Here is a 57671-nt window from a genome sequence, read left to right on the forward strand (position 1 = left end):
TAATTATAATTTTGTATAAAAATTTACTTAGCTAGGAGCATTAAATGGCTGTAGGAATGCCGGAATTCGTTGAAAATCCAGAAAATCGTTGCCCTGTAATTCTGTATTGCCGCAATTCGCAAATCTTGTGTACCAATGCGGATTCTTTGACGAATCAAGTCTTCGTAACAATTAATAGCATACTCATCAAATCCTAGCGATCGCACATTTTTGAAAAACTCTAAAGTAGCCTCTAGCTTTGCGTAAGCTAATACCAATGCATCAGATAAGGAAGCCTTTCTGATTACATTAAACCTCCCACGCAGTTGTTCTTCAACTGTAATTATCGTTATGGCAATGTCTTCAGAATTGACTGCATTAATACGCCGTGTCACAACTGGATGCATCTGTTGAAAAAGTGAGACGGCAAGAAGATGGTAGCCTACGTCCTGCATTTGAAGATTTAATTGGTGCTGGGGCAATTCTCAGTTATTTAGATGGCAGTCTATCACCAGAAGCCGAAGTTGCTGTAACAACATTTCAGGCTTTCCAGCAGGATTTACTGGGATACTTGAAAAAATGCAGTTCGGGTAAAGAGTTGATTGAAAAAGGTTTTGAGTCAGATGTTGAACTGTCCGCCGCCTATAACGTAAGTGATTGCGTGCCTTTATTTACTAATAATGCTTATGTAGATTCCAGGCTACAGGCTTAAGAGACTTCCAAATAAAAAATATCCCAAAACTGACACAAAAATCCTCTCTCTGTGTTCTCTGCGTCTCTGTGGTTAGTTTATTTCTTAGAAATCCCTAATTAAAGGTCGCACTGATTGGTTTGGCAATATTTGGCATTATCTATAAACTCTTGCAACTTATTCAAGGGAATTATCTGCAATGATGACCCACCTTGCACCTCAGCAGTGATGTAAGCAAACTTTTGTCCGCGATAATACTGGTCACGTCCAACCTTGGTGACATACCGAGACTTCTGAAAGTCATTAGCAATATTAGAATTATAAATATTTTGTAACAGTTTCACCGCTTTGGCATTTTTTGTGGTGAATTTGATGCTTGAGTCACCACTAACGGTTATACCTTCTTTAGTCACTTTCCCATTTTGAGAAGTGACATCAGCATAAAAGTATAAATTTCCCTTTGTACCCTCGTAGCCGTGGGCTTCGCTGTTGTATCTCAAAGTTGGTAATTGCGATCGCGTTTTTGCCCACTTAACAACGGTGTTGATGTTTTGCTCTGGAAGCGCATTTGCAGGAGTGACGGCTAAAATAACTGCGATCGCAGACAGGGCAACATTGAATAAATAGTTAAATTTAGAACTTTTGTACATAGTATTTTCCCGTTAAAGAATACTGATAGCTAAAGCTAAAAAACACCGCAATTTGAGAATTATTTCCAGGGCGGCGTTATTTCGTAATATTCAGTCATCAGTAGCAAAAACAACTTAACATCGACTAATGACTACTGTCCACCGATCATTGCTGAAGGAAATTTAGTTTCAACTAAGATTTTGTAACATTTGCAATAATCGTAGAATGGATACTGCCACAAACATCAAAATAGAGGTTTTCAGCATCAGTAGACCATGCCTAGCCTATTTCTGAGTTACAAAACTTAGATTTGATCTCAGCAAAACAAGAGTATGTACTCTTGAGACCGGATGTATCTAAGCTACAGGTTCTACACACTTCTTAATAAACCAGCCTTGAGAACGCAAAACGTTCTAATCTAAAAGCTAACTGGGTTAATTTACTGGCAGTTTTGCAGGCAATACTCTCAAGTTCATAAAGCATAGAGACACCGATGTGTCAAGCCTCAAAGCGACCCAGATTTAACATATATAACGATTATGATGGGAGTTTTACAAAGCCGATGAGTGTTAAGGCGAGTGGTGGAAGCTCAGTTGCGCGTCCGCAACTATATCAAACCCTAGCTGTAGCGACAATTACCCAAGCCGAGCAGCAAGACCGCTTTTTGGGAAGTGGTGAACTCAATGAACTGGCAAGCTATTTTGCATCTGGTGCAAAGCGTTTAGAGATTTCCCAGACGCTTACAGATAATGCCGAGATTATTGTGTCTCGCGCTGCCAACCGGATTTTTGTTGGTGGTTCGCCAATGGCTTTTTTAGAAAAGCCCAGAGAAGCAGAACTAGTAACTGCTGGTGGTGGTGGTGCTAATGTTCAGCAAGGGATGCAACTAGGAACTGTAACCTATGTTGAAAGTCGTGGCGGGTTCCTAGAAAATTTACGATCAATCTTTAACTCATCCCCCAGCGGCCCAGTACCCGCAGGTTTCAGACCAATTAACATTGCTCGTTATGGCCCGAGCAACATGGCCAAGAGCTTAAGGGATTTATCCTGGTTCTTGCGCTACGCTACTTATGCGATCGTTGCTGGCGACCCCAACATCATAGCGGTGAACACACGGGGTTTGCGGGAAATAATTGAAAATGCCTGCTCTGGTGAAGCAACGCTGGTAGCTTTGCAAGAAATCAAAGCCGGATCGCTTTCCTTTTTCCGCAAAGATGCTGAGGCTACAGAAATTGTGTCTCAGTACATGGATGTTTTGTTAACAGAATTCAAAGCAGCCACACCTTCAAATAAAGTCCGTCAACGTCCCTCTAGCGACCAACAAGGGTTGCAACTGCCGCAAATTTACTTTAATGCAGCAGAACGCCGTCCCAAGTTTGTGATGAAAACTGGGTTGTCAGCTAGCGAAAAAAATGAGGTAATCAAAGCGGCATATCGGCAAATTTTCGAGCGCGACATTACCCGTGCTTATAGCTTGTCCATATCTGACTTAGAATCCAAGGTGAAAAATGGCGACATCTCCGTGAAGGAGTTTGTTCGTCGTCTAGCTAAATCTCCCCTTTACCAAAAACAGTTTTACCAGCCTTTTATTAACAGCCGAGTCGTCGAACTTGCTTTCCGCCACATTTTAGGACGGGGCCCAAGTAGCCGGGAAGAAGTACAAAAATACTTCTCGATTATTTCTAATGGTGGTCTACCAGCCTTGGTAGATGCCTTAGTAGATTCTGCTGAATACGGCGACTATTTTGGTGAAGAAACAGTACCATACCTCCGGGGTCTAGGGCAAGAAGCACAAGAATGTCGCAACTGGGGACCGCAGCAAGACCTGTTTAACTACAGTGCGCCTTTCCGCAAAATACCTCAGTTTATTACCACATTTGCGGCTTACGAACAGCCACTACCAGACCAACATCCTTACGGTTCTGGTAATGACCCCTTGGAAATTCAGTTTGGCGCGATTTTCCCGAAAGAAACTCGTAACCCCAGCACCCGTCCGGCTCCTTTTGGCAAAGATACCAAACGCATCCTGATTCACCAAGGGGCAGGGATTAATAACCAAAATAGTAATCCCAAAGCACGGGGTGAAGCTCCTGGTACTCTTGGACCCAAGGTGTTCAAATTAGACCAACTGCCTGGTACAAGAGGTAAAAAGGCTGCCAAAAATTCTAGCGTCAGATTCTCCGAAAGCTCAACACAAGCTGTGATTAGAGCTGCTTATCTGCAAGTTTTTGGTCGCGATCTTTACGAAGGTCAGCGCCCGAAGGTATTGGAAATCAAGCTGGAAAACGGCGACATCTCTGTACGGGAGTTTATCCGTGCTTTGGCTAAGTCTGATGTATTCCGCAATCTGTACTGGTCATCGCTCTATGTTTGTAAAGCGATCGAGTATATTCACCGCCGCTTGTTGGGTCGTCCGACTTATGGCCGTCAAGAAATCAACAAGTACTTTGATATTGCTTCCAAACAAGGCTTTTACGCCGTCGTTGATGCGATCATTAACAGCGTAGAATACAGCGAAGCATTTGGTGAAGATACAATTCCTTACGAACGGTATCTGACTCCCGGTGGTGTATCAGGGCGGCAATTGCGCGTTGGTAGCATTCGTGAAGATGTTGCAGCCAAAGTTCAGAAGGAAGTAACGCCAAGCTTTGTAACATTGGGTACAGTCACAGAAAAACGGTCAGAACCAGATATTCAGTTCCGTATTAACCAAGGTGTTAGCAAGCAACGCGAACAAACCAAAATCTTCAAACTGGTTTCCAATACCAGCGACAAAGTTGCAGTAAAAACCTTGATTAGCGCTGCCTATCGTCAGATTTTTGAGCGCGATATTGCACCCTACATCGCTAAAAATGAATTTACGGCGTGGGAAAGCAAGTTGGGGAACGGCGAAATCAGTGTGAAGGAATTTATTCAAGGTTTGGGTTACTCTAACCTCTACCTGAAAGAATTCTACACACCCTACCCCAACACCAAAGTGATTGAGTTGGGAACCAAACACTTCTTAGGACGTGCGCCATTAGACCAGGCAGAAATCCGCAAGTATAACCAAATTTTGGCTACTCAAGGGATTCGTGCCTTTATTGGTGCTTTGGTAGATAGTGTGGAATATAACCAAATATTTGGTGAAGATACGGTTCCTTACCGTCGCTTCCCAACCCTACCTGCGGCAAACTTCCCGAATACTGAGAAGCTGTACAACCAGTTGACCAAGCAAAATGATGACGTAGTTGTGCCTAGCTTTAAACCCGTGCAAGCACGTGTAGGAGTTAGTAACGATACACCACTTTTGACGCAGGCGATCGCAGATATAGCAACCCAAACAAACGGTATCAACAAAAGCAAGCCGGCTTTTGCTGAACTGGGTCGTTCCTACAACGATGGTAGCGGACAACCCGTAGAACTGGGTGTGCGTAAACATGCACGCATTTACCGTCTAACAGAAAGTGCAAACCAAGCCGAAACACAACAGGCAATCAACGCCATTTACTGTCAGGTATTGGATGTATTTAGTGGTGAAGTGCCTGATAGTTTCCGCCGTACTGACCTAGACAGCAAACTCCAGAATGGTGAAATTTCCGTGCGGGAGTTTGTGTGTGAACTAGCTAGTTCCGAAATCTATCGTCAGCGCTTCTTATCACCTTATCCTCATGCCAAGGTCACTGAGTTCCTCTTCCGTCACCTGTTGGGGCGTACACCCGCAGATCAGGAAGAAATTCGCCAGTGCAACCAGCTGCTAACTGATAGTGGTTTATCGGCTGCTGTAAAAGCAATAGTCGAAAGTCCAGAATATAGCCGCTACTTCGGTGAAGATGTTGTGCCTTACAACCGCTTCTCAATAGGGAATAGGGAATAGGGAATAGGTAATAGGGAATAGGGTACAGATTATTTCCTGTGCCCTGTACCCTGTGACCTTCCCCCTTCGTAACCTTTCGTAATATTGCTCTCAGATTACAGCTAAAACAGGGAATTCTGAAAGGTAATATTACAAAGTGTTAAGAGCAGTCATAAATGCTCAACAGAATGCCGGAAAATGTTTTGCGGAAGGTAACTGAGTTTAGAAGCTTGTGTACTTGTGTTGACTCAAGAAAACTCGTAATTAATTAGTCGTAGCAGTTATCAAACTGTTGTGTCTAAAAGAACGAGAGAACGAACTCAGTAAACCAAATTTAGAGTCTCACCAGTTTAATCAAATCCTGGTTTCATTTGTATTGGAGGAATCCATTAATGAGTATCGTCACGAAAGCTATCGTGAATGCTGATGCAGAAGCTCGCTACCTCAGCCCTGGTGAATTGGATCGGATCAAATCCTTTGTTGCCAGTGGTGAACGCCGCGTGCGGATTGCTCAAATTTTGACAGAAAATCGTGAGCGGCTGGTTAAGCAAGCTGGCGATCAATTGTTCCAAAAGCGTCCTGATGTTGTGTCTCCTGGTGGTAACGCTTACGGTCAAGAATTGACTGCTACTTGCCTGCGTGACCTAGATTACTACCTCCGCCTCGTTACCTACGGTATCGTTGCTGGTGATGTTACACCGATTGAAGAAATTGGTGTTATCGGTGCGCGTGAACTGTACAAGTCCTTGGGAACTCCTATTGATGGTGTTGCTGAAGGTATCCGTGGGCTGAAGAATGTAGCTACTACATTGCTGTCTGGTGATGATGCTTCTGAAGCTGGTACCTACTTCGACTACCTAGTTGGTGCCCTGCTATAGGGTGATGCTGTTTCCCTGCCGAAACAGAAGTATTGCAATACGGTTGGAAATAAGGAATTAACAACATGGCTCAAGACGCAATTACCGCTGTCATTAACTCCGCAGACGTTCAAGGTAAATACTTAGACAACTCTGCTTTAGAAAAACTAAAAGGCTATTTCGCTACTGGCGAACTGCGGGTACGTGCTGCTAGCACCATCAGCGCTAACGCTGCTGCGATCGTCAAAGAAGCTGTAGCAAAATCTTTGCTATACTCTGACATCACCCGTCCCGGCGGCAACATGTACACCACCCGCCGCTATGCTGCTTGTATCCGTGATTTGGACTACTACCTCCGCTATGCCACCTACGCTATGTTAGCTGGCGATCCTTCCATTTTGGATGAGCGTGTATTAAATGGCTTGAAAGAAACCTACAACTCTTTAGGAGTTCCCGTTGGCGCTACCGTGCAAGCTATCCAAGCAATCAAGGAAGTAACCGCTAGCTTGGTTGGTTCTGACGCTGGTAAGGAAATGGGCGTTTACTTAGACTATATCTCTTCTGGCTTAAGCTAAGAGCTAGTTTGCGCTTAAGAATTTAGGTGCGGCTTTATTAAGGTCTGGAAATCAACCGTGAGTGCTAGAACGTTATATTGCTTATCTTGGTAAATTATCAGTGATGAGTGTTGGTGGTCTAGTATTGATGTTTGATTTCCAGCCTTGGAATGATTAAAAGATTTGCACTCAAGATTTTGAGATAAAAAAAGTTTTCACAAAGTTTACAGGAGATTTTCAAAATATGTCCCGTTTGTTTAAAATTACTGCTCTAGTTCCCAGCCAAACCCGAATTCGTACCCAACGCGAACTGCAAAATACCTACTTCACTAAGCTAGTTCCCTATGAAAACTGGTTCCGTGAACAACAACGTATTCAAAAAGCAGGCGGCAAAATTATCAAAGTAGAACTGGCAACTGGTAAGCAAGGTGCTAATACTGGCTTGTCGTAATTTTGTAAATAGAATATTATTTTAGGGAATTGGTAAGAGGTTGAAAAAGACCTCTTTTTTGTTGAGAATTAATATTACAAAAAATCTGTTTTCTATTTCGGAAAATTTATGAATCTAGGTATATGGGTTGATAAAAATTGATAAAGAGGTCTAATACCAGACCTCTTTTTTTGTTACTTATATTTCTGAAAGTTAAGAGTTGAACATTTCTACAAGGCGATAACCACGAGTATATAGCGGAACTGGAGCGCCAGAATTCTCTTTTTTCCTGGCTTGTTCACAACTTTCATCAAACACAATTAGCGTTTCCTTACCAACTTTCAGCCAGTCTTCATAAGGCACGCTCATATCTTCTTCAACACCACCAATACTAGGTACTACCATTGCCCGATAAGCTTCATTGAATTTTCTGCGGAACCGGAAATCTACAGAAATTCTTAGACCTTCAGTTTTCCTTCTTACCGTTTGGTGCAATCCACGGGCATCATTAAAGTACATTGTGCCGTGTTGTAGTTGTGCTTCTGTATAGGAGACAACCATTGGAACATCCTGGCCTTCAGCAAAGTCTGACATTACCCGCATCGCCTGTAGTTCCATTTCGCGGGGCATCTCACCTGCTTCAATGGTTATATTATCGATATCGCCAAATAGTGGCAGAACCACTACAGTCGCATCAGCAGCAACACCTGCCCAGACATCGCTATGGCATTTTGAGCTAGCGAAGGGCAAACTCAATTTTTTTGCATCAGTCTTACCATAAACTATGCGGAGATTGACTGGTAAATCTACTGCATCAATCAGTTCATTTGCTCCTAATTGGTAGAAAGCCTCAGCTACGCTTGTTTGAAAGAGGTTAAATGCTAGAGTATGTTCTCGCTTGGGCATCAAAAGACCAGTACCAGTGTAGTTCGGTAATGTATTTCTTGCTTCCAATAGTCGTTCAAGCATTTCAGCTTCTGAAAGAATTATGTGACTATTCAGACACGCTGAAATATAACCCGCAGCAGCAATGCGGATCTGCTGGAACAACTCAGGCTTTAATGTGTGTTCAAACAGTAATCGATACTGTCGCCTTGTAGCAATTTTATCAGCAAGCTCATCAAAGAGTCGATCGCCAAGTTGAGAGAATGTGATCGCATGGTCATATTCTACGCGATCGCCCACTACTGACTTGGCTAACAGTTCTTCTAACATGATCTCTTCCAACGTTATTCTAAATTATTTAAATCACTCATACATCCCAAGCCATTTCATTTTAAAAACGATCTGACTATTACAACTTAACAAAATTATTCTCCTTATACTTCGTAAAATATACTGTTTACTTTCTATTATTTATCTTGATTTAAAGAGTTAAGTTTAACCAGATTAGTAAAGTATATGTAAAGTTAAAGTTTAAGCCTCAACATATTTATATGTAAAGTAGCCATTAACTAAGTATTTTGAAAACTTTATGAAGTCTGATTATATTAATATTTTTATATTTAAAGAAATTAAGAAGTTAAGAATATTTCAGTTAGGCTTTATCTTGAAACCTATCATTTTTTTACGCAAAATTAACCATAAAGCAAAAATCAGTAAAATCAACATTAGCATTAAATTAGGTAAATGTTACAACATATATAGTATTAAATTCTTATAAACCCCGATTGATTAAAACCAACATAACTCTAATATAAATAGATAGTTAAAAATGTCAAATAATCACAAAGACTCAACTATAAACTTATACAATCGCACAGCATCAGACTGGATTAGAGGAGAACCTAGTTCGCTCTCAGACTTTACAGCACGTCCTTTTGTACTAGAGCTTTGTGAGCCTGTTAGTGGACTGCGAGTAGTTGATATAGGTTGTGGAGAAGGTTATTGCAGTCGAGAATTACATAGGCGTGGTGCTGCACAAGTATATGGAATAGACCTTTCCCAAGGCATGATTGAAGCTGCAAGGTTGCAAGAAGTCGAAGATGGTTTAGGTATTAGCTATGAAGTAGGATGTGCTACCAATCTCAAGCAGTTTGATGATGGCAAAATTGACTTAGTTGTTGCAGTATTTTTATTTAACTATTTGACAATCTCTCAAACCCAAGAATGTATGGCAGAAGTTGCACGCATTCTTCGTCCCGGCGGTCAATTTGTATTTAGCGTTCCCCATCCATCTTTTCCATATATGCGGGAGGCAGCATATCCGTTTTATTTTCAAGTTGAGGGTGCAGGCTACTTCAGTAAGCGAGATCAGCAGTTTCCTGGTCGTATTTGGAAACGAGATGGCTCCTGGTTAAATGTCCAATTGATTCACAAAACTCTTGAAGATTACTTTAATGCCCTTAGAATTGCTGGCTTTAATACTATGCCAATTTTACAGGAATTGCGTGTAACTCCAGAACATATTGTAGTAGACCAATCATTTTTTAGTCCCTTACTTGACCAACCACTCCATCTAGCCCTACAAATATCACGATGACACAGATATCTTCTTTAGCGAGAAATTCTTTCCGTGAAATAACAGTTAATCATCCTTTATGGAACAATGAGTTCCTAATCCGTTGTCGGGCTGGAAATTTATTTTTACCAGACGTACAGATACTAGCTGTTCAGATGTACAAATTCTCCAAACAATTTAATCGGATCTTGGCCAGTATCTTATCTTGTTGCGAAGATGAAAGTAGTCAGTTAGTCATCTTAGAAAACCTATTTGACGAAATGGGACAGGGAGATATAACTCAGTCCCACCCAGAGTTGTTTCGTCAATTTACCCGCGCCCTTGGTATCGACGACGAAACTTTGGCAGCACTACCCACTGTACCTGAAACTCGTGCCCTGATTGAAACTTACTTGCAGATGCCACATAAATATGGCTACTTAGCTGCACTAGGTGCTGTCTGTTATGCTTCCGAAGGGATTGTTAGCTCACTCTACACGCAACTATATAAAGGAATTATTGGTGCTGCTCCCTTACCCAAAGAAGCTCTGATCTTTTTTGAAGTCCATATTGATGTAGATGATAGTCATGCAGCAAAGCTAGCAGCAGTGATTGAACCTCAAATTACCATGAATGAAGAGGATATCAAGGTAAAACTGGCTATTGTTGAAGCTATGGATGCGCGTGTCCAATTTTTTAATGGAATTCAGCGTCAAATCTCTAAATACAGCTTGTATCCTGATTCATGGGTGCATTTTGATGCATTGCTGTAGTATTGTGTCAAGTTTAAATTGATGGGTAAATAAGTTTGTAGTAAGGACTTTAGTGCTTACTACAAATCCTCAAAACTAGCTGGGCAAAGCAATAAGTAAAAATACGGTTGTAACAATGAGGATTTGTAGCATTAGAATACAAACAGTTTTACTTGTTTTTTTGGGATTTTAAATCTGTAATAAAACATTTTCAAAGTATAACTACAGAAAATTTTGTCATTTAAATAACCTTTTTAAGAAATTAGTTGTCGAGTCTTGGGTAAATTCACAAAGCAAAATTAGGTGCAGTCATCAGGAGGCTTCCATGTACGGTTTAGTGAACAAGGCGATTCAAGACATGGTATGCAGTCGTTTTGGCGAAGAGACTTGGAAACAAATTAAGCACAAAGCAGAGGTGGACGTAGATGTTTTCCTCAGTATGGAAGGCTATCCCGATGACATCACCCACAAGTTGGTAAAAGCTGCTAGTGTCATTCTAAGTTTATCTCCCAAACAGATTATGCAAGCCTTTGGGGAATTTTGGGTTCAGTACACAGCCCAAGAAGGCTATGGTGAAATGCTGGACATGAGTGGAGATACACTGCCTGAGTTTTTAGAAAACCTCGACAATCTTCATGCTCGTGTAGGAGTTAGCTTTCCTAAACTCCAGCCCCCATCATTTGAGTGTACTGATATGGAGGAAAATTCTCTAAGTTTACACTATCGTTCTGATCGAGAAGGGCTAACTCCAATGGTTATTGGTCTAATCCAAGGATTGGGAACAAGGTTTGATACAGAAGTTCATATTACCCAAACCCAGAATCGGGATGAAGGTGCTGAACATGATGAATTTTTAGTGATTTATAAACCAAATTGAGTGTAGCAGCATGGCTCCTCCTCACCTTACGCTTTCACCAGAGTTACTGGCGAAAGCTTTTCCCTTCCACTTTGCATTTAGCCGTAATCGTGAAATTGTACAAACTGGTGAGGTCTTGGGGCGTATTAGTCCTGAGCCATTAGTTGGTAAATTGATTGAGCAGCATTTCCAGATTAATCGTCCAAAGATTCTGATTGATTTTGATGCTATTAGTAAACAGCCTCGTGCCCTATTTATTTTAGAGTTTCTCCACAATGGAATGCAGCTCAAGGGTCAGATGATGTATCAACCAGAGGAGGAGGTAATATTTTTTTTAGGTTCTCCCTGGATTACAGATACAACTAGCTTGGCTCCTTTGGGTATCAAACTCAAAGACTTTGCGATTCACGACCCAATTGTTGATTTTCTGTTTCTACTACAATCTCAAAACACCGCTTTGGGTGATGCCAAAAAGTTAACAAGCGAACTGAAACAACAAAGGGCACAACTGCGAAGTGCGCTGCAAATTAAGGAGAACCTAGCGGAAATTGCTGAGGCTCAGGCTAAAAGATTGGAAAAATCCCTCCGGGAGCTACAGCAAACTCAAGCCCAATTGGTTCAGGCTGAGAAAATGTCCAGCCTGGGGCAGTTAGTTGCAGGAGTTGCTCACGAAATTAACAACCCCGTTAACTTTATTTACGGAAATTTAAAATATACAAAAGATTATACACAGTGTTTGCTAAAGCTTGTGCTTCTTTACCAGCAATTTTATGCCAATCCTGTGCCAGAAATTAAAGAATGCATTAATGAAATCGAATTAGATTTTTTACTAGATGATTTGCCCAAAATTCTAGATTCGATGCAAGTAGGAGCCGAAAGGATCTCTGAAATTGTCTTGTCTCTGCGGAACTTCTCTCGTCTTGATGAAGCAGGAATGAAAAAGGTTGATATTCACCACGGACTAGATAGTACCTTGCTGATTTTACAGAATCGGTTTAAGAATAGCGTAGATCATCCTGGGATCAAAGTAGTTAAAAACTATGGAAACTTGCCTCTGGTAGATTGCTACGCCGGCCAACTCAATCAAGTGTTCATGAATATTATCAGTAATGCCATCGATGCACTCGAAAGCCATAATGATAAACGCGCGATCGCAGAAATTCATGCTAGTCCGAATAAAATTACAATTACTACAGAAATTATTGAAACAAACTGTGTTATTCGAATTGCTGATAATGGTTCAGGAATGACAGAAGCAGTTAAGGAACGACTGTTTGATCCATTTTTCACAACTAAGCCTGTGGGTAAGGGTACAGGATTAGGTTTGTCAATTAGCTATCAAATTGTAGTTGAAAAACATAGGGGAACACTGAAATGTTTATCAGAACCCGGACAGGGTACTGAGTTCTGGATTGAAATTCCCCTCTCTATGGACACACAAGCAGTTGATTGCGTCAAATCGTTGAGTTATGTTTTATGAATTATGAGAATTAAGAAATGCTTGTAGTGGGAGAGAAGCACTAAGCATTTATTTTTTAACTCTCTGAATTCTCAATTATTTTTAAAACTGCTGTATTTAATGTATAAAATAATTTCTCAGTTTACGTGTAGTGATGCCATCTCTAGGGGATGGTAATCATAGCTTGTTTCGTCTAAGGGTATGGCATTCCTAGCCAATCAAATTTGTCAAAAATATTTAACTAAGGGTGTATTGAAGTTAACAACTCTAAGATTTATGGTTGCAAAGCTTACTTATGAGTTATAAGTTATGATTTATGAGTTTTATTTCTAACTCCTAATTCCTAACTTTTTACCTGTACTGCTCGTGAATCTACGCCGCCTGATTCCAATTTTTGATAGTTCAGTCTCCAACTGGGCACTAGAAGCGCGTTTGTTGCGCTGGTTAACTTTGATTTGGCTGTTTGTCGGCTTGATAATGCTATTTTCAGCATCCTATCCCGTCGCTGACGCACGTCAGAGTGATGGACTGTACTACTTTAAGCGTCAACTACTTTGGGTCTTAGTTTCTTTAATCGGGTTTAATATTATTGTTAATTTGCCGTTACAGAAAATTTTGAGAGTATCCCATTGGTTTTTGTTGCTGTTTTTGGCATTAATTTTCGTCACACTAATCCCAGGATTGGGAAAAAAGGCTTTTGACGCAGCCCGTTGGATTGCGATCGGACCAATTCCTATTCAACCTTCAGAATTAATTAAACCCTTTTTGGTGCTGCAAAGTGCGCGGCTTTTTGGTCAGTGGGAACGTATTAGTTGGCGGGTTCGCTTTGCTTGGTTGGGTATTTTCGGTTTGGTACTTTTAGGAATTCTTGCCCAGCCCAACTTAAGTACAACAGCACTTTGCGGTATGACTATTTGGCTAATTGCTCTCGCGGCTGGCCTACCTTACAAGTACCTGGGAGGAACAGCAATTGGCGGAGTAATGTTGGCGATACTCAGTATTAGCATAAAAGAGTATCAGCGTAAGCGGGTGATGTCATTCCTCAATCCTTGGGCGGATGCTACAGGAGATGGCTACCAGTTGGTGCAAAGTCTACTAGCTGTGGGTTCTGGTAGGACTTGGGGAGCCGGGTTTGGGCTTTCTCAACAAAAACTGTTTTATTTACCGATTCAGGATACCGATTTTATTTTTGCCGTGTTCGCTGAGGAGTTTGGCTTTGTTGGCAGTATGGTGTTGTTGGCACTTTTAGCTACATTCGCCACCCTCGGATTAATTGTGGCACTGAAGGCTAAAAATATAGTGCATCGATTGGTAGCGATCGGTGTGATGATTTTGATGATAGGACAATCACTGCTCCATATTGGTGTAGCTACAGGTTCTCTACCAACTACAGGCTTACCTTTACCCATGTTTAGTTATGGTGGTAATTCTATGATTGCTAGCTTAATAGCTGCTGGGTTGCTGATTCGGGTAGCACGCGAGAGTAATGAAGCTGAGGTAGTACCGTTACGAAAACCCCTGTTTCAAAATGGGCGAAGACATCGAGGTTTCCAAAAAAATAAGAATTGAGTTAGTTGGAAATAGGGCAAGCAACCTTTCACAGCCTATTGAGAATGTGCCTAAGAGCCTGATAAAACTTACCTCTGAGGTAAGGGGCTTTGAAATGGGTTCGGTGGAATTGGGTTAATGCTAGGTATAGGAGTAGGTACTACTTTTTTGAGGACTGTGATTACAAATCCTTTTTGCTGGGGTGGTTGCTTATTAGATATATCATTAACTTGCAGCGTGATTTGAGGTGGGAAGGCTAGATTAACTGGAAACTGCTTTGAGTCACTTAATGCAACTTCATCGCCGTATGGCAAAAGTTTAACTTGAATATTTTCTTTTTCCCCTTCTACTCTCCAACTCAGGGTAGCAGTTGTTCCTTCGTTGAGAACCAGATTTGGTTGATCGCTACCGTTGATTGTGAAAGAAACAATCCTAAATGGTTTTGGTAAAATTTCTATTTTAGATTCAGTCTTTTTAAAACTATTTTTTTGACTTCCATTAGAAAAAGCTTTGATTTGAAAGGCAAATTTTCCTGCTTTATATGCAGGTATAGGGATATTTGTACATCGTAGCTCTTGATTTTGTTGTGTACATAGCTTTTTGAGCTTAGGGTCTGCAAGATTACCTTGGTTAATTTTATAAACAATTGGTTCGCCGTAGGATGTCTCATCATCTGCACTCCCACCAATTTGAATTTGTTGCAGCAGTAATGGACGCGCAATAGTCCAACTTAAAAGAATATTTTGACCTTTTATATACTGTGGTTTATCGGCTTGAAAATTAACAACTTCAGCAATTGGTTTCTCAGCTATTTCTACTTGGGTTGTTTGGGTTGCTATTTGATTAGTTCGAGAAAATAACTGTATACCATTTTGATAAGAAGCTTGTAGCTGAAAAGTGTAATTTCCTTTTGTTTTCACTCCAGTTTTCACGTTACTACAAATAAGGTCTTGTTTTTCTTGTATCTGACAAAGAGGTGTACTTCCTTTACCCAATGCTTCAGGAATGCCATTGCTAAAGTCATAAATAATAGGCTCAATAGGTTGGGAACCTTTAGCGGTCAGAACCAATTTTTGCAACTGTTTATAGTGGTGAATTTCCCAGTTCAAAGCAACCTCATCACCTTCAGTAATTTGAGAGTCTTTTGCACTAAAATTTTCTAATTTCAAAGGATCGGGATTTAAAATTCGCCAAATGATAAATCCTATCCCTCCCAATAATCCCAAAATTGCCAAAATTAACAGAATAAATTGCCACAAAGGACGGGGTTTCCATACCAAGCTCCCTTGAGGCAATGTGTTAGGTAGGGGTAAATTTTTTTGGTCTTTGATGTCGAGTTGAAAGTTAACCACTAACCCTGCGCCAAACCACGGTTTTCGCCACCAAGGTCTGGGTTTGACTGTCAAGTTGGCCACAGCACTTCTATTTGGTAGTAATCTTATTTCAGTCGGATCAAATTTGTAAGTATATAGTTCTTCTTCGTCTCGACTTTTTAAGCTTAATATCAGTTCACGGACAATATTACCCTGGTTCGCTAGTGCTAATTCATACTTTCCCAGACTACGGCTAACTTGTCCCAAAATCGTATGAAGTTCTATATCTAAGCGATAATTTGTCGGAATTTGAATGTACACCAAGTCTAGCAGTACTAAGTCGGGAGAGTTCTCCGAATACAAGCGGATTGTAGGAGAATAGCTTCCTGCGAGTGTATCTCCAGGTGGGTGAAATTTCAACAATATTTGACCTTTAGTACCAGGGTTCAGTTCTAGTGCAGTAGCTTCCGATACTAATCCAGAACTCTCATATCCGCTTGCAGGGTAATTAATTGTAAACCAGTCTTCGTCTAAATCTGGACAACTCAAGCGGAACCTATCGACGAGATAAGAGCGATTATCAACTATAACCTCTACTTGCAGAGGCTCACTAGGATTGAAAATTAGTGGCTTGTTGGGGTTGGTGTTAGGTCTAATGGAAAATGTCGGGTCATTCACCCGAATTGCAGTCTGTTCTTGTAGCAGAACCTTAATTTGGTTTGGGAAGGTTATAGGTGTATCTTGAGGATAATGTAGAGGTGAATCTACGACTAATGTATAGTCATAGGTTCCAGGAAGAGTATTTGCGGCAATTTGAAACTCAAATCTTACTTCATCGCTATTCTGTTGGGAAGCTAATGCTAAACTTTCTCTAGGAGAACTAGACCAACCGGTTAAATTTTGAAATACTTCGTCAAAAACAAAATGTAAGTCAATAACCGCATCTTGACCTCCTTGATTGATCACAACAACATAGAGTTCAATAGTATCTCCTGGCATTCCAAATTGAATTCCAGGTGGGTTGATAATAACTTGCAGTGGATTGAATTTAGCTTGCATATCATTGACTCTCTTATTTGATGCGGTGTAGTTTGACTTGAAAATCTTCACCACCACTAACAATCATGGTTCCTTGATTAGTTTTCAAGTCGATACTATTGATTTTTTTAGAGCTTTGGTAAATTGTTTTACCTTCTGCTGCCTTTATTTTGTCAAGCTTATGTTCGGGAGTTAAGTACCAAAGCACCACTCGTCCATCATCGCCACCACTTACTAGCAAACTACCATCATCACTAAATGCCAGACTACGCACAGATGTTTTTGATGCTGGCCAGCGATCTATTGGCGAACAATTGAGTTCATTAACTTTTTCCTGCGGATTGGGATTTTTGAGAGTTTGGCACTGATTCAAATTCCAAATCGTAATGAATCCCGCTGAATCGGAGGTTGCTAGGATTTTTTCTGTCGAGTTAGGAACAAAAGCCAATCCCCAGATATAGTCTTCACGCCCAACTAATGGGTCTAGTTTTTCTAGATTTTGCACTGATAAACCTGGGAATTTTTTATCAGATTGAGTTGGGTTCCACTGCCACAAGATAAAACGCTTAAAGTTTCCCGCAATTACTACAGTTTTGGCATCTGGGCTGAGATTTAATGCCCGGACTTGGAAACCTGATAGTTTCAATGTACTTTGTACGTCGATAACTTGCGGTTCTGGCAGAAAATCGCTGTTAGGCGCTGATCTTGACCATACTCTAACTTTACCACTGCCATAGCCACTGAATAAGTTAAGTGAGTTTGAAGTGAAAGCTAAATCAAAGACGCGATCGCCTTTTGCTTTAGGATCTTTAAGGTCTTGAAGTTCGCTAATCTTTAGACCTGATGGTACATCTCTAAGTTCAATTACACCATTATCGAGACCAACGGCAACACGATCATTTTGTAATGGCATGAAGCGTAAGACTTCTACAGCATCATCGGTAATCGCCATTAAACCTTTGGGCTGTTGCCGTTGGTCGCAAGCTACGGGTTGCCCAGCGTATGTTACTGTGTCATCGGGGCCTAAGCTATCAGCAGCAATTCTCCAAAGTCTTAATGTGCAATCATCTGAGCCACTGACCACAGATAAACCAATACCACTAAAGCGTATTGAGTTTACAGAACGTGTATGCATTATATCTCTTGGTTGCAGTATTAATGCTAGGAGTGCAGCTAAGAGTGCGATCGCAGCTAGCTGTAGCCATAGAGGTATAATTGGCAAAGCCTCCACTTCTAATGTCTGCGTGGCGGGGTCTGTACTGCCTAAACGTTGGTCGGATAATTCAGATTTAGCCTCTAATAAAAGAGTTTTACCGATTCCTACCCAAGGGCGTTTTGTTTTAACATCAAGAATGACCTTACTTGTTTCTCCTAAATGGAGATTGGCATTTTCAGGAAGCTTTTTGAAAGTACATTTTCGCCAGTCTCTACCCTGTACCTGGACATTAATTTGCTGGTTGAGGTTGCTAGCGTTTTTAAATAGTAATTCAAAGGAAGCTGTATCAGATTTCCAGTCAGGTAACCATGCCGATTTACTAGGAATTTTGAGGTGTTTTTGAGTGGTGGTAAAGTCTATAAAACCCACTGGTAAGACTTCAATGTTGCCTTCAGCATTGGTTGGATAACCATTATTGCTAACAGCTTCAATAGTAAAAGGATAATTTTGGCTGGGTGCTTGCACTACAGAAGGAGGTTGACATTGAAATGTGGCTTCTGCTAATCCCCCTGGATCTAAAGATAATCGGCGTTCTGCACTACCTGCTAGCCAAGATGGATCAACGCCTGTAAAACGTAGCCCCACATCAGTTGGTTGTTGCCCCAAGTTCCGCACCCGCACTGGTATATCTACTGAATTGCGGGGATAAACTTGAAACTCGCGTACAGGCAATTCGACACTTAAGTGTGTTGGTCTGTTATCTCGTTCGATTTTCAGACGCAGCACAAGTCTGCACTGTTGTGCTAATTGCGGCGAAAAAATATTAACCATCAGGTTGACAGTACCGACAAATCCTGGAATGGGTGTATTGAATATGAAGACTTGAAATATAGTACTGCTTCCTGGTGGTTTAGCTGCTGCCACCTCTGGTTCGAGTCGATACCATCGGTATCCAGTGTTTCGGGTTTCTCCGGCGGCGGTAATTTCTACCTGAAAATTGGCAAAGCGATCGCTGTCATTATTGACAGTTACCTCAAATGATACAGGAGTATCACCTGGACGAAAAGTTAGGTTCTGAGTAGAAAGGCTGGCATTAATAACACTTTTTTCCATGCTATTATTTATACTATTTTATTATTTTCCATGACTAATACTATTAAAAAATTAATATCTGCGAAAAAGTGACAATCGTTTTTTGGGTTTGATTATTCAAATGTATATATTCAAATTGTGTAATAAATTTCTCAATTGATAAAAGTCATTTTCATGAAATCTATATATTATATTCACATAGAAATTCATCAATGGGATATCTGTCACAATTCCCAACAAAGCTTGATAACCCAAGTTTATGGACGAAAAATTGAGTTTTTCTGATAAAACCACCACAAAACCTAATTTTTAGTACACGTACCAGAGTTCTTTGTTCACCAACCGTTGGCTTGACAAGTATACATAAAAAGTAAGCCAGTAATTATATTTATCAATAAGGGACACTTTACTCTATCTTTCCCTGTACCCAAGCACTGAAGGATTGCACCAGATCAATTTCATCCATAGTTTTACTTTGCTGGATAAATTTATTCATATCACTAACAGAAATTAAAGGAAAAGCTATGCTAAACTTAATCTCAATATATTCACTTTCTATTAGTTGATAAAATTTTAAAACTTCACCATCATATCTCCATAATTCTGCTACACCTAAAGCCGCATAAATATTAAGCTTATTAACAGAGCTGCTAGTAATATCAATTTCAACTGCTAAATCCGGTGCTGGGTCTGTTTTTAAATCTAATTCTTGCTTACCTCTAATTGCTGGCTCATTTTGAATATAATAGCAAGTATCGGGTTCTATTCCCTTTGTTATTGTTTTACGTTTTAATGTTGTAGAACCAGCACTTCTAATTTTAGTTTTTAATTCCACTGCTAAAGCGAATATCAATCGGTCAAACTGAATTTTAGGATTTTCGTGTTCAAAAAGTGGAGTCATGATTTCTAAAACACCACAGTCATAAGCAAATCTTGAGCCTCTGTCCTCACCTGTATCTCTCAGCAAGGCTTCAAAGGTTTCCCAGCTAATGTTCTGTAGCACTGTTCTTTGTTCAGCAGGTGTTGACTTGACAAGCATATTAGAATACTTTTTCTGTCAGGATGTTAGATAAAATCCCGATAATTTTACCTGTGTCATTAATATAATATTCGCTCAAGTCAATTTCAACCATTTGACCAAGAAAATAAGTTTCAAAAACTTTTGTTTATCCTATAAATAATCCAGATAATTAAATTGTGCCAACTATTAGCAAGATATGTTGCTGATATTTGGCACAATTAGTATCTGAAGATTTTGTAACTTTAAGCAAGGAAACCTGCAAAAAAGTCGAGAGTTTCTTTCAGTGCTTTGATGAAAATATCAATTTCCTCGCGGGTGTTGTAGAAAGATAGACTTGCTCGTGCGGTTGCAGCAAGACCTAAGTAACGATGTAATGGTTGTGTGCAGTGGTGTCCAGAACGGATAGCAATGCCTTCTTGATCTAATAATGTAGATAAGTCGTTAGCGTGGACTTCTCCGGCTGTGAACGACGCAAGAGCGGCTCTACCCTCACCTTTTGCATTTGGTTTGGGGCCGTAAATTCTAATTTGGGGAATTTGCTCTAATTGTTGGAACAAATAAGCTGTTAATTCTGCTTCGTAGGCGTGGATTTTATCCATGCCGATACTGCTAAGATAATCGATCGCAGCACCAAGTGCGATCGCTTCTCCAATTGCAGGAGTACCAGCTTCAAATTTATGCGGTAATTCTGCATAAGTAGAATGGTCTAAATACACCTCTGCAATCATCTCACCACCACCAAAAAATGGTGGCATTGATTCTAACAATTCTAACTTGCCATATAGAAATCCTATCCCAGTTGGAGCGCACATTTTATGACCAGATGCTACCAACCAGTCACAATCTATCTGCTGCACATCGACAGGGTAGTGGGGAACACTTTGGCAAGCATCAACTAAAAATTTAGCACCGTAACTGTGAGCGATCGCACCAATTTCTTCCACTGGGTTAATGCAACCCAAAGTATTAGATATATGCACCACCGACACCAACTTGGTTTTGTCGGAAATCAGCTTTTTATACTGTGACAAATCAAAAGTCTCTTCAGGTGTCAGTTCCACGAATTTCAGTACTGCACCCGTTTTTTGTGCTACTAATTGCCAAGGCACAATATTACTGTGGTGTTCCATCACCGACAGAATAATTTCATCCCCAGGCTGCAAATTATTCATTCCCCAACTGTAAGCTACTAGGTTAATCGCCTCACTTGCGTTGCGGGTGTAGACGATTTCCTGACGCGATGCGGCATTGATGAATTTGGCAATTTTATCTCTAGCACCTTCATAAGCATCAGTAGCTTTAGCACTCAGGGAATGGGCACCTCGATGCACGTTAGCATTATAGTGTTCGTAATAATCCCGCAGCGTATTTAATACGAATAAAGGCTTTTGCGATGTTGCCGCATTATCGAGATAAACCAAAGGTTTCCCGTTGACTTCCTGATGCAATATCGGGAAGTCAGCGCGAACTTTATCAGCAAGGGTTTTGGTAGAGGTGAAAGTCATTGGTAGATTAGTTATTACTCATTAGTCAGGGACTTGAGATTATTCACTGTGTTTAAAAGGATTTCTCGCAGAGAAGGAACTGATATTTTGTTGATAACTTCAGCAGCGAAGGCGTTAATTAACAACTTCCGAGCATCGTTTTCATCAATTCCCCGACTTTGCAGATAGAATATTTCGTCATCTTCTAATTGGCTAACAGTAGCACCATGAGCGCATTTGACATTATCCGCCGTAATTTCCAATTGGGGTTTGGTATCAACTCTGGCTTTAGACGATAGCAGCAAATTGCGATTCAACTGGGATGCATTTGTTAACTGCGCTAGTTTGGGTACAAAAACTTTACCATTGAACACCGCATGAGCGCGATCGCCTACAATACATTTATGCAATTGGTCACTTGTACCGTGGGGATAGTTGAGTGCGATCGCACTGTGAGTATCAGACAATTGCTTACCAGAGATTATCGTCAAACCATTGAGAGTAGTTTGTGTTTGCTCACCAGTTTGCAAAATCTCCAAATTGTGCCGTGACAACTTCGCGCCTAAAGTTATGGCATGACAAGTATATCGACTATCACGAGCCTGTGCGATCGCAGTTTTCCCAATATGAAAAGCCTCTGCACCTTCCCACTCAACCCTAGTGTGACTCACCTCAGCATTGTCACCCACCCAAATTTCCGTAACCGCATTAGTTAAATAAACTCCGTTCTCCGCGCTCTCTGCGCCTCTGCGGTTCGTATACTCCTCAACCAACGTCACCTGCGAACCACTTTCCGCCACCACCAAACAACGCGGCTGCGAAATCATCGCCGTCTCACCCACAACCGAAATAAACACAAGATGAATTGGCGTTTCAACTACCACATTCTTCTTCACCCACACCACAGCTGCATCAGTTATCCCAGCCGTATTGAGAGCGGTAAAAACCTCTTGCGCTCCCTCAGCTTGAGCCAAATACTGCTGTACATCCTCCTGCTCAACCGCAGACAAACCAGCCAAATTACTCACTACAATTCCAGATGGTAAATCTGAAACTGCGGATAACTCCGGCGCATAAACGCCATTAACAAATACCAAACGACTATTAGCCGCCTCTGGCAAAATATCAAATTCTAGAGACGCATAATTTACCGTCTCTATATTAAATTGCACCTTTCGTAGAGACGACAAATCAGTAAATCGCCATTCTTCCTCGCGGGTGGTGGGAATAGTCGAGTGACGTACCCAATTAGCAGCGCTTTGGCGTAATTCCTGTAACCACCCCTCTGTTTTAGTTGCCGTTAATTGATTTAACAACCCAGTTAGATAATCATCTCTATCTAACAAAGTCGATGTCAAACTAACTGCATTTGAATTAGGTATTGGACTAGGAGATATTTGAATACTCATTACACACCCACCTCAGCAGCTGCAAATTCTTCTAGCACCCAGTCATAACCGCGAGACTCTAATTCTAGTGCCAGTTCCTTACCGCCACTAGTAATAATTCGCCCCTGTGCCATCACATGCACAAAATCAGGCACAATATAATCGAGTAACCGTTGGTAGTGGGTAATCAAAATTGTAGAATTTTCTGGACTTGCCAGTTGATTTACCCCATTCGCCACAATTCTCAGCGCGTCAATATCCAAACCCGAATCAGTTTCATCCAAAATTCCTAACTTTGGTTCTAGCAGAGCCATTTGCAGAATTTCATTCCGCTTCTTCTCGCCACCAGAAAACCCTTCATTCAAACTCCGACTGAGAAAACTGGGATTCATCTTCACCACATCCAGCTTTTCCTCAATCAAATCGTCAAAATCAAAAGCGTCTATTTCTTCTAAACCTTGCGCCTTACGGCGAGAATTATACGCCACCCGCAAGAAATCCAAATTGCTCACACCCGGAATTTCTAACGGATACTGAAACGCCAAAAATACACCACTTCTGGCTCGTTCCTCCGGTTCCAATTCCAGCAGATTTTGCCCCTGAAAAATCACCTCACCACCAGTCACCTCATACGCCGGATGTCCAGCCAACACCTTAGAAAAAGTACTCTTACCAGAACCATTCGGCCCCATGATCGCATGAATTTCACCCGATCGCACCTCCAGATTCACACCTTTCAAAATCGGTGTCCCATCAACATTAGCCGTCAGATTCCGTACCGACAGCACAACTTCACTATTTTCAATAATCATCTTCTCTCCCTTCTCTGCGCTCTCTGCGCCTCTGCGGTTCGTTACTCTTCCAAAAGATAAACACAGAACACCGATGTCCCTGTGTTTATCCTTGTTTCCATTTATCCAACACTGCCTTCCAACTTCAAACTCAACAACTTATCAGCTTCCACAGCAAACTCCATCGGTAGCTGATTGAAAACATCCTTACAGAAGCCGCTAATCATCATCGAAATAGCATCTTCTGAAGAAATACCCCGTTGAGCAAAGTAAAATAACTGATCTTCCCCAATCTTAGAAGTAGAAGCTTCATGCTCCACCTTCGCACCGTTATTTTGCACCTGAATATAAGGGAAAGTGTTGGCATGGGCATTATCCCCAATCAGCATTGAGTCACACTGAGAATAATTTCTCGCCCCTTTAGCCGTCGGGTTAACTTTCACCAAACCCCGATAGCTATTACTAGAATTACCTGCGGAGATTCCTTTAGAAATAATTGTACTGCGGGTGTTCTTCCCAACGTGAATCATCTTACTACCCGTATCAGCTTGCTGCTGATGATTTGTCAGCGCCACCGAGTAAAACTCACCCACAGAGTTATCACCCACCAACACACAGCTAGGATATTTCCAAGTAATTGCCGAACCTGTTTCTACTTGAGTCCAGGAAATCTTAGAATTTACGCCCTGACACAAACCGCGCTTGGTGACAAAGTTGTAAATACCGCCCTTACCATTAGCATCGCCAGCGTACCAATTTTGCACAGTGGAGTATTTGATTTCGGCGTTGTCGAGGGCAACGAGTTCCACAACTGCGGCGTGCAATTGGTTGCTGTCATACATCGGTGCGGTGCAACCTTCGAGGTAAGAAACATAACTACCTTCTTCGGCGACAATCAAAGTCCGCTCAAATTGTCCCGTATCACCAGAGTTGATGCGGAAGTAGGTAGACAGTTCCATTGGGCATTTCACGCCTTTAGGAATGTATACAAAAGAACCATCGCTAAATACGGCGGCGTTCAAGGCGGCAAAATAATTGTCAGCTATAGGAACAACACTACCCAGATATTTTTTTATCAGTTCTGGGTGTTCTTGCAACGCTTCCGAAAACGAGCAGAAAATAACACCATCTTCCGCTAGCTTTTCTTTAAATGTAGTAGCGACAGAGACGCTATCGAAAATCGCATCGACAGCAACGTTTGCCAGTCGCTTCTGTTCAGATAGGGAAATGCCTAATTTCTCAAAGGTTTCTAAAAGGGTTGGATCAACTTCGTCCAAGCTGTTCAGCTTTTTTTTCTTCTGTTTTGGCGCTGAATAGTAAATGATATCCTGATAATTTATTGGCGGATACTTGACATTGGGCCAAGTTGGTTCCGTCATTTTTTGCCACTGGCGATAAGCTCTGAGGCGAAAGTCCAGCATGAACTGTGGCTCGTTCTTCTTAGAAGATATCAAGCGGATAACGTCCTCGTCTAGTCCACGCTCAATTGTGTCGGCTTCAATATCTGTAATAAAGCCGTACTTGTAGGGTTGGTTGACTAAGGTTTTGACAGTGGCACTCATCAGTAATAATCTCTCGTGTTCGGAACTCTTTTAGGATGGGAGGCGGATTGCGGCTAACCGATTCCCATCTCCCGTTACGGAATGGTTACACGGCTGCTAGAATATGGGTGGAGACTAAAACAACAGCTTTGTTGTTTAACGTATCTTCATTTTACGCTAAATTAACAACAACAATGTTGTCAAAGTCAAATTTTCCAAAAAATTTTTGTGATGTTCGCTGAACGTCTCGCACCACATGAAGATGGCGACTACCCACCAGTCCTCAACCAAGCAAGATATCCTTGAGTATCTGCACAAACACGAAAAAGCAACGGCTTTGGAGCTAGCTGAAGTTTTAGACGTTACCCCTCAAGCGATTCGTCGCCATCTCAAAGATTTGGAGACGGAGGAGCTAGTTTTGTATTCAACATCAGTGCAGGCGGCGGGGATGGGGCGACCGCAGCATCTTTATGAATTGAGTCGTCAAGGACGCGATCGCTTGCATCGAACAATGAGCGATCGCTTTGGTGATGCAAGCGGAAATTTTGCGGTTTCGTTGCTAGACACCTTAGCCGAAACGGTAGGACACGACCAATTTAAATCGATTTTAGAGAAACAGTGGCAGCGTAAAGCTAAAGAATACCGCGATCGCGTCGGTAGCGGTTCACTGCGAGAACGTGTAGCCAACTTAGTAGAGTTGAGAAAAGCGGAAGGCTTCATGGCTGAGTATCACGCTGTTGATGTAAATGACTCCTTTGAGTGCGATCGCTTCATCTTAATGGAGCATAACTGCGCCATTTCTAACGTTGCCGAGTCTTTTCCTAGTATCTGTGGTCACGAACTAGAAATGTTTGCAGCCGTATTGCCAGATTGTACCGTAGAGCGCACCCACTGGATTATTGATGGCGAACATCGTTGTGGCTATTTAGTACAAGTTCGTCATTAATCATTAGTTATTTGTCATTTGTCCTTTTTTAATAACTAATGCCCTATGCCCAATACCTAACTAACTTTGAGATAGCATTTCATTTATGGATGTACCACCACAGCAACCATCAGCACAATTTTTAACTCTGGAAGAGTCAGCCAAAGTAGACGCAGCGTTGTTATCTTCTCCAGAAAAGTTTTTAACAAGATTGACAATTTCATCACTTAAGCTGTTGAAACATATCGCCCAAGAATATGGTGTTGTTATTGAAGATTTGACAGCACAGCAAATAATAGCCTGGTTTGAAAAAGATGGTAAAATCCGCCGTGAAGAGGGCATTGAAAGTTCATATCTTAAATGGTGATCTGTAGTCGTATTTGCATTTCATTGGCTTTGAAAAAAATATCCCGCTTCTAAAAAACATTATTGTTGCTTAGAAGCGGGATATTAACAGATAGGATATGTTGGAAATTGTCCTAAACCCCAATACTAAAGTGAGAATCTTTTAAATGCTAGGCGATGAGTCTATTTATTTTTGTGACTTTGCCGCCCAGCCTCAGCATGTTGTTCTGGTGTGCCTCCTTGAGTACCTTTTTCTTCACTATCAGCATCATCACTATCTTGATTACGACTGCCACTGTGAGATTTCTTGCCACCCTCACGGCCAATTTCAGCCATGTGTTCTCTATCCTGACTCACAGCTTCACCACCTTTGTGCCCAGCCTCACGAGCTTCTTCAGATGTAAACTCATGGGCAGTACCCTTCTCATGGGCAGCTTGTCCGCCCTTACTTGCTATTTCCCGTTGCTTGTCATCATCCATTGAAGCAAAACCACGTTTGCTTGTGTCTGCCATGATATTACTCCTTGTAATTAACTAAAACTCTTGCTTTTTTAGCAATACAAAACCCTATATAGGTTTTGTATTAATACATTGACTTTTTTAATTTAGCTACTCAAATATTATAGATTCATGCTCCTTTAGTAAGAAACATCCTATACTGGTATTCAACTTCGGATATACAACTAAAGTTGCTATTTACTTATAAAGTTAGTATGTAAAAAATAGTGAAATAATGAATTCCTTTTTGAGAAAAAACATCTGGTTAAAACAGAATCAATTGAATGCTACAAATGGCAGTCTTAAATAATAAACAAAAAGCACCTTAAAAAAGTGCTTTTAAAGTTGATAACATTTTGTTTATCGAACAACTATTTAAGGATTGTAACTGTTAGCCCTAGGACTACGAGCTCCAGTTACGGCTCCAATCATTGAGGCTATTAAACCCAACAAAGAACCAAACACAAACCACCATAGTCCCGAACGCAAATTAGCAGCCGCATCACGAGCTTGTTGGGCACTTATATTTGCTCGTGGTACATTAACACCACCTTGCTGTTGTACCTGGTTTATAACTTCCCCAGCGTTAGAAGCAGCAACACCAAAAGCCCCAGATACTCCACTTGCTAGCAACCATGAGCTAACTGCCAAAGTCGTTGCCCAAAGAATTGCACCATTAAGAAGAGCGGTATTACGGTTCATTGGTCCACAAGCACGGGCTGTAACCCAACCACCAGTAAATAAGGATATTAGCAAAGCGATAGTTGACCAAAGTCCCGCATTACCCGCAGCGTTAGGAGCAATCGATCTGGGCGCACCTGAACCTTCAACTGTGCCTGCTGCAACCGCACCAATTATAGCGCTTAAAATTAGTTGAGTAGCTAAAGATACAAGTAAACCCGAAATAATCGGTCCCCAGCGAACAAGGTCATGATACTCGGCTACTCGCCCTGCTACCACAGGGTCAGTAGAAATAACTTCATTACCTGTCCGATTTACGTATGACATAGCTTCTGTTCTCCAGTACTGTTTCCGCAAACTTTATCTGAGGTATATTCATCTTTATGCTTAAAATTAAATAGCTAAATCATATAATTTTATATCTATCAATAGAAATAGTTATTTAATCTATCTTTAGTAATAAAATTCCAATTTATTTAACAATATTTAATCCAATAATTAAGTGTTTATTTTTTAATAGTTTTCTAAATATGTTTCAGGAAAATACTTAAATTAAAATACACTTATCTCCTGACATAATAAAATAATCTATCTGACTGGACTTTAACTTAGTAAAAAAGCTTGTAATACTTGTTAAAATTCTAACAAAATAATTTAGATAGCCAATAAAAACTAACGCATTTTTACAGCAGTGCCTGTGGCAGTAATCAGCAAAAGAACTCCTGATTGGTCAAGATTAATTGTGCCAGTATCAATTTCAATCCCGATTACAGCATTTGCTCCTAAACGTTGTGCCCGTTGTTCTAATTCTTCTAATGCCTTGCGTTGACCCTGCTCAAATAGACGCTCATAGCTAGCAGTGCGTCCACCGATAATATCGCGAATACCAGCCAAAAAATCCCGTAAGAAATTACTGCCGTAGACTACTTCGGCTGTCACAATACCTAAATATGACTCAATCACGGCTCCTTGAATTACATCAGTAGTAGTTATAATCACAAATTAACCTCCTAAATAATATACATATTGATTATTCAAATGTTTATCCAAATGCGTGAAAGTTGTAACTTTGATTACAAAATATAGATTGAATAAACATCCTTTCGCACAACTTGAGATTGCGCTTTCAGCTTTAGTATTGTCCTCACCAAAAACTAGGACTTAAAGGAACATTTGACTGATTAAATTTATCTTACCGTGTAATGACCATAAAAAGATGTTAATGCCGGGATGATGACTTCTAAAAAGGTAGTATAAAAGACTAAAAATTATATATAGTCAGCAAATTATTAAATTAAATAATAAACATCAATGAATACCAAACCCTGTAAGCTTGACCTATCAAGATATAGGATTAAGTTAAGTGCCTATTAATATTTTTCGATAAATGCGTATAAATACCGAATAAAAAAGGTGTCGTTTTGCTGTTCTACTGTTTTATATAGAATAACTTTATTTGATCCTTGATAGCTTATACTCATCCTTCAGTCAAAACTCTCTTATGGAGTGCTGAATGTAAAGGAACAGTGAATGAACTATTAACATCTAAATTCATACGAATAAATACAGTTTTCAAAAATCCATATTTTTGTTTTAATGTACAAGAAAAAAGTCCTCTAAAATTTCAGGAAATTTACTGTGTACAAGCCAACATCATTCGTGTTTAGTGTGGTGTTACTAGGATGTTTTGCCTTCACCATACCTTCAGTAGCTCAAGCTCAGGTATTAGTGGCGCAAGCCAAAAACCCACAATTAAAGCAACTACTAGAAGAAGGACGGAGGTTAGTAGATAGTGGCGATTATGGTGGTGCGATCGCAGTTTATCAGCAAGCAGCTAGTCTAGATCCCAAAAATGCTAAAATCCATTCAGGTATTGGCTACCTATACGCTCAACAAGGAAATTACCAGGCAGCACTAACTTCTTATCGTCGTGCGATCGCCATCAACCCTAACAACAGTGATTTTTATTACGCTGTGGGTTACATCAAAGCCAATTTGGGAGACACCGCTGGGGCAAAAGAAGGCTACCGTCGGGCCATACAGCTAAACCGTAATAACGTTAACGCCTATTTAGGATTAGCTGTGACCCAATCTCGTATGGGAGACTATAATGCTGCTACTTGGGCATACCAACAAGCAATAGATTTGGATAAAAACAACGCCCAGACCTATGAGTTGATGGGTTCGATGTATAAACAGCGACGACAAACCAAACAAGCCAACAGCTTGCTTCAAAAAGCCCGTGACTTGTACAAGCGGCGCAATGACTTACAAGGAGTGGACAGAGTAGAAGCTATGCTGCGGCAGTTAGGAGGATGAGGTTAATCTAACTAGCGTCCCGTTAATTCCACAAAAATATCTTCCAGATTATAGGGACGCACCACCATTCCGATTTTATCGGGCTATTCGTTTAAGTAGACATTTACTGCTTCCAAAAATGGGAAAAACAAATATTCTCAACTACGGACGCTATCATTTTCCACTTCAGACACACCCAATTGCTTCATCACAAACCTTTTCCGTTAACAGAACGGAGCTGTTGTAAAGTTCCCAAAGAAATCAGCCTATCGCCATCCATAATACCGATGCGTCCTGGCTTGGTAAAGCAAAAAGCATCGCACAAAAATTCAACCTCATCAATATAACGGGTCGTCAGTAGCATCGTCTCCTTGTTTATTTAAATACTGAATAATTTCCTAGAGACTTCGCCTGGTTTGGGGGTCTAGTTCTATCGTTGGTTCATCCAAAAACAGAATTTGCGGTTGATGCAATAAGGCTCTCGCAATCTGCAACTGTCGTTTCATACCCCCAAACAGGATTTTTACATTTTTCTGCTAGCTCAACATCCTTCAGCCATTACCTCAGTACTAATACAGATTTTCTCTGAGGTTGTTCCCAAACAAGGGGCAAAATTCCCAAGTTTCACCAAGCTTGGTTTTGTGCAGTTTAATAAATAATTGGTATTCAGTCGTCATACACCATAGTCCTACTCGGTCATTTATGAACTAATACAGTTCAGATAAGACCAAAACACTTGTAGAGACGGCTATTTATCGCGTCTCAAAAACCCACGATTTTATACAAGTAGCGCTTTGAACCGTATTGATTTATGAACAACAAAATTCCCGACTTCTTAAAGAAATCGGGAATCTGAGGCTTGAATTTTCACAAATCAAATAGGATTTTTATAGCGATTTTGATAGTAAGCCAAAATTTGCTTAACTTGTTGCCGATTTTGTGAACCAGAATTCGCTGTCCAAGAAATGGACAAACCACCAATTTGACTTTGATTGTAATCAAACTGTTGGGATGATTGGGGAATTAAATCCACTTCTACCCCTTCAACTTGACGTAAATGAGCAGCTATCTCTCTATAGACAGCTAAAGGACAACCAGCGAATTCAATTTTTTCCTTAGTCTCCATCTCTATGAAGCTCCAACATTAAGAGGATTTGAGGAGGGCGTTGCCACTGAAATAGGATTGCCATTAGCAGATGTAGCTGATGGTGTTGAGTTGACAGGCCCTTCCCCTACCATTTTGGCAACTTCGATACCAAATTGTTCGAGAATTACAATCGGGTTAGAGCCTCCATTCATTTCAATCCGTTTAATCAGTACGCCATTTGCTAATCGCTGTCCCGCTTGCACATAGCGACTCGTCGGCTCATCTGGTACTTTGATAATTGCCTGCGGTTCCTTACTAATTAGAACTACACCAGTCACAATAACTGCCCTTGCTAACTCAGGTTGTGCTGCTGGTGGCAATACAGATACTAAAGTCGGGTTGGGGACAACTTGAGGCAAAACCTTAGGTAAGACTGAAGTCAAAGTAGAATTAACTTTTTTTGGTACAGAAGCAATATTTTTCTTCTGATTTAAAGCTATGCGAGGTGTTGAAAGTTTTCGTCCTGCTAGCGATGCAGTCGGTAGCTTAGGCAAGATAGGAACAGGTTTTCCAGTCCCGGATGTTTTAGGCATTCCCGAAACCGTCTGTCCAAAAATTTGGGCAAACGGGTCAGTCCGCTCTTTTGATACTAGAATTAACGGTGCCCGCTCTGTAGGATTAGTGGATTGAATCAAGTTAACAGATGCAGGAGTAACTTGTGAAACCTGTTTGGCAGGTATCACTGGATTCTTAAAGGATTGAGCCGTTAGTGGGGACTTTGCTACTATTTTAGGAATCGGCGCAGGATTGACGGCTTGTTGTGTATCTTCAGAAGCACATCCAGCGATCGCTAAGGTTAAAATAGCTGCAATTGTAATTTTTGAATTTCTGCCCATGAGCTGTTCTCAAAAGCCATTGGAAAATTGAAAAATGGAAATATACATGCCTAAAATTTGTATCAAAGGCAAAGTATGTTACCTTTATAACCTAATTTTTTACATTTCAAGGGTTATTTTTAACACTAACAGCCCAGCATAACTGCGGATTTAGTTTATTTGCAGTTAATCGTCTGCTACACCCATAAGCTGTTTCATCAAATCCAGACCTTTCTTGACTCTACGGGAAACAGTCACGACACTTATCCCGAGATGTTCTGCAACTTGTTTTTGTGTCAAATCTTGTAAAAATACGCATTCCAACACATCACGGGTGCGTTGTTCAAGTTGAACCAATGCTTGTTGCAAGCGAAGTTGGTCTTCTTGTGCCAATTGAAAGCTGCGATAGTGAGGATCGGGAACCAATTCTCCCAAACAAGTAGAACCTTCTTCTCCATCTTGGATTGGCACATCAAGACTCAAGGGAGCGCGATTTATCCACGCTAACTTAATTTCTTGCCATTCGTTTGGAGAAATTTCTAGCGCTGTTGCTAATTCCGTATCTGTGGGTTGGCGATTATGCTTTTCACGCCAAGAACGTGACACTCCTATTGCTTGCTGTTGGAGTGCTAACCACTTCCGAGGAATTCGCACGGTGACACCTTTATCTCGGAGATAGTGTTGAATTTCACCCCGAATATAAGGAAGAGCATAGGAGCTAAAGGCATGTCCCTTGGAAAGCTCAAATTTTTCAATCGCTCTGATTAAACCCAAACATCCAACCTGGAGCAAATCATCGTAGGTTTCATGACATTGATTCGTCCAGTAGTGAGCTTCTTTTCTCACAAGTCCAAAATTGAGTTTTACCAGTTGATTGCGAACATTTTCTGACCGAGATTGCTGATATTCTCGCAACAACTGCCAAATTTCATGTTTTAGTTCATTGGTGACTGTGGTAGGCATAGCACCGTGCTTATTGAGTAAATTAACAATCAATTACTCACTTTTAAATTAAGTTGCGATTGTGCGATATTAAACAGAATATCGCGCTATATGTAATAGCAATTACTATGGGATTAACAACTTTTGTTTTAGGCAAAATCCCAATAGAATTGCTTGACAACCGCGTAAAATTTAAATGGGTGAAGTTGGTATTTAATTTGTTATTTATCTTTGGGATAATCTGTAGCTAATTTTTAGAACTACATAGAAATAAAATATAAAATTAATCACTAAATATCAAACCGAGATTTTACTTAACTTTAATTAATTAATGATGAAGCTAATTTCCAAAAACAAAACAACAATATTCAGAATTTTGTTAGATAGTAAAAGTTTGATTTACAGTAAAATTACGTGTCCATTCAACCTAAATTCAGCTAACAATTAAAAATAACTAATAATATTTGAAAAATAGTATGTATATTTACGCAAGCAAACACAACAAAGTGCGAGATTGATCTTTGTTGTACTGGGGAGATATTGCAGGGCAAAATATCACTAACCCAAGCATATTAGGCTTTAGACTTTCCCTCTTTATCAGAAACCTATGTACTACCCTGAAAAAAGGCAGGGCTGTTTCATTCTTTCAAAGCCTCTTGAAAAGTTGTGGACAAGGGAAGGAATAATTCTTCTCTTGTCTCTTTTCATCTCTGTAAGGCTTTTATAGGAATGAAACAGCCCTGAAAATGTGGGCAAAGAAGTTAACTTTTGCGATCAAACCTGATGTTTTCAGAATTGTAGTTCTGAATGCCAGGTCAGTTATCTAAGCTCTAGAGAATTTAGCTACGAGTCGATTCAACCCGTGCAAAAAATAGACCGCGAATCTTGACTTCTTTTGGTTCGCCAGCACCTAAGTCTGTATCAGATGGCTGTTCGCTCTCGAAAGTACCAGCAATTTCACCACTAGAACTATCTACTTTAGCGATTTGCAGAGAAATCTTACCGTTAAGATTTTCAGCACGCTTGACGTTAGTGCGGGTAAGTTCTTCATCATCCGCTTGGGCAGGGAGAGCCACGGCATTATCGTAGCCACTGACGACACCACGACCTTTGGGATCTAGGAAGGCAGCACCACGGTAGGAAGGAACTTTGAAAGTGCCTTCAAAGTCCGTAGAGGTGTTAATACTGCTCAAACTGGGTTGGGTTTGAGCAACCAAGTTTTTGATGGTGAAGAGGAAAGGTACTCGCTCACCGCCAGGAAGTTGTACGGTGATGGCTTGGAAGTCAAGACCATCAGTTTCCTCAAAGGTCAAGCTATTATCTGAGTTGATTTTTAGGTTGCCTTGCACCTGGTCAATAGTGGAAGTGTATCTAGTCAACAATTTGCCAGCAACAAATTCTGCTTCTTGGCGTTTATTAGCAGGTTCTTCTTTGATGAAAAAGCTAGTTGGTTCTAAGCAAAGTTCTTTGATGGCATAAGACTGGCTAGAATCAATGGGAATGGAGCCACGGCTTGTTTCTGCTAGTTGGGGGCATTTGTTCGCCAAGCCAGTGCCACGAATTTGGTCGTAAGTAAGTACATCTCTACTACTAGTAGCAGGAGCATCACTACAAGCAGTTATTAGTCCCAGGCACAAAGCCAAGAATGCAACAATTAAAGCGCGATACCTCATGGTCAACCTCAATCTCAAAAATTAATATCTAAGTTGTAAAACTGCATCGAAGCTTTGATTTCTGACGAAAAGCCATCTTCGAACTGACACTGCGTTGCTCTGATTACCAGAATTGAAACAAATGTCAGGGCGTATAGGCTGGAAGTCGCCAGTCAAACTTTTCTCTGCTAAACGTAGTTAAACGTGTCGTTCTCTTGAGCTTGGGGAGTAAACCCCAGAATAAGTAGCACACTGTATCCTTATTTGGATGTGTGTAACTAGGGGGCAAAAAACCAGCAGTTTTACTGTTGGTGGCATTTGTTAGAGTTGGGCGGGGGGATGAGTAAGCGCTACACAGAGCAGCATAAGTGCTTGCCTCAAAGAGTGCGAAGAGAGTTGTCTGCTTTGCACTTTGCTTTTGCCAATTGCAAAAGCAGCGTCGCCCAAGTCTTTTTGTATCATGTATGTGACGCTACTACATACAGCCCATTGTTTGATGGGTAAATTAGCCAGATCATACGATTTTTTTTAACTCAAAATCAAAGTACTCTTAATTAACAAAGTCTCGTCCCGATCGCATCTAGCTGATGTGGAGGCTATGCTAAAGGTTACTACGCTCTTTTAGGAGCGATCGCAATTGCTTTTAATAAAGATACAAATCTAGTTATATTCAACCCTTACTTAGGTAAGTGCAGGGAAGAGCAAAGGCGGTGAGTCTAGCAAAAAACCATCTAAAAGCCTACAGTAGCTTTATTTTCTGGGCTCAATCTCTAGAGTAACTACTGGCAAACTAGGGAAAATTAAAAATCTCCGGTAAATTTGAGTTGGCCTCATTTATACGGAAAAGTTGGCATGAACCATAACAAAAATCTGGAATCAGGGGAGTTGTCCTGTAAACTGCAAGCGATCACAACTGTGGTGTATGATGCCGTGCAGGGTTGTGAAGGTGAGACTGTAGCTCTTTTGGCAATGCTTAGGCAATTGGAACAGTTACACAGAGAGATCCGAGATGGGGTTTTTCAAGAGAGTTTGCCTGTTAACCGTCGGCAACTTTACTCACTCCTAAAAGATATTGAGTCTGAGGGAGGCTGGCCTTATATCGAGCGTATGAGACTACAAGCTTTTCTAGCGAATTTGCCACAAGAGGCTACCCCAGAAAATAGCCGTGAAGTTTTAGAGAGCGATCGCTCCTTTGCTGATTAGCTCGAAAATTATTTTCTAGCTCTGAATTAACAACCCTGATCGCCTCATCAACCGCTAAACCAAGAGCGGTTGCTCATTGAGGCTTCAACTTAATTCATAATTAAAAAGAGTTTTTAGTGGGTATGCCATTACAAAGAAAGCGATCGCGCTCCTCAAGATTACGGTTGTGCTTGAGGTAATCACCCACCCAGTCGCAACCACGAACAAGCAGATCGTCAAGGTTTAAATTCCACAGAATTATCGTGTTGTCATCACTAGCTGATGCTAGTGTTTGACCATCTGGGCTAAAACTGACACTTAACACTGGGGCACGATGCCCATTCAAACTTTTAATTAATTTGCCTTCATGACTCCAAAGTTTTACTGTACTATCCCAACTGGCGGCGGCAAGCAATTCACCATTGGGACTGAAAGTTACAGCGTTGACGCTATCGCTATACCCCTTTAATAAGGTTTTTAACAACGTACCATCCCGTCGCCAAAGTTTTACTGTGTTATCCCAACTGGCAGAAGCCAGCAACTCATCAGTGGGACTAAAGCTGACACCTAACACCCAACTGTCATGGGGCGAAAAAGTTTTGAGCAATTTGCCTTCACGGTTCCACAGTTTTACAGTTTGGTCATCACTGGCAGAGGCTAAAATCTGACTATCAGGGCTGAAATTTACGCTATTTACCCAACCCTGATGCCCCATTAAGGTTTTGAGTAACTTACCTTGACGGTTCCAAAGCTTCACGGTTTTATCTTTGCTAGCTGATGCCAAAAACTGACCATCGGGGCTGAAATTCACGCTCATCACACTATCGCTATGTCCGTGAAGAGTCATGATTAAAGTACCGTCAAGCCGCCAAAGTTTCACGGTTTTGTCATAACTTCCTGAAGCCAGCATTTTACCCTTGGGGTCAAAACTGACACTAGGAACTTTACTTGTGTGCCCCATTAAAGTTTTGTAAAGTCGAGTTTTGAACTCGCCATTACTAGTGTATTTCTTCCAGAGTTTTACAGTGCGATCGCTGCTACCAGAAGCCAGCATCTGACCGTTGGGACTCCAAGTAACGCTCAAAACTCGATCTTGATGCCCTTGAAGAGTAGACGGTGTTGGGGCATTTAAACTCCATAGTTTCACGCTTTTGTCGAAACTTCCTGAAGCCAGCAATTTGTTATTCGGACTGAAAGCGATAGTAACAACAGCATCACTGTGTCCTTTGAAGGTTTTGAGTAAAGTACCAGTTATACTCCAGAGGTTTACGGTATTGTCTTCACCTGCGGAAGCTAACTTTTTACTATCGGAACTAAAGCTCAAACTCCATACTGTACTGCTATGCTGCCGTAAATTTTTGTAAAGACGAAAGTCAAAACTGTTTTTAGTGTCGTTATTTTCGCGCCGCCAAAGTTTCACTGTCTTGTCTCGACCTGCTGAAGCTAAAAATTTACCGTCGGGGCTGAAAACAGCTACAGTCACACCCTGCTGATGTCCCTGCAAAGTTGTAACCAGGCTACCATCCCGTCGCCAGATTTTCACTGTCTTGTCATCGCTGGACGAAGCGATTAATTGACCATCGGGACTAAAGTTTACCCAGTTAACCCACCCTCGATGTCCTCTCAGGGTTTTTACTAATGTACCGTCTTTGCGCCAGAGTTTTATGGTTGTATCCTTACTGGCAGTAGCTAACAACTCGCCATCAGGACTGAAATTAACGCTATAAACCCAATCTTTATGTCCTTTCAGGGTTTTATATGGCTTGGGATCAAATTCACCTGTAACCGGGTTTTTACTCCAGATTTGTACTGTTTTGTCGAGGCTGGCGGACGCTAGAGTTTGACCATCTGGGCTGAAGCTTACACAGGTAACAGCATCAGTGTGACCTTTGAGGGTTTGGAGTAAACTACCATCAGGATGCCAAATTTTCACAGTCTGATCTCGGCTACCTGATGCTAAAGTTTGACCATCTGGGCTGAAAGTTACTCCCCAGACAATATCAGTGTGCCCTTCTAAGCGGTTGACTTCTGTCACCCCATAAACCGCCTGTTGCAGGGCTGTTACCACCCGCATTCGGGTATCTGGTTGCACTCCATCTGCCTGTTTCAGTTCTCTCCAAGCCCGCAAACTTTCTAATAAAGCATCAAACTCTTTATTAGACGCAAATAGAGCTTCGCTAGCAGCTGTGATTCCACTAATCCTCAAGTTGGTTTCACTGCGTTCAGCTCGTAGAGTCTGGTGAATTGCTGCTGTTTTTTGCAAGTTGGCTTGCCACCATAATGTTGCTATTGTTCCACCCATGATTGCCAGCACTACACCTACAAACCGTGCTTCTCGCAGTCGCCGTTGCAACACCAAATTGAGTTGCTTTTGACTCAGTTGTTGGGCTACTTCTGCTCTAATTTTTTCGAGTTTGATTTTTTCAAACTCGGCGAGCATACCATAGTTGTTTTTTTGGCGAATTGGTTCAACTAAATAATCATGAACTAGCTGGTAGCGATCGCCTAATTCTTCTCTGACTCGCAACACCAAACCTGAACCCACCAATATTTCTAAAATCAGTTCCCCAATTGTGTTAAAGCTTGATATTGTTTCTATATCATGGTTATTAATTAATGCAGCCGCTAAATCAGCTTTAGTTTTTAAAGGTCGCGTCCCTTTTTCATCAGTAAACTCAAATAATAATTTCCAACTTAACTCTTCATTCTCTGGGCCGCAGTCTTTGATCACTTCCCCTAGCCAGCGTTCAACCAATTTTGCCGAGCCGCCGCAAAGCTTGTATTGTCCAAGGGTAGTAATATTTTCTATTTGTAGTTGAGCGCCAACTATTTGTAATTCAATTGGATGTACTTCATCTAGTTCTCCTGTCAAATCCTGAACTAATCGGTTAATTAATTCATCACTCAGTTCATAATGAGAACGTTGAGTAAGACTGTGAATTATAGCGTTAGCATCCTGACTAGAGAATTTTCCTAGATAGTAGCGAATGTCCTTATCGAGAATATTTTTATTAATTACACCTAAATCATATAGTCCAATACTATTTTTTTGGCTCAATCGTTCAAATTCTAATAAATGATGCAAGTAATCTTCTCTTAACGAAAGAATGATTTTTACAAATGAAATATTTAAACATTCACTAAAGAATTGATAAAATTCAATTCTTTGTGTAGAAGGATTACTAATAAAAAACAATTCTTCAAACTGGTCTAATATGATAATTATTGTATAGTTGCGCTCGGTTGCTAAACGAATTTTTTCTAACAGTATATTGAATGTAGAGTCAGGATTAACTGATATTCCTGTGTATGCCAGTGCTTGGTTGAGACTGCTTATTAAGACTGTGAGCCAATCAGTATAAACAGACAAAACAATAGGTATAGGAATGCGCTCTCCGATAACTTTTCCTGTCAGAGCTGGGACTAAACCAGCTTTGAGAATTGAACTTTTACCTACGCCTGATGGCCCATAAATTACTGTAAGTTTATAGTCAGCACGACTAATTCTTTCAATCAAACGATTGACATCTTGCTGTCGTCCTGAAGCTGATATTTCTTGGGCAACTCCTTCAGGAATAAACGGTATTTTTTGAGGTTCCAATGCTGGGTTAATTCTAGATCGTTGCGGCTGTAACTGACTTGCGCCAATGAAGGCGCGAAACCCATACTGATGTTCTATCTGAATTTTTTCTTGCTTGAGTTTAAAGGCTTCTGTATAGTTATGACGCTCAAAAAAGTAAAGCGATCGCAGTTCCTCTAAAATCTCTAAATATAGTGATGGCTGATGTTGTAGCTCACAAACTACCCTCGCCCATTCTAGGTTATTTATCGCTTCTTCTGATTCACCTAGATGTCGCTGTGTACGTGCAAGCAACAGAAGATACCAACTTTCTTGTCGTCGTGTTCGCAAAGCATCTCGCAGAGAAACTTCTGTTGCTTCTTCGGAAATAGAAAGTGCTGCATTCGCAAATTCATGAGCTAGTACCCAATTCGACTCTGAAATTGCTACATTTGCCAAAAAACCATAATTTTGAGCAATTTGTGCAGGAGTTCCATAGGTTTTATTTAGAAGTAATGACTTTTGAGCTAATTTTTTTAAGTCGTCCCAAGCTTGTAAACGTTGCAGCATTTCACAAGCAGGCAAAATAAATTTAGCAACTAAGTCTTCTCTTTGTACCTCCTCCAATACGTCCAGGCATTGTTTAAACCACAAGAGAGCATGTTCACAATACCTACTATTACTATTATTGTGTAGGTCTGCCATGCGGTGATAACACAGCCCTAAGTGGAATAGTACTATTGCTTGCTTGAGTAAAGACGAAGGAGTAGGGTGAGGACATGAGAGAGGTAAAGAAGAATTACTCTCCAACTCAGCGACTCTCTTCGTTTCCTGCTGCCATAATGCTAGACTTCTTTGATAATTGCCTAAAGCACCATTAATTTGATCGTTGGCATATTTATCTCGTCCTAACACAAATTCTAAACTAGCTTCTAATCCTGGTGTTAATTGAACACCATATAGACGCAGCAAATCATTACGGGCTGATTCTATTTCGTGGCGGTGTTGAGACTTAGGATCTAAATCTAGGGAGGCATTAGATAAAAATGTTTCAGCACCTGCTTCTAAAACTTTGGCAAATAGAGATTCTGCTTCTTGATGAATCAAAGCAATTAAATCTGCTTTTGCCATTTCAAATTTAATCGTAGTTGCAGCCCAACTTTTAAAATCAGGTGCTAATCTGGACAACAATGATGCAACTTCATCTTGTAGCCACAACACTACTGGAAATGGAAAAGTTGCGGCATATATATCTCGCGCTTGGTTAATGCCTGTAAGTAAGTTTTCTAGGTCGATTGCTGACTCAATACCAAAAACCATAACAGCAGCTGGCAAAGAGTCTGTGAGGACAGCAGGATTATCTAAGGATAGCTCTGTGACTATTGTGTTGTGTAAGGAAGTTGTTGACAAATTGAGGACGATTTCTCTGATATAAGTATCTTTGGTGATGGAGCGAATATTTTCTAACATTTGCTCACGTAATTGCCCATAGTTACACCGAACTAAAATTAGGGCAAATTGACCTTCAGAAAGTGCGATTGCTCTAATCAGTCTTTGCAATGTATGCTGATTTTCTTTTGTGGAGACGTGTAGCTGCTTGTCAGTAGTCATTTGTTATTGGGCATTGGGCATGGGGCATGGGGCATTGGGCATTAGGCATTAGGCATTGGGCATTAGTTATTAGTCCAATGGCCAAGGACAAAGGACTAATGACTATTAACTTACCCAGCACTATTACTTGTTTTGTTGCCAAGCTAAAACTTTTTCTGTTTCTGCTAGGGCTGGACTGATGCCAAACCAGCGCCCCAGAGGGTCACGATATTCGAACAAATACATACTTCGTAATAAGCTTTGATAGTCAGACTCACCTTTAACTCTCTGTTGTTGCACTACTTCAAACAATAATTCCCACTGGGATTCATCAATAGCTAATAGCAGATCGTCTCGGTAGTCTTTAATCACAGCTTCTAAGCATTCTCTAGAAAAAGGTGGATCTTGTCGTTGCAGGCAGCTATAAAGTAAACCCAATAAGTTACGAATGTGGCCACCGCTAACGCGACATATCCGATCCAAGGTTTGGGAATGATCGAATAATTCTGTAATTAATAAAAGCCTTTCATTCAAAGAAACTTCTGGAAAAGCTCTTGCTAAGACTAACTGGCGTACTAGTGACATCCCTGGTTCGTAATCACTGCCATCTCTTTGCCGCACTAATACCATCGGCAGTACTTTTGGTGCAATACCTCCCCCCAGGCGATTTTTTAGTGTTTCATACTCATTGGAGAAAATTAGTGTTAGGGGAATTGTGTAAACTAGATGGCATTTGAGTCGGCGTAGCTGTTCGCCTCGGTCGATAAAGAGATATTCTGGTTGCGATCGCCCCGATGCTAAGGGACGCATATCGACTCGATCCAAATTATCTACGATCACTACCAGTCCTTTTTGACCCCGCAGCTTTAACTGTTCAATAGCCCTTTCTAAAATTTCTTCGTTAATCGCTTGCAAAATACTATTGGTACGTGGTTCCAAATATTGCCTCAGTTGATTCCGCATCTGAGTGCTATCTTTGGTTTTGGCGGTAATTTTGGCAATACCCAAGGATAATTCTGCTTGTCCAGAAAGCTCTATGGGGCTTTGTAGAAAATCGCCTACTTCTTTAAACAAATTGGTAAAGTAACCACCTTTGAGTTTGATGTTAATGCCTTCTAAACTGGCACTGACTTGACGGGCTACACTCAGCAAAATATCGCTGATATCAATATCCGCCATGTCTAAGTCTTGACTGGACTCAAAATAAACCACATGAAATCCTGCCAGTTCTAGTTCTGTTTTGAGGCGCTGCAATTCCGTTGATTTACCGCAGCCAATGTGACCCGTAAATAACTGACAGGTTGGCTCATCAGGAGAAATCCGAACTATAGTCCGTTGCAATTCTTCGACAATCTTACAACCACGGACATCAGCAAAATCTATGTAATACTGGCGATCTAACACGTTGCTTATATTAAGCGTGTAGCTTGGGTTACATGCTTTATAAAAACGTGACAAATTGAATGTCGTTTTCATGTATGTATAGGTGTATGTAGACGCGTGTGTAGATGCAGTTAACTCGTATTTTTTATACAAACAATCTCTAACTTTGATGTAGGCACACACTTAATTTGCAAGTTGGTAGTGTCTTGCAAAAGACAGCACTTATTACAGGATCACTGTCAGTATCTGTCAGTAGTATGATAGAGATTTAATTGACCCTAATAACCTTAAACATATCTGTCCTTTTTACACCTACTATTGAGGTTTTGACAATCTCATAGCTTTTCTTTGACCTGACACAAACCTTGATGACGGAGTTAATCAGTAAAAAAAGCTACTCGATTATATTATTCCCTGTTTGTATAGTTGATGAGACATGACTAGTATGAATTATAGCAATCTATACAGAGATAAAGGAAGACTTATTTATCACTTCACATTCTATTTGTCAATAAAACAAAATCAGAAATATTTAAATTAAGATTTTGTAATCTTTAAAGAAAAAATGTTTTATGTCCCTTGTCAAAAAGACAACAGTGAGTTAAGAATGGACACCGGAAACTTTAATAGGAAGCATGACTAGAGACTACGTTCGTTGTGTACTTACTGTAAAGTGTTACTAAAAATAAAAAAAGTCTTGAGGAGAGCGGCTAACAGATGCCGACAGTGTTTACTGAAATTAATAATGATACAAGCGCGTCAAGGAATTTGGATTGTAACCAGAAAGGGGTTTGAATGGCTGGCATAATATCAGTTTCCCGCACGGATCTTGCCCAGCGTCGTAAAAAATTACGTCGGCGACGGCAGATGAGAATTATTCAAGCTATTTGGCGAACCTTTGCCATTACCGGTTTGGCGGGTGGATTGCTGTGGGTAGCAGTTCAACCAGTATGGGTGTTAAAAACTCCCAAACAAGTAGTGATGAAATCAGGCAATCAATTACTCTCAGATGAGACAACTCAATCCCTATTAGTGCTATCTTACCCCCAATCTTTGTGGCGGATTGAACCAGCAGCGATCGCAAACTCTTTGAAAAAACAACCAACTATTGCCCAAGCGATCGTCAGACGTCGCCTGTTTCCTCCCGGATTAAACATCGAAATCCAAGAACGAGTCCCTGTCGCAATGACTCAAACAGCAAGTGGGGCAAATCAGGGTACTGGCAATAAAAAAGTCACAATCGGCTTACTAGATGCAAGTGGGGCCTGGATACCTTTAGAAAAATACACATCACTGAATCCCACTAGGAAATTACCCAATCTCAAAGTAATTGGATCGCCCAAACAATACTGTCTCAACTGGGCTCAAATTCATCAAGCTATCAGCCAAAGTACTGTGAAAGTAGTGGAAATTGATTGCCAAAATCCAGCGAATTTAATTTTGAAAACAGAACTAGGAAATGTGCATCTTGGCGTTCCAGGTACTCTGTTGTCTGAACAAATTAAGGTACTCGCCCAAATGCGTCATTTATCAGCGAAACTCGATTCTGGTCAAATAGAGTATATTGATCTGAAAAATCCCGATTTTCCCTTAGTACAAATGAACCAAAAAGACCAAAAATTAACTCCCAAAAACCCTAAAAATATCTAGCGTGTTTAATGTATTGATAGCTCTTAGTAAATTAAGAAGCTTTATGCTGATAAATATATTTATTATTTTCAGTTTTCCAGCAACTGCGCGAAAATCGGCATTAACTTCTAATTAAAATGAGAAGATCAATCATGAAATCTCTCTTGTGAGTAAAACACTCTCAAATTGTTACCCTAACATTAGGGTGCAAGATGTCTGACAATATAACTTTGGTCTGTTGAGGATACTTCCAAAGACAGTTTACTGAAGTTCAAATCTGTAACTTAAAGTACTACCAAAGGTTGCGTAAAGGCTACTTTTGGGCAATCAGTTTGGACTATTCTGTACCATATTTCTTAATTGGGTTACGAAACCTCCAGGGAAATCTTGATTTGTTGACCACACTAGTGAGGGTTCTCGTAAGATAGACTATTGCTCCAACAAAGTGTCCATTAAGACTCCCCAAACAACAAATTAATCAGGTATAGTCTGACAAGTAAATTCTTGCTTACTTCAACCTTAAGAATAAGTAAGTATCAGGTAAATTTTGTGTCTAAAGTTGCAATTATCCCCAATGGTGAAACCTATTAACAATATTATTGAGGCAGATAAGATGCGCTGTAGTGTGTCTTTAGAAGTTATGTTCTCCGATGAGAAGAATGAAGAGATTAATGTCTGGTTGAAGTTATACAGGTCACTTTTGGATAAATATAGGTATACTTCTCTAGAATTGGCTGTGCGATCGGCTGCATTAAAAGCTGATCTCATAGCAAATTTTCATACCGCCAATTCTGTTAGGCTTGGCAGTAGTGAAAACAATAAAGAACAGTGCCATAGTATTGTGGCAGTGTCAAACTATAGTTGACTCTTAAGTGAATAGCACCTGGAAAAGTCGTTTATCTACCCTCTCACAAATCCAATGACACTTGATAATAACCAAGGACTCACCTATAAAAATTCCCAATCACCGGGACAGCCTGGGTTTTCTCTGGCAGTTAACTCGACCAATCCCTTTAATAACTCTGGGATGAACTTCGGACAAAATCACGATAATAAGAAAATTTTTACGGAAAATAGCCGCATTGGGGAAATTGTTCCTGGTCGGGTTGCCAACATCAAAGTGATTGGTGTCGGTGGCGGCGGTGGCAATGCCGTTAACCGCATGATCGAATCTGATGTCTCTGGTGTAGAGTTTTGGTCAATCAATACTGATGCCCAAGCTTTAACTCTGGCAGGCGCTCCCAGTAGATTGCAAATTGGACAAAAGCTAACGCGGGGCTTAGGAGCAGGTGGTAATCCTGCAATTGGTCAAAAGGCAGCTGAGGAATCACGAGACGAAATTGCTACAGCTTTAGAGGGTGCAGACCTAGTATTTATAACCGCTGGTATGGGCGGTGGTACTGGAACAGGTGCAGCCCCAATCGTGGCAGAAGTAGCCAAAGAAATGGGCGCTCTCACTGTTGGTGTAGTCACACGTCCATTCGTTTTTGAGGGTCGCCGCCGCACCAGCCAAGCGGAACAAGGGATTGAAGGACTAAAAAGTAGAGTAGATACACTGATCATTATTCCCAACAACAAATTGCTGGAAGTGATCCCCGAACAAACACCCGTGCAAGAAGCTTTTCGCTATGCAGATGATGTGCTGCGTCAAGGGGTACAAGGTATTTCTGATATCATAACGATTCCCGGTTTGGTAAATGTTGACTTTGCTGATGTCCGGGCTGTGATGGCAGATGCGGGATCGGCATTGATGGGTATTGGCGTTAGTTCTGGAAAATCTAGAGCCAGAGAAGCTGCGATCGCAGCTATTTCTTCACCGTTACTAGAATGTTCTATTGAAGGTGCTAGAGGAGTTGTCTTTAATATTACAGGTGGTACTGATCTTACTTTACATGAAGTGAATGCAGCCGCAGAAGCAATCTATGAAGTAGTTGATCCTAACGCCAATATTATTTTTGGGGCTGTAATTGATGACAGACTCCAAGGTGAGGTCAGAATTACTGTAATTGCCACCGGGTTTACAGGTGAAGTGCAAGCTGCGGTACAACAAAGCGTAGCTAGCGTTCGAGTAGCACCTAATACCTCCAAGCGACCAACAACACAACAACCCGCAGTTAATCCCCCAACCTCAACTCCAACCTCAACTCCAAGTTCAACTCCAACTCCAACTCCAGAACCAAAAGAAAAACCTGGATTGGATATACCTGACTTCTTGAGAAACCGACAAAGACCACGGAATTAAAAGATTTTGGATTTGAGATTTTAGATTAAATTAGCAGTCTCAGGTTAGGCTGAGTGCTGTATAAAATCTGTTAGTTTCAGGGTTTACCAAAAGCAGGGATAAGCAATCCGTTGCCATCCCTAATTTTGCTAATTGGTAAAGAAATTTGTTAACGCTACTTATAAAATTAACTTGGCAGGGTTCTGCTGGCTCCCATGTCTAGCTTTGCTTTTGGAACCAATAAATCATAAGACCTGGCCAACTAGGAATGCTTAAATGTAGCCCGTCGTACCCGGATTTCTCACGCATAGTGTAGGCAGAGGGAGTGTGGGGAGTGTGGGGAGTGTGGGGGGTAAGACTTCTTCCTCATCCTCCCACACCCCTTGGATTTCTCACAAGTGAGAAATCCAGGCGTAGACATTGTTACATCTACCACCGTGATTATTAAACTTATATTCTTTATAAACAAAGCTGCGTGGGTGAGTTGCCAACGCAAGCACCCGAAGTAATTCTATTTTTTAGTAGTAGATAAGACTTTGACTTAACTCTAGTTCAGTGGCTTCAAATCAGCAGGGGATTTGACCCCTGCTGATTTACTCTTCCTGCCTCCTTCAATTCAATGACTGTTCAATCCATTGAATAACTTGATAACCAAGGTTAGTACCATCTAGACGATCAATTTCACGAATTCCCGTAGGACTGGTGACGTTAACTTCAGTTAAGTAGCCACCAATAATATCTATACCCACAAAAATTAAACCGTCTTGGCGTAAGCGTTCGGCTACTTGGGTACAAATTTCATGTTCTCTTGGGGTAATTTCAGTTTGAGCGACTGTACCACCAGTTGCCATATTATTGCGAAAGTCACTTCCGCTAGAGAGGCGATTGAGCGCACCAATCGGTTCGCCATTGAGCAGGATAATGCGTTTATCTCCTTCTTTTGCCTCCGGTAGATAGGTTTGTACCATTACTGGAACTCGACCTTGGAGGGTACTGAGTTCGACAATAGAGTTAAAATTGCGATCGCTTGATTGCAAAAATAAAATTCCTTCCCCGGCTTTGTTTCCTAGTGGTTTGAGAACAGTTGCCCCCTTTGCTTCGACAAATTGCCGAATAAACTGCTTATCAGCACTGACAATTGTTTCTGGAATCGCTTTGGTAAACTGGAGGGCATACATTTTTTCATTTGCCCCTCGAATGCCGCTAGGACTGTTAATCAGCAGAGTTTTATTTTGGTCAACATAATCCAGAATGTACGTGGCATAGAGGTAAGAATCATTGACAGGTGGATCTGTCCGCATAAATACGGCATCCATTGTCTCTAAAGAAGTTAAGGAGGAATCACTTAATTTATACCAAGGATTCGCCGCTATCCAGCGTCTCTCCACCAACTGTACTGGTACAAGTTCAACTCGCTGTAGGACAGCCCAAGCTTTGCCCTCCACCACACTCAGCAGATTTGCTTGAGTTACCCAAACTTCGTGTCCCAGGATTTGCGCTGCTTCGATCAGGGCAATGCTGGTATCATGACACGGGTCAAGCAGATGGATCGGATCAATGATAAAAGCCAGTTTCACCCTTTATACCTCAATCACCAAGAAATTAAATGGTTGTTCAATTATTATCTCTTGATGATCTTACTAATTGATGTACATCTGTACTGCTGAGTAGGAACTGGAGGGTAAAATCTTGTGGACAGATACTTTTGCGAGAAAAATTTCGTAAACAGAGTTGTAGTGACTGCCGTGTAATTTGCAGTGGCTTGTCGCTAGTGCAATATCTTCTAGACTTACACGGAAGTTAGTAGCTCATCTAGCTTGCCTTGACTGTCTAAAGCGTGGATGTCATCACAACCACCAATATGGTCATCATTGATGAAAATTTGCGGTAAAGAGCGCCTTCCATTTGCCCTTTGAGCCATTTTATTTCTGGCTGCCTCATCTCCGTCAATGCTGTATTCTGTAAATTCAACACCCTTACTCTTCAGCAAACTTTTGGCACGGATACAAAACGGGCAAGTCCTCCAAGTGTAAATTTCTACTTTTGCAGCCATAATGTCCTCAACTTGATTTAATACTTTTTAATTTTAGAACGTTGCAACTGGCTGTAGGTGTTCTATGCCGTTTTGACTTTACTTTCAGAAGTGTCTAACTAAATTCAGTTATTGGTTTCGCTGAGTTCCTTTGATATCTGCTACATTTAGTGAGCGTTTTGTGCAGAACTATGCAAAACGAAAAATCGTTGAAAAGCCTAGAAACAATGCAAGCTTTGCAACGATTTATCATTATTAGCCTATTTACACCATGTTGTACTTAATCAATTTTTACAGAATATAGGGTATGCACACTTGATTTTCTAAAAAAACAGTATTTCCTTTTATGGAAGTATCTGGTGTTTCTCAGTGCTGACAGCTAGAAAACTGTCACTTAGGCTACTACTAAAGATTTTTTCCTCACCACTTTCAATGCACCCACTGCAAACAAACTAAGGGCGGCTGTTGTCCCAGGTTCAGGTACTTTTTTAGGTGGAGGAGGCGGAGGACTATAATAACTCCCTTGTGCTTTTATAATGCTAGGCTCACTTAAAGCGGTGCCATATTGGAAGCGAACACTGCCAATTTTGCTTATATCAAAGTTAGTGGGTAGTCCTGACAAAACGAACGTGGCCGAATTGTCAACAAAACTTCCCCCTTTGATTGCTGGATTTGCATTAGCATTGTAGCCGTCAATAATGCCGTAATTAAATTGCTGCTGTCCACCAAGACCTTGAAAAATACCTAAGCCGGCAGTACCTAAACCATAGTCTTGGGTTACTCCATTAGTAAGTCCTGCGGAATTGGTAGTAGATGCAAATGCCCATTCTTTGCCATTAGTAGGAGTATTGAGAAGATTTACATTATTTGTAGTGGTAGAGGGGTTGTTTTGAGTGACCGTTGCAGCTGTTGCTGAAATTAACGATAAGTTTAAGGGAGATCCAGCATAGTCCCAAAAGACTGATGTAAGAACATCAGAAGGGACTGAAACATTTTTCATGTTCGTCAGAGTCACTGTCAACTTACCTGGATTGAGTAAGTCATCAAATACAACTGATGATGCCAGAGCATTCTTTGATGCTGAGTTAGTTCCTGTGACTGAGAAAGTCATAGAGGCTGCATCTGCTTGGGACATCTGTGAAACTGTCACCACAGCTAATGCTGATATACAACAGACTGCATAACCCGCTATTTTCTTGGAATATGGTTGAGACACTCGATTGAAACTCCTTTTCTTTTTATTGAGGATATTTAAAACCTCTCAAAATAACTCTTTTATGGAAGTTACCAAAGTCTAAATTTACACAAACGAATACCAACTGTCTACGTTATTTGTCGAGGTTAGCTAAAAATTTAAATTTGGAATTATCAATATATTTTTTATGAATTGATGTAGATTTTCAGTATTTACACTTGATATATTTTTTTAAATTATAATTTTCTATATTCACGCTGAATAATCAATATTTGGTTTCTCGATGTTATTACTTAATCAACAGATTTTCAGGAGATATTGATTATTCTATGAGAAAGATTTGTATGTTGGATAGAGCGCAGCGTTGACCTATAGAAAACCAGCCTACACTAGGTATCTCACGCCAATCTACACAAGTAGATGTTTTAATCTTTCACTAAGTATATGAGCTAAATTAAATCTAGGACTCCTATTTGATGCTTGAAAACATACTGAGGATGAAAAGCCTGCTTTATCAGGGTTTTATTGAAAATATTGTTCAAAATCAGATTTAATTTTTGAAAAAACTCACTAAAACTCAAAAAGGCTTTTTCCCTACTTGCTACTCCTCACTCCCTGCCTAGCTCGCTTGCGCTAAGCGCACCACGCAAGTTAGTATGGCTACGCCACGCTGTACGAACGAAAATCAGACAGGAGTCATAAAACCATTGTACTGGTGTCAATACGCTTGCGTTAACTCATATCTTGCACCTGATAAAAACTATCAGTATTAACCAAGAAAAAGAAAATAAAAGTAACATCTAAAATTTTAGCTTCTACTTTATATACTGATATAATAATTTACATTTAGCATCACGATATATACAAATGACATATACAAAGATGGGAATAATGTCATCTGCATAAAGATATTTTTATATGTTCGTAAAAAATGAGAGAAAAGGGCGTAGATAACATAAATAACAGCAAGAAATATGGAAACCATTCTTGCCCACGCCCATACCCTAATGTATACGATTCTGGCATTGATGCCTAGCCGTTATCAACGAGACAATTTGGAAGCAATGTTAGGGCTGTTTCTAGCAGCAGACGGAAAACCTTTGCCACATTACAGTAAATCCAAATCTGAAAGTGCTTTAAGTAGATTTTTAAATACATATAAATGGCCTACTCGTAAGCTAATTCGTCATATTCGTCAACAGGCAATTGAGCAAGTTAAGAGTCATTGTCCATTGGGAAGAAAAGCATTTCTACAAGTAATAGTTGACCTGACAACTTTAGAGAAATGTGGTCAGTTTAAAGCATTTAAAAATCTAATAACCGTTTACAACGGGAAACGAGGCTTGCATATAGTAGTTTTATATTTGGTAGTTGGACAATGGCGTATACCCTGGAATTTTCGTGTCTGGAGAGGTAAAGGGACGGCTAGTCCGTCTCAAATAGCATTACGAATGGTATGTCATTTACCCAAAGATTTAACCAAACGATTGCGGGTAAAAATTCTCGCTGATACTGCTTTTGGTACTAAGGATTTTATCAACAATATTCGGAAACTAAAATATCATGCTGTTATTGGTATTGGTTGTAATCGCAAGTTAGTTAATGGTTATCCAGTTAAACTTCTACATCGTCGAGGGCAACAAGTCCGACTTGTTGGATTAGATTTTCCTGTTACTCTTTCTTGGTATTACTTCAAACGCGATAATGGCAAGTTTGTTAAAAGATATGTTATCTCTACACAACCTCTTAAAGCCAGTACTATTTCCTGGTGGGGTAAACGCCGTTGGAAAATTGAAGGTTGGTTTAAAACTGCTAAACATCGCTTTGGTTTAGATAGATTTGGACAAGGTACTCTTTTAGGAATTTATCGTTGGTTAGTCTTGTCTATTACTGCCTATTTATTAGCATATTGGACGTATCTTTCATCCTGTTTACCTGATTCTTTAGACTGGGGTCAAGCTGCTTTCCTTGCACTATATACTTTTTTACCTCATTTAGTCTTGTCTTTATTGCTACTAGACATTGAACGGCTTCGGCCCTTAGCACTTAGTCATGGAATTGACATTACTATTTCCAGGTGCAAGATATGAGTTAAGCAAAGAGCAACCCAACAAATGCCCGGAAATGTTGGTTTTCGTTCCTCCACCCAACCTACGCAGTTTAAGTTTTTTGGCGCTAACTGAACCGTATTGGTATTGGTGTGGCAATTCTAAAATGATGCTTTAAAAATATCTAGAAAATTAAAGTTTAAAAGCATAATTCAACTTTTCTACTCCTCCTTATAAAAATGCAATAAATAAGGGAAGGCAATCTATCGCCTTCCCCAAAGTTAAATATTCACGACACTAATATAAAGTGCTAACACTGAATTAGTTACTCAACATTTACCTACTGTCAACGGCATATTCAATTAGTTGAGCAAGGCGGTGACGTAGGGTTTCTAATCCCAAGCGCTGACTCGCTGAAATAAATACCGCTAGGGGAAATTCTTCTCTAGCTAAAGCTAGTGTCTCACTATTTGCTTGATCGATCTTGTTAAAAATAACTAGCGCCGGGCCAGGAGTTATGGGCATTTGCGCTAAGATTTCTCTGACTGAGCGAATATGACGCAACCAAGCTGGGTGAGACAAATCCACCAAATGTAGTAGGGCATCAGCTTCTGTGACTTCCTCTAAGGTGGCGCGGAAGGCATCCATTAATGATGCAGGTAGTTCGTGTATGAACCCTACTGTATCTGTAATTAGAATTTCCTGATGTTCATTGGTTTCGCCATAAGGAATCACCAGGCGGCGGGTGGTAGGATCGAGAGTGGCAAATAGTTGGTCGGCTGTATAAACTTCTGCATTTGTGAGAGCGTTTAACAGTGTAGACTTACCAGCGTTAGTATATCCAACCAAAGCTACTGAGGGAATTTCTCGATGCTGCCTTCGTTGCCGTAACCGCGAACGATGGGCTTGCAACTGAGTTACTTCTTTTTGGAGTCGGGAAATGCGCTGCCCAATGGCACGGCGTTCAGTTTCCAGTTTGGTTTCACCAGGGCCACGAGTCCCAATACCACCACCCAATCTGGACATGGTGCGACCTCTACCAGCCAGTCGCGGTTGCATGTATTCTAACTGTGCTAGTTCTACTTGCAACTTACCGGCACGGGACTGAGCGCGTTGAGCAAAGATATCCAAAATTACTTCGGTGCGGTCAACTACCCGGATACCAATTTGCAATTCTAAGTTGCGGACTTGGGAGGGGGAAAGGTCGCGGTCAAAGACGACAAGATTAACTCCTAGTGTTTGGGCAGTTAGGGCAATTTCTTGCACTTTACCTTCGCCAACTACTGTTTGGGGATGAACGCGCGATCGCTTTTGTTGTATTGTTTGTAATACATCTCCCCCAGCAGTATCAACTAAACGCGCCAATTCTGCTAGAGTATCTTGGAATTGTAGGGGAGTTGTCTCACTGGTCATCAGCCCCACAATTAGCACGCGATCGTGGTCAGCATGTACTTCCTGGGCAATAAATTCTCGCTGGAATTCTGCTTCCAGATTTTCTACCAAGTCTACTAAATCCTGGTCTGCCAAATCATCCAAACCCATAGGTGGCGATATATTCCAACTTGGGGTTTGAATTTGGTTATCCTCTACTTTAAAAGCAGCAGGACTAGTAATCAGGGTGCGAGACTCTTGGGGTATTAGATGAGCTAGATAAGCTTCTTTGACATACCCAGTTGCACCGCCTCCCCGCCGTGTAAATCCGGTTCCGGTAATGTTTAGGACAACTAGGGCATCTAATCGTTGCAGGGCCATAGCCGTGAGTGCCGCTTCATTTGGCGGTTCTGGCTTCAGATGGGTGGCAATACAACGAATACCACTGAGTCGTTCTGCACCGTAACGGGGCAATTCCATCGGTGGTATTTGCGTTTGACGCGGTGTGCCTACCCCGACGCGAATCACTTGTCCGCGACGGTTGATGTAGGCGCACACAGGCTGATTGACTTCTGTGCTAATTGCTGCCAGACGCTGGGAAAACTCAGGCGTGGTGATGCGATCGCCTGGTATACGCTGGTGATACAGCCGCTGTAGTTGCTTCAGCTGGCTGGACTTTAAACCTTGGAGATTTCCGTAGATAGTTTCTATAGGCGTTTATGACCAGTAAATGGCCCCCCAAATCCTTCTTATGTCTATTTTACAACAGGGTTTAGGCTGTTATCTATATCTTCTGAGGGATGCATTGGGAATTTGTCGCCTATAGTCTTGATTTGAACCTATTTTGGTGGTATGGGTCTAGCAATGTTAAACCAATAACATAGCACTCCGCGATCGCTTCACTGCTGTTTGTAATTCTTCCGATAGCCAGCTATCAAATTGCGGATAAACTGGCGATCGCGGCACTAATTCCCACCCAGCAGGCTGTAAAATATTTCTCAAAGCCTGTTCCTGAATATGGGGATAATCAGGATTCACTTCATCTTTTGGCCCAATTCCGCCTAAATCTCGCGCACCAGCTTCGATACAAGCGAGTAACCAGGAGTTATCCTTAACTAAATTCGGTGGAATTTGAATAGTAATATCTGGCGATAAAATCTTACGTGCTTTAGCAATTACTTCTGGTAATTGATGAGGATTAAAAGGAGGTGCATCAAAAGTTTGCTGATTACCTGGACTATGAGGTTGCAGGATAACTTCTTGAATGTGATGGTAACGTTGGTGCAAGTTAGATATAGCTTCTAAAGTTTCCCACCAATCATCAGAGGTTTCTCCAATTCCTAAGAGTAAGCCAGTTGTAAAGGGAATTTGCAACTCTCCCGCCCATTGCAATTGTTGTAAACGAACTTCTGGTAATTTACTCGGTGCGTGTCGATGTACACTATTTAATAATGTTGGCGTTAACTGTTCTAACATCAGCCCCATCGAAACATTAACACGCTTGAGTTTTTGCATTTCCTCAAAACTCAATGGCCCGACATTGGTGTGTGGTAAAAACTCCATTGAAAGTGCTAATTTGCACAAATCATAAATTCGCTCGAACCACGCCTTACGCCTTAACGAATGTGGATGGACTTCACCACTGAGTATGAGAATTTCGCACACTTTTTCGCTTTGAAGTGATTTTAAACTATTTTCTGCATCTGAAAGATTCATCCAGGGACTTTTGCCAGGTTCACTACGAAAGTTGCAGTAACTACACCGATTAAAGCATTCGTAAGTCGGAACGATTGTATAAGCAGGGCTATAGGTGACAAGACGAGAATTATTAATTGGCATAATTAGGATAATCTCAAAGAATGCCTTGTTCAAGCTATGTGTAGCAATTCTATCTGAGTTGTGAGAATTACTTTTTTAATGAACCACAGAGGTGCAGAGAACACAGAGAGAAGAATCAATAGAAATTTAAAAAAATAATTTGGTAATGCTAGAGATTACCGTGTTATTCTTGTTGCCAAGATATTTAGATAAACAACAACTATTTTGTTTTATAAATTTCTGGTAACTGCCACCAAGGAACATGGGGAGACTCATGATGTTCTTCGTGATAGCCGAAATGATAGCACGTGATAAATGACCACCAAATTGGACGGTTAATTGTTTGTGAATGATGAGGCTCAATATAACCTCCTATGGGTTCACTATGGGGTAGAAAAGTACCAAAATAAAATAATTGGAATGAACTTAAAACTGAAGGGATCACCCAAAAGTAAGTTAAATTAGCAGTAGGTATATGGAGGACGTGATTATTAAAGTGATAGATAATAGTCAAGGCAATGATTTGTCCCCAACTCCAGTAACCCTTCATAAAATGAAAATACCACGCGAAGAAATTTTTGTGTTTACCATTGTGAAAATCTGGGTCTATTTGGCTGGCTGGATGGTGGTGGTGTATCCAATGTTTTTTTAATAATTTTTTATATGGTAAAAGACCATATAAAGATAAGGTTAATGTCCCAATGAAATGATTAATTTTGGTGTTCTGGGGAAAGACTACCCCATGCATAGCATCATGAGATGTAATAAATAATCCTGTATATAAGAATGTTTGCCAAAGTATACTAGGCAATAGCATCCAAAATGTTAACTTGGAGATGTCAAGGGAAAGTAATAAACTCAGGCTAATGACCCATGTAGCAACAATGATCGTAGCAATGAAAATTGCCTTGAACTGAGATTTATTTTTCCCTAATGGGGTCAATTTTGTTTGATGACTGGGTGGTTGCTCTAATTGAATCACGCTTTTACTCCGCCTAGTATTCAGATGAAAATTCCTAAAATATATTCACGATAAAAAGCACTAACTACCATCAAGAAAACTCTATTAGTGGTCAGTGTTTTGAATTGGACAGTGCGAATACTCTAATAATATGTACAAACATTAAGATACTTTAACTATTATTACACAAGCAACTGCTATTCTAAAAACTGTTTTCGCTTGAAAGCTTGAGTGATATGAGCGACGACAGTGTTCAACCTGGTATCTGCAATAACCAGGGTCTTCTCTTTGTTCCTTTGCAATCAGTCTGTAACAAAAACAGTCAGATTAATGGGGAGTAGAGGAAATGAGTACCGATGCATACTGCACTCGGCTGTAGCTGTTCCCAAAGTAGGTAAGCTAGAAAACGGATAATACTTAGGTGGTCGTTCCAAATTTCAGGGTGAGGGGTCAGCACAAGTTAAGCAGCATTGCGGTTTTTGGTATTGATATGAGGTTTGAGTTTTATCACTAAGATAAAGTGCAATTATTAAGTTACCTTAAGGAGCTAATTACATTCTTCATATTACTTAACTTACCCATTTGACGCTATCTGTCTCTAGTTTCAAAGTAAATGCAACTCTAAAGAATGAGATTTTAAGGAGGTTGAGAAAATATTTATTTAACAAAAGACCAATAATAGCTTTGAGGAGCCTATAGTTCAGAGGTATTTTTACCAAACAACTGCTATTGAAAACTTGTAATCTCACTAAAAACCTATTTTGGATACAATCAAAAATCCAACGAAAGTTAGAAGGTTTCTGGAGTGTTATTATCCAGACTAATAAATAGTAAATAGGTTTTTTAAACTTAAAGTATGGCTCCTACGGTACTAATTACAGGTGCTTCTGAAGGCATTGGCAAAGCAACGGCTCTTTTATTTGCGCGGCAAGGATATGATTTGGTACTTGCAGCTCGTCATGCTGACCGCTTGGAAGCCTTAGCGCAGGAGGTGCAAAGCATTGGTCGTCCAGCACCATTAACGGTTACTTGCGATGTTACTGACTCATCTCAGGTAAACGCATTAGTGCAAAAGGCATTAGAAAATTATGGCTATATCGACGTGCTGATAAACAATGCGGGCATCTTTGCATCGGGGCCAGTAGAACAATTCTCTCTCGATGATTGGCATCAAATTATAGACACTAATTTATGGGGATATATCCACACTATTAATGCCCTTCTGCCTCATTTCCTCCAGCGTCGAAGTGGAACTATAGTTAATTTAAGTTCCATCGGTGGTAAGGTACCAAGTGCTTACTTGGTTCCCTATTGTACTAGTAAGTTTGGCGTGACAGGGTTGACGGAATCGCTACAAATAGAACTACAGCCAAAAGGTATTCATGTTTGTGGGATTTATCCGAATTTAATTAAGAGTACTTTAATGGAACGGGCAGTTTTTCGAGGCAAGGATGAACAAGATACTCATACTCGTCGTGGACAGCTTGAGAATGTGCTGAAAAATCCGGTGGTGGAGAAGCCTGAAGATGTAGCAAATGCTATTTGGGATGCAGTCAATAATAAGAAGTCAGAAGTGATGGTTGGTTCGGCGAATTTCTCACAAGCTTTGTATCGCTTGTTTCCTGGGTTGATAAAGTGGGTTTCGCGGCAAGGGTTGAAGAATCAAGATAATTAATTTTTGCTATCGTGACTCACATTCTCGTTTGGTTACATAATGGCGATAGCGAAACATTGCTTCTAGTTGCACTTGCACTAACCAACCACTAACAAATTCAACTGTTTCTCCACCAGGCATAGAGAAGGAAATAGCATCAGTCAGCCTAGTTTTGCCAGCTTCCGGTTCAAATTCATGTCGATGTACCCAAGACTCGAAGGGGCCAGATATCTGTTCGTCGGTAAACAGGCGATATTTTTCGCATTCAGTATGACGCGCTAGCCAAGTTAATGGTAATGGGCCGAGAAACAGGCGAAATTCTGTGATAGCGCCCACGTTCAGTCCCCCTTCACGACGAACCACTTGGACTGGCTGCCAAGGTGGATTCAGCATTTGCAAAATATCTGGCCTTTCGTGAAATTTCCAAACTACTTCTGGTGGCGCATCAATGACTGAGGAATGTTTAAAGTGCAGCATGGAAAGAAAAACCTAAAATTCAACTTTCTGATTCTGTATCAATCTCGATATCTAGGGTATCTTCGTCAACCCGGACATACAAAATATTTGGGTTACAGCAAACTTGACAATCTTCTACATAAGATTGCTGTCCTCCAGCACTCAAATCAATAAAAGTTAAGTTCGGTTCGCCGCAATAGGCGCAGTAATACTCAGCTGTGTTTTGCATGAAGTTTTTAGGATTGGGAATTGGGAATTGGGAATTGGGCATTGGGCATTGGGAATTGGATAATAAATTTCCATTCCTAGTCCTCAGTCCCCAATTCCTAGTCTCTAGTCCCCAGTAGTGGCTGTAGTTCTTTTGGAGATGGGTTGATATAACTCTGAGCATCAGCCAAATGCTTTAGTAGTGTA

General features: G+C 40.7%; 46 protein-coding genes and 2 pseudogenes (1 of these 48 running past the window's edge). 19 read left to right on the plus strand and 29 right to left on the minus strand.

Going from position 1 to position 57671, the window contains the following annotated elements:
* Nucleotides 1–23: 23 nt before the first annotated feature.
* Nucleotides 24–374, minus strand: coding sequence for a type II toxin-antitoxin system VapC family toxin (locus FD724_RS17870; RefSeq protein WP_179073544.1), 351 nt, complete (start codon nucleotides 372–374; stop codon nucleotides 24–26).
* Between FD724_RS17870 and FD724_RS17875 the strand changes: the two genes are divergently transcribed.
* Entirely contained in the window at nucleotides 368–691 is a 324-nt protein-coding gene (locus FD724_RS17875; RefSeq protein WP_256874297.1) for a 2-phosphosulfolactate phosphatase, read from the plus strand. The genes FD724_RS17870 and FD724_RS17875 overlap by 7 nt on opposite strands.
* A 98-nt stretch (nucleotides 692–789) precedes the next feature.
* Here the strand turns inward: FD724_RS17875 and FD724_RS17880 are convergent, their stop codons facing one another.
* Complete coding sequence (locus FD724_RS17880) at nucleotides 790–1320, minus strand: hypothetical protein (RefSeq protein ID WP_179073545.1); 531 nt, start codon at nucleotides 1318–1320, stop codon at nucleotides 790–792.
* Between the two features lie 542 nt (nucleotides 1321–1862).
* Here FD724_RS17880 and FD724_RS17885 point away from each other — a divergent pair.
* From FD724_RS17885 to FD724_RS17900, 4 genes and pseudogenes are all read left to right on the plus strand, one after another.
* Nucleotides 1863–5135: pseudogene (locus tag FD724_RS17885) on the plus strand (phycobilisome rod-core linker polypeptide); the annotation flags it as partial.
* 392 nt (nucleotides 5136–5527) lie between these two features.
* A complete protein-coding gene (gene apcA, locus FD724_RS17890; protein WP_012411145.1) occupies nucleotides 5528–6013 on the plus strand; it encodes an allophycocyanin subunit alpha in 486 nt (161 codons plus the stop codon).
* Between the two features lie 65 nt (nucleotides 6014–6078).
* Nucleotides 6079–6567, plus strand: coding sequence for an allophycocyanin subunit beta (gene apcB, locus FD724_RS17895; RefSeq protein ID WP_012411144.1), 489 nt, complete (start codon nucleotides 6079–6081; stop codon nucleotides 6565–6567).
* Nucleotides 6568–6790: 223 nt separating this feature from the next.
* Nucleotides 6791–6997, plus strand: coding sequence for a phycobilisome linker polypeptide (locus FD724_RS17900; RefSeq protein WP_012411143.1), 207 nt, complete (start codon nucleotides 6791–6793; stop codon nucleotides 6995–6997).
* Between the two features lie 192 nt (nucleotides 6998–7189).
* On the opposite strand, the gene FD724_RS17905 is transcribed toward FD724_RS17900, so the two are convergent.
* Complete coding sequence (locus tag FD724_RS17905; RefSeq protein WP_179073547.1) at nucleotides 7190–8191, minus strand: hypothetical protein; 1002 nt, start codon at nucleotides 8189–8191, stop codon at nucleotides 7190–7192.
* A 499-nt stretch (nucleotides 8192–8690) separates the two neighbouring features.
* On the opposite strand from FD724_RS17905, the gene FD724_RS17910 reads away from it, so the two are divergent.
* The 5 genes from FD724_RS17910 (at nucleotide 8691) to FD724_RS17930 (ending at nucleotide 14052) form a co-directional block, all read left to right on the plus strand.
* The gene (locus FD724_RS17910) at nucleotides 8691–9458 is read left to right on the plus strand and encodes a class I SAM-dependent methyltransferase (protein WP_179073548.1); all 768 of its coding nucleotides are present in this window, start codon (nucleotides 8691–8693) and stop codon (nucleotides 9456–9458) included.
* Nucleotides 9455–10189 carry a TenA family transcriptional regulator gene (locus FD724_RS17915; protein ID WP_179073549.1) on the plus strand — a complete coding sequence of 245 codons (735 nt, stop codon included), beginning with the start codon at nucleotides 9455–9457 and terminating at the stop codon, nucleotides 10187–10189. Before FD724_RS17910 ends, FD724_RS17915 begins: the two co-directional genes overlap by 4 nt.
* A gap of 304 nt (nucleotides 10190–10493) precedes the next feature.
* Nucleotides 10494–11045, plus strand: a complete 552-nt coding sequence (locus FD724_RS17920; RefSeq protein WP_179073550.1) for a heme NO-binding domain-containing protein — start codon at nucleotides 10494–10496, stop codon at nucleotides 11043–11045.
* Nucleotides 11046–11055: 10 nt separating this feature from the next.
* Complete coding sequence (locus FD724_RS17925; RefSeq protein ID WP_179073551.1) at nucleotides 11056–12504, plus strand: sensor histidine kinase; 1449 nt, start codon at nucleotides 11056–11058, stop codon at nucleotides 12502–12504.
* 345 nt (nucleotides 12505–12849) lie between these two features.
* The gene (locus FD724_RS17930) at nucleotides 12850–14052 is read left to right on the plus strand and encodes an FtsW/RodA/SpoVE family cell cycle protein (protein WP_179073552.1); all 1203 of its coding nucleotides are present in this window, start codon (nucleotides 12850–12852) and stop codon (nucleotides 14050–14052) included.
* Between the two features lie 68 nt (nucleotides 14053–14120).
* On the opposite strand, the gene FD724_RS17935 is transcribed toward FD724_RS17930, so the two are convergent.
* The 7 genes from FD724_RS17935 to sufB form a co-directional block, all read right to left on the minus strand.
* Nucleotides 14121–16403: a hypothetical protein gene (locus FD724_RS17935; RefSeq protein WP_179073553.1), complete on the minus strand. Its 2283-nt coding sequence runs from the start codon at nucleotides 16401–16403 to the stop codon at nucleotides 14121–14123.
* 13 nt (nucleotides 16404–16416) lie between these two features.
* A complete protein-coding gene (locus FD724_RS17940) occupies nucleotides 16417–18651 on the minus strand; it encodes a hypothetical protein (protein ID WP_179073554.1) in 2235 nt (744 codons plus the stop codon).
* A 385-nt stretch (nucleotides 18652–19036) separates the two neighbouring features.
* Entirely contained in the window at nucleotides 19037–19669 is a 633-nt protein-coding gene (locus FD724_RS17945) for a Uma2 family endonuclease (protein WP_179073555.1), read from the minus strand.
* Nucleotides 19670–19893: 224 nt separating this feature from the next.
* The gene (locus tag FD724_RS17950; protein WP_179073556.1) at nucleotides 19894–21156 is read right to left on the minus strand and encodes a cysteine desulfurase; all 1263 of its coding nucleotides are present in this window, start codon (nucleotides 21154–21156) and stop codon (nucleotides 19894–19896) included.
* Nucleotides 21157–21170: 14 nt separating this feature from the next.
* Nucleotides 21171–22544: a Fe-S cluster assembly protein SufD gene (gene sufD, locus FD724_RS17955; RefSeq protein WP_114086127.1), complete on the minus strand. Its 1374-nt coding sequence runs from the start codon at nucleotides 22542–22544 to the stop codon at nucleotides 21171–21173.
* A complete protein-coding gene (gene sufC / locus FD724_RS17960; RefSeq protein ID WP_114086126.1) occupies nucleotides 22544–23335 on the minus strand; it encodes a Fe-S cluster assembly ATPase SufC in 792 nt (263 codons plus the stop codon). Before sufC ends, sufD begins: the two co-directional genes overlap by 1 nt.
* Nucleotides 23336–23436: 101 nt before the next feature.
* Nucleotides 23437–24876, minus strand: a complete 1440-nt coding sequence (gene sufB / locus FD724_RS17965; RefSeq protein WP_179073557.1) for a Fe-S cluster assembly protein SufB — start codon at nucleotides 24874–24876, stop codon at nucleotides 23437–23439.
* A gap of 241 nt (nucleotides 24877–25117) precedes the next feature.
* Between sufB and sufR the strand changes: the two genes are divergently transcribed.
* Both sufR and FD724_RS17975 read left to right on the plus strand, forming a co-directional pair.
* Nucleotides 25118–25801, plus strand: a complete 684-nt coding sequence (gene sufR, locus FD724_RS17970) for an iron-sulfur cluster biosynthesis transcriptional regulator SufR (protein ID WP_179073558.1) — start codon at nucleotides 25118–25120, stop codon at nucleotides 25799–25801.
* A gap of 85 nt (nucleotides 25802–25886) precedes the next feature.
* The gene (locus tag FD724_RS17975) at nucleotides 25887–26147 is read left to right on the plus strand and encodes a hypothetical protein (RefSeq protein ID WP_114086123.1); all 261 of its coding nucleotides are present in this window, start codon (nucleotides 25887–25889) and stop codon (nucleotides 26145–26147) included.
* 161 nt (nucleotides 26148–26308) lie between these two features.
* On the opposite strand, the gene FD724_RS17980 is transcribed toward FD724_RS17975, so the two are convergent.
* The 3 genes from FD724_RS17980 to FD724_RS17990 all read right to left on the minus strand — a co-directional run bounded on the left by FD724_RS17980 (nucleotide 26309) and on the right by FD724_RS17990 (nucleotide 28303).
* Entirely contained in the window at nucleotides 26309–26638 is a 330-nt protein-coding gene (locus FD724_RS17980) for a KGG domain-containing protein (protein ID WP_114086122.1), read from the minus strand.
* A gap of 360 nt (nucleotides 26639–26998) precedes the next feature.
* On the minus strand, nucleotides 26999–27631 hold the full coding sequence (locus tag FD724_RS17985) for a hypothetical protein (RefSeq protein WP_114086121.1): 633 nt from the start codon (nucleotides 27629–27631) through the stop codon (nucleotides 26999–27001).
* A 345-nt stretch (nucleotides 27632–27976) separates the two neighbouring features.
* On the minus strand, nucleotides 27977–28303 hold the full coding sequence (locus FD724_RS17990) for a YbjQ family protein (protein ID WP_012411120.1): 327 nt from the start codon (nucleotides 28301–28303) through the stop codon (nucleotides 27977–27979).
* A gap of 639 nt (nucleotides 28304–28942) precedes the next feature.
* On the opposite strand from FD724_RS17990, the gene FD724_RS17995 reads away from it, so the two are divergent.
* On the plus strand, nucleotides 28943–29623 hold the full coding sequence (locus FD724_RS17995; protein ID WP_114086120.1) for a tetratricopeptide repeat protein: 681 nt from the start codon (nucleotides 28943–28945) through the stop codon (nucleotides 29621–29623).
* Nucleotides 29624–29634: 11 nt separating this feature from the next.
* Here FD724_RS17995 and FD724_RS42095 read toward each other — a convergent pair.
* From FD724_RS42095 to FD724_RS18020, 5 genes and pseudogenes are all read right to left on the minus strand, one after another.
* A pseudogene (locus FD724_RS42095) lies at nucleotides 29635–30129 on the minus strand (ATP-binding cassette domain-containing protein); the annotation flags it as partial.
* Nucleotides 30130–30476: 347 nt separating this feature from the next.
* Entirely contained in the window at nucleotides 30477–30728 is a 252-nt protein-coding gene (locus tag FD724_RS18005; RefSeq protein WP_179073559.1) for a hypothetical protein, read from the minus strand.
* A 2-nt stretch (nucleotides 30729–30730) separates the two neighbouring features.
* Nucleotides 30731–31585 carry a hypothetical protein gene (locus FD724_RS18010; RefSeq protein WP_179073560.1) on the minus strand — a complete coding sequence of 285 codons (855 nt, stop codon included), beginning with the start codon at nucleotides 31583–31585 and terminating at the stop codon, nucleotides 30731–30733.
* Between the two features lie 165 nt (nucleotides 31586–31750).
* Nucleotides 31751–32527: an RNA polymerase sigma factor SigF gene (locus FD724_RS18015; RefSeq protein ID WP_114086117.1), complete on the minus strand. Its 777-nt coding sequence runs from the start codon at nucleotides 32525–32527 to the stop codon at nucleotides 31751–31753.
* 818 nt (nucleotides 32528–33345) lie between these two features.
* Nucleotides 33346–34179, minus strand: coding sequence for a photosystem II manganese-stabilizing polypeptide (locus FD724_RS18020; protein ID WP_012411115.1), 834 nt, complete (start codon nucleotides 34177–34179; stop codon nucleotides 33346–33348).
* 831 nt (nucleotides 34180–35010) lie between these two features.
* On the opposite strand from FD724_RS18020, the gene FD724_RS18025 reads away from it, so the two are divergent.
* On the plus strand, nucleotides 35011–35361 hold the full coding sequence (locus tag FD724_RS18025) for a hypothetical protein (protein ID WP_179073561.1): 351 nt from the start codon (nucleotides 35011–35013) through the stop codon (nucleotides 35359–35361).
* 100 nt (nucleotides 35362–35461) lie between these two features.
* On the opposite strand, the gene FD724_RS18030 is transcribed toward FD724_RS18025, so the two are convergent.
* Entirely contained in the window at nucleotides 35462–40510 is a 5049-nt protein-coding gene (locus FD724_RS18030; protein WP_179073562.1) for a hypothetical protein, read from the minus strand.
* 123 nt (nucleotides 40511–40633) lie between these two features.
* Nucleotides 40634–41965: a P-loop NTPase fold protein gene (locus FD724_RS18035; protein WP_114086114.1), complete on the minus strand. Its 1332-nt coding sequence runs from the start codon at nucleotides 41963–41965 to the stop codon at nucleotides 40634–40636.
* 702 nt (nucleotides 41966–42667) lie between these two features.
* Between FD724_RS18035 and FD724_RS18040 the strand changes: the two genes are divergently transcribed.
* From FD724_RS18040 to ftsZ, 3 genes are all read left to right on the plus strand, one after another.
* Nucleotides 42668–43522 (plus strand): cell division protein FtsQ/DivIB, encoded by an 855-nt coding sequence (locus FD724_RS18040; protein ID WP_179073563.1) that lies wholly within the window; start codon nucleotides 42668–42670, stop codon nucleotides 43520–43522.
* Between the two features lie 553 nt (nucleotides 43523–44075).
* Nucleotides 44076–44366: a hypothetical protein gene (locus FD724_RS18045; RefSeq protein WP_242060700.1), complete on the plus strand. Its 291-nt coding sequence runs from the start codon at nucleotides 44076–44078 to the stop codon at nucleotides 44364–44366.
* A gap of 54 nt (nucleotides 44367–44420) precedes the next feature.
* Nucleotides 44421–45743 carry a cell division protein FtsZ gene (gene ftsZ / locus FD724_RS18050; protein WP_179073564.1) on the plus strand — a complete coding sequence of 441 codons (1323 nt, stop codon included), beginning with the start codon at nucleotides 44421–44423 and terminating at the stop codon, nucleotides 45741–45743.
* Between the two features lie 590 nt (nucleotides 45744–46333).
* Here ftsZ and gshB read toward each other — a convergent pair.
* The 3 genes from gshB to FD724_RS18065 form a co-directional block, all read right to left on the minus strand.
* Complete coding sequence (gene gshB / locus FD724_RS18055) at nucleotides 46334–47299, minus strand: glutathione synthase (RefSeq protein WP_179073565.1); 966 nt, start codon at nucleotides 47297–47299, stop codon at nucleotides 46334–46336.
* A gap of 212 nt (nucleotides 47300–47511) precedes the next feature.
* Nucleotides 47512–47775 (minus strand): glutaredoxin 3, encoded by a 264-nt coding sequence (grxC, locus tag FD724_RS18060; RefSeq protein ID WP_114086110.1) that lies wholly within the window; start codon nucleotides 47773–47775, stop codon nucleotides 47512–47514.
* Nucleotides 47776–48148: 373 nt separating this feature from the next.
* Nucleotides 48149–48970, minus strand: coding sequence for an XDD4 family exosortase-dependent surface protein (locus tag FD724_RS18065; RefSeq protein ID WP_256874299.1), 822 nt, complete (start codon nucleotides 48968–48970; stop codon nucleotides 48149–48151).
* A 953-nt stretch (nucleotides 48971–49923) separates the two neighbouring features.
* Here FD724_RS18065 and FD724_RS18070 point away from each other — a divergent pair.
* The gene (locus FD724_RS18070; protein WP_179073566.1) at nucleotides 49924–51039 is read left to right on the plus strand and encodes a transposase; all 1116 of its coding nucleotides are present in this window, start codon (nucleotides 49924–49926) and stop codon (nucleotides 51037–51039) included.
* 294 nt (nucleotides 51040–51333) lie between these two features.
* On the opposite strand, the gene hflX is transcribed toward FD724_RS18070, so the two are convergent.
* The 3 genes from hflX to crtW form a co-directional block, all read right to left on the minus strand.
* Nucleotides 51334–53079, minus strand: coding sequence for a GTPase HflX (hflX, locus tag FD724_RS18075; protein WP_179075543.1), 1746 nt, complete (start codon nucleotides 53077–53079; stop codon nucleotides 51334–51336).
* Nucleotides 53080–53235: 156 nt separating this feature from the next.
* Nucleotides 53236–54207: a 7,8-didemethyl-8-hydroxy-5-deazariboflavin synthase subunit CofG gene (cofG, locus tag FD724_RS18080; protein WP_179073567.1), complete on the minus strand. Its 972-nt coding sequence runs from the start codon at nucleotides 54205–54207 to the stop codon at nucleotides 53236–53238.
* Nucleotides 54208–54406: 199 nt separating this feature from the next.
* Entirely contained in the window at nucleotides 54407–55168 is a 762-nt protein-coding gene (gene crtW, locus FD724_RS18085) for a beta-carotene ketolase CrtW (RefSeq protein ID WP_114086106.1), read from the minus strand.
* An 835-nt stretch (nucleotides 55169–56003) separates the two neighbouring features.
* On the opposite strand from crtW, the gene FD724_RS18090 reads away from it, so the two are divergent.
* On the plus strand, nucleotides 56004–56822 hold the full coding sequence (locus tag FD724_RS18090) for an SDR family oxidoreductase (RefSeq protein ID WP_179073568.1): 819 nt from the start codon (nucleotides 56004–56006) through the stop codon (nucleotides 56820–56822).
* 6 nt (nucleotides 56823–56828) lie between these two features.
* On the opposite strand, the gene FD724_RS18095 is transcribed toward FD724_RS18090, so the two are convergent.
* From FD724_RS18095 to FD724_RS18105, 3 genes are all read right to left on the minus strand, one after another.
* Nucleotides 56829–57278, minus strand: a complete 450-nt coding sequence (locus FD724_RS18095; RefSeq protein WP_114086104.1) for an SRPBCC family protein — start codon at nucleotides 57276–57278, stop codon at nucleotides 56829–56831.
* A 19-nt stretch (nucleotides 57279–57297) separates the two neighbouring features.
* A complete protein-coding gene (locus FD724_RS18100) occupies nucleotides 57298–57486 on the minus strand; it encodes a CPXCG motif-containing cysteine-rich protein (RefSeq protein WP_012411100.1) in 189 nt (62 codons plus the stop codon).
* A 97-nt stretch (nucleotides 57487–57583) separates the two neighbouring features.
* On the minus strand, nucleotides 57584–57671 hold the 3' portion of the coding sequence (locus FD724_RS18105) for a radical SAM protein (RefSeq protein ID WP_179073569.1). It continues 1568 nt past the right edge of the window; only the last 88 of its 1656 coding nucleotides appear in the window; the start codon falls outside the window, past its right edge; it ends in the stop codon at nucleotides 57584–57586.

Source organism: Nostoc sp. C057, from assembly GCF_013393925.1.
In the GTDB taxonomy this organism is placed as follows: Bacteria; Cyanobacteriota; Cyanobacteriia; order Cyanobacteriales; family Nostocaceae; genus Nostoc; species Nostoc muscorum_A.

Bases quoted from the DNA above. Each gene is read 5' to 3' on its own strand.
- FD724_RS18005 (WP_179073559.1), bottom strand. From the start codon at position 30,728: ATGGAGACTAAGGAAAAAATTGAATTCGCTGGTTGTCCTTTAGCTGTC.
- FD724_RS17985 (WP_114086121.1), bottom strand. From the start codon at position 27,631: ATGTCATACGTAAATCGGACAGGTAATGAAGTTATTTCTACTGACCCT.
- FD724_RS17980 (WP_114086122.1), bottom strand. From the start codon at position 26,638: ATGGCAGACACAAGCAAACGTGGTTTTGCTTCAATGGATGATGACAAG.
- FD724_RS18040 (WP_179073563.1), top strand. From the start codon at position 42,668: ATGGCTGGCATAATATCAGTTTCCCGCACGGATCTTGCCCAGCGTCGT.
- apcA (WP_012411145.1), top strand. From the start codon at position 5,528: ATGAGTATCGTCACGAAAGCTATCGTGAATGCTGATGCAGAAGCTCGC.
- sufR (WP_179073558.1), top strand. From the start codon at position 25,118: ATGGCGACTACCCACCAGTCCTCAACCAAGCAAGATATCCTTGAGTAT.
- apcB (WP_012411144.1), top strand. From the start codon at position 6,079: ATGGCTCAAGACGCAATTACCGCTGTCATTAACTCCGCAGACGTTCAA.
- FD724_RS18100 (WP_012411100.1), bottom strand. From the start codon at position 57,486: ATGCAAAACACAGCTGAGTATTACTGCGCCTATTGCGGCGAACCGAAC.
- FD724_RS18045 (WP_242060700.1), top strand. From the start codon at position 44,076: ATGGTGAAACCTATTAACAATATTATTGAGGCAGATAAGATGCGCTGT.
- FD724_RS18025 (WP_179073561.1), top strand. From the start codon at position 35,011: ATGAACCATAACAAAAATCTGGAATCAGGGGAGTTGTCCTGTAAACTG.
- FD724_RS17900 (WP_012411143.1), top strand. From the start codon at position 6,791: ATGTCCCGTTTGTTTAAAATTACTGCTCTAGTTCCCAGCCAAACCCGA.
- FD724_RS18010 (WP_179073560.1), bottom strand. From the start codon at position 31,585: ATGGGCAGAAATTCAAAAATTACAATTGCAGCTATTTTAACCTTAGCG.
- FD724_RS17915 (WP_179073549.1), top strand. From the start codon at position 9,455: ATGACACAGATATCTTCTTTAGCGAGAAATTCTTTCCGTGAAATAACA.
- sufB (WP_179073557.1), bottom strand. From the start codon at position 24,876: ATGAGTGCCACTGTCAAAACCTTAGTCAACCAACCCTACAAGTACGGC.
- FD724_RS18020 (WP_012411115.1), bottom strand. From the start codon at position 34,179: ATGAGGTATCGCGCTTTAATTGTTGCATTCTTGGCTTTGTGCCTGGGA.
- FD724_RS18070 (WP_179073566.1), top strand. From the start codon at position 49,924: ATGGAAACCATTCTTGCCCACGCCCATACCCTAATGTATACGATTCTG.
- FD724_RS17910 (WP_179073548.1), top strand. From the start codon at position 8,691: ATGTCAAATAATCACAAAGACTCAACTATAAACTTATACAATCGCACA.
- FD724_RS18015 (WP_114086117.1), bottom strand. From the start codon at position 32,527: ATGCCTACCACAGTCACCAATGAACTAAAACATGAAATTTGGCAGTTG.
- FD724_RS17905 (WP_179073547.1), bottom strand. From the start codon at position 8,191: ATGTTAGAAGAACTGTTAGCCAAGTCAGTAGTGGGCGATCGCGTAGAA.
- FD724_RS18035 (WP_114086114.1), bottom strand. From the start codon at position 41,965: ATGAAAACGACATTCAATTTGTCACGTTTTTATAAAGCATGTAACCCA.
- FD724_RS17925 (WP_179073551.1), top strand. From the start codon at position 11,056: ATGGCTCCTCCTCACCTTACGCTTTCACCAGAGTTACTGGCGAAAGCT.
- FD724_RS17945 (WP_179073555.1), bottom strand. From the start codon at position 19,669: ATGCTTGTCAAGTCAACACCTGCTGAACAAAGAACAGTGCTACAGAAC.
- FD724_RS18030 (WP_179073562.1), bottom strand. From the start codon at position 40,510: ATGACTACTGACAAGCAGCTACACGTCTCCACAAAAGAAAATCAGCAT.
- cofG (WP_179073567.1), bottom strand. From the start codon at position 54,207: ATGCCAATTAATAATTCTCGTCTTGTCACCTATAGCCCTGCTTATACA.
- FD724_RS17920 (WP_179073550.1), top strand. From the start codon at position 10,494: ATGTACGGTTTAGTGAACAAGGCGATTCAAGACATGGTATGCAGTCGT.
- FD724_RS17950 (WP_179073556.1), bottom strand. From the start codon at position 21,156: ATGACTTTCACCTCTACCAAAACCCTTGCTGATAAAGTTCGCGCTGAC.
- ftsZ (WP_179073564.1), top strand. From the start codon at position 44,421: ATGACACTTGATAATAACCAAGGACTCACCTATAAAAATTCCCAATCA.
- grxC (WP_114086110.1), bottom strand. From the start codon at position 47,775: ATGGCTGCAAAAGTAGAAATTTACACTTGGAGGACTTGCCCGTTTTGT.
- FD724_RS18090 (WP_179073568.1), top strand. From the start codon at position 56,004: ATGGCTCCTACGGTACTAATTACAGGTGCTTCTGAAGGCATTGGCAAA.
- FD724_RS17880 (WP_179073545.1), bottom strand. From the start codon at position 1,320: ATGTACAAAAGTTCTAAATTTAACTATTTATTCAATGTTGCCCTGTCT.
- FD724_RS17940 (WP_179073554.1), bottom strand. From the start codon at position 18,651: ATGGAAAAAAGTGTTATTAATGCCAGCCTTTCTACTCAGAACCTAACT.
- FD724_RS17975 (WP_114086123.1), top strand. From the start codon at position 25,887: ATGGATGTACCACCACAGCAACCATCAGCACAATTTTTAACTCTGGAA.
- sufD (WP_114086127.1), bottom strand. From the start codon at position 22,544: ATGAGTATTCAAATATCTCCTAGTCCAATACCTAATTCAAATGCAGTT.
- FD724_RS18095 (WP_114086104.1), bottom strand. From the start codon at position 57,278: ATGCTGCACTTTAAACATTCCTCAGTCATTGATGCGCCACCAGAAGTA.
- sufC (WP_114086126.1), bottom strand. From the start codon at position 23,335: ATGATTATTGAAAATAGTGAAGTTGTGCTGTCGGTACGGAATCTGACG.
- FD724_RS17935 (WP_179073553.1), bottom strand. From the start codon at position 16,403: ATGCAAGCTAAATTCAATCCACTGCAAGTTATTATCAACCCACCTGGA.